The following is a 57671-nucleotide window of genomic DNA, read 5'->3' as shown; positions in this document are numbered from 1 at the left end:
TGGTCAATATGTTTCAAGTGAGGAAAATACGGAACTTACAGAAATCTATAAAATCACTGGACAACTCCCTGTTATTCGATTTTCTGACTTATTTGATGAATCTGGAAATGATACGGCTGCTGCATCATTAAAATGGAGCAATCAAGGCGGTATTGTAGGTTTGATTTGGAACTGGAAAGCTCCGACAGGTAAATCTTCCATATACAGTGAAGAAACAGATTTTTCTTTATGGGATGCTATCACAAACTTAGACATTGCTACATGCAGTTTTTCTGAAATTCAGCAAATGAAAAAAGATGGATTGATAACAGAAGATTGTGAAGCTCTTATTAGAGATATTGATAAAGCAGCAAAAGCATTAAAAAAGCTACAAAGTCAAAATGTGCCTGTTCTTTGGCGACCTTTACAAGAAGCAAGTAATGGTTGGTATTGGTGGGGTTCGGCTGGTAGTGATGCTTATCAATGGCTTTGGAATCTGTTATATACACGTCTTACCGAATATCATAAATTGCATAACCTTATATGGATTTGGAACGGTCAAAGTGAATCATATACTGTTCCTGAAACACAATACGACATTGCATCCGCAGATATATACCTCGATGCAACAGAAAAATATAGCAGTCGTTATGAACAGTTCTATGGGTTACAGAAGATTGCAGCGAATAAAATAGTTGCTCTTAGCGAATGCAGTACCATTCCTGATTTAACTGATTCTCTTCGTGATAATGCCATGTGGTCTTTCTTTGGGTTATGGTATGGCGAATATCTAATGGATGATACCACCGGATACACAACACGCAAACAAATGATTGAAGCCTATAATTCCAATGTTGTGCTTACTTTATCTAAATATCTTGCTTGGTATGCACCTCTTTCAAACTAACCTTTAATAAATATGCAAACGCCACAGATGAAAACCATGTACTTTCCAACTGTGGCGTTTATTCAAAAATAAAGCTAAAACATGTGGACAGACTGTCCATGAACAAGAAAGGAATAACTATGAATGAATCAATTGAAATAGCAGCAAAACTCTTAAAGTTGCCAGTTGATAACTTATCAGATTTTTCGCAGGATGCATTGAATGCAATGGAAGCCATTGTTTTAATGTATGACATCCAAAATGAGAAGAACGAAGGTGTTATACAAGATGCTCTGCGAGAGTTGGAACAGATTTGGCGTTCTGAAACCTTGAATATAACAATGAAAGATGTTTCAAATGTAATCGGGTTTGATTATTCTTATGAAACGCTTTGCTCTCTTGATGAAGAAACAAAATCTCATTTGATGTATGCTTGTTTAAACGATAAGAGCGATGTTTATGGGATGTTTGAGATTGCAAGAAAAGGAATGATTCGTAAAGAACTAAAAAATGTTGCTAAATTACTGAATATTTCTCCAGAAACCTTGTATGAGTATCCAGAAGAAATACAGGAAAATCTATATGGCATTTATCTTTATCATTATGGCGAGTTTGATGAAAATAATGCTGCTGAAAATCCTGAGCTGATGGATAGATTAAAGGCGGTGCTTTCATTGTGATGGAACATGGAGTACCCTTATCCGAAATTCCGGATAAGCAATTTTTAAACATTCAAGTGAATAATCCTGATTTCGTTTTAAGAGGATTAGAACAATGTTCAATTGCCTATCACGCTAAAATCAATGACCATAAAATGTTGATTGCATTCAGTGAAAAAGATAGGGATAGAGTAACCGACATTATTGAAAGGAGCAATCGTCTTTCTGTAAATGCTGAATTTCATGAAAGAGTTGAGCAACTACGTTCCGGTGAAAATCAATCTGAAGCAGTTCAAGCTTTACTCCCCGAAATAGCAGCTGTATTGCATGTTTCTGTGTCTTCATTAGAAAGAAAACCGCCTGATTTACAATTCGGTCTTGCATTAACATATACATCTCTCTGTTTTTCCGATGATTTGACGATAAAACAGGCTTTGCAAGAAGAAATCCAACTAAATCATGAAGCAAATACAGAAATAAAGGAGTTGCTAGAGAAAAGAACTAACGATATTCAACCTCTGAACAAAACAGAAAAACTTCGTCAGCAGCAAGAAGATGACCAGAAGAAAAAAGAAGTATATGTTTCCAGAGATGTTCTGAAACGAAATGCCCAAAGAGTACAAGCAGAAAAATCGGATGAATACGTTCAAAGGTCTGAAAAGGAATACACAGAACATCTTGAACGGACAAAGAAACCATATTAACGATAGGGAGAAATGAAACTATGCCAGTAATGGAAAAAGAAAAATCCGCCTTGACAGCGGAAGAAAATCAAATTCTGAGTATGTCTGAAAAAATCCAGCAGAACCTGAAACAAGATGAATCATTTGCAAATGAACTTGATTCGTTTCTGGGTTCTGATAAAAAATCAGATTTTTTACATATTGGCGATACATCAAATGCCCTTGCACTGTCTGGAGCGAATCAAGATTTACAAGTCGTTATTGCCCCAAGAACAATCGTAAAATGTATGTCAGAAGCAGATGAACACTACCATGGACACGGACTGGATGCGGATACTATGAAGCAGCTTCCAGCAGAGCTGAGAAATCCAGTAATGATACTAAAGGGTAACAAAGAGAATAGTTTAGTCGCTATTACCCAGTTGCAAGATAAAGAAAATCGTCCCATTATGGTAGCTGTATCTCTTTCAGAAAAGAAAGGATTCCATGAGGTAAACCGGATAGCAAGTGCATACGGACGAAACAATATGGGAAATTATCTGGATAAACAGCTGAATCAGGGAAACCTTATTGCAGCGAATCAGGAACGTGCCGAAGAACTACTTAACACAATGGGACTACAATTGCCAGATGAAAAAACATTTATCAGCTTTGATGACAGCATTGCCTATACAATGCAGGGTGTGCGAAATGAAATAGAAAGAGCTGATGAGATGCTTCATTCTGCCGGGCTACAATCGCCCCTAGAGAACACATCCATCAGCTCTAAATCTAATAATAGTATAACACATTCAGAGGGTAATGTCAAGACTTCTGATGAAAAAAGACAAGCACCAGTTCAAAAAGAATCGTTATTGCCAATTTTAAACTCTATTCATCAAAGTCACGAGGAAAGGATTGAATCATTAAGTGACAGGATTGATTCACGGCAAGGAAAAATAGAGAAAAACGAAGCACGCATTGAAAAATTATCAGCAAAGGCAGAGCGTTTACAAGCAACAAATGAAATGCTAAAAGGGCTATCTGGCGGTGTGCTTTCTTCTGTTGTAAATTTGATGATAGACCGTAACCAGAGAAAAATAGATAAAATTCAAAATGTTTCTATTCCTAAGCATGAAGCAAAGATAGAGAAGCACAACGATAGGATTGCTACATTAGAACATAAAATTGCTGTTTCTCAAGCTAAAGCGGATAAATTGCAGGGATTGAGTGGGGTGATAAAAAGTTTTGCAGTTTTAAATCCAGAAAAACGCAGACAAGAATACGCACAGAGCATGGATTTGCTGCATGATGCTTCTCGACGTTCCCTATCATTTAAGATAGAAAAATGTGATACGCAGATAGCAAGATTAAGCCAACGATATGAAAAAGCTGAAAATACGACTGAACAATTAAGTATACAAGGAAAAATACAAGCCATTCAGGACAGACGAGAAGAACTTTCGGCTCGTATCGAAAAGATTGAACGCTTGCCAATCAATTTTTCCGAACAATCTTCTGAAAGTATTGACGGTGCAATGCAGCAAACTGGCGTAACGATAGAAAGCACAGCAAATAATATGACGTTATCTCGACTTGCAGAAGAAGTTGCCGTAGATGGTACTGAATATCTTCGTACAGCAGAGATGTCAATGGAACAAAATTATAATCAAATTGACGGTGTAATCAATAATCTTCCCCCAGAACAGGAACATTTTTATGATGAACAAATGGAAGAAACACAACAAGATAACATAGAAAAAAGCCATACGGAAGAAGTGCTTGAAGATGAAAAGACTTCCGAAAAAAGTTTTTTGCTTGCCTTAGCAGATGAAGAAAAAGCAGAAATACATAAGGATGGTTCTTTTGTTATTCGTCCTGATTATTATCATCAAATTTCTCCTGAAAATCTTCACATGGAAACGTATCCGGCAGAACAAGCAATGACGATATTAGAAAGCCTTGCAGCCATGGGCATAGCATTCTCGGCAATTTCCGTACAGGATAATAGCGTTGTAACAATTGCATTAGACAAGCATGACGACATTGCATTACAGGAATTTGCTGCAATTGCAGCGAAAAACATTCAAGAAAAAGTGGACGAGTTCCTATCACCTGAAAAAAGCCCTACAAAAGGAGAAAGGGAAAAAGATAAGCCAAAAGAAGAAGTCCATACTTCTAAAATCAACCCAGAGTATTACGCTTCGATTCCTAAATCTGAACGTGTAACAACCGTTGTTTCACCCGATAGTGCAAAAAAAATAATGCAGACGTTAGACAATCAAGATGTTTCATATTCCGCAGTAGAACGAGGAAAAACAGCTGTAGCAATTACAGTAGCAAAATCAGATGTTCAAAACTTAACATCTGCTCGTGCAGAAGCACAAAAATTGCAGACAAAAGAATTTATCAATCCGGAATTTTATCAGCAGCTCCCAAAAGAAGATAGATATACACAACGTATGACTGCTGATGAAGCACGTCAAGCCGTGTCCGAATTGCAAAAAGAAGGAGTTTCTCATTCCGCTGTGATTGACGGAAATAAGTCGGCAGTTACGATTCACAAAAAAGATAAAGGGGCTGTGTTCTTTTCAAGAAAGCAGCTGCATCAGCAACATGAAAAAGCCCAAAAGCAAGAACAGCAACAAACACAACATCGAAGCACCAAACGAGGAAAAGAGGAATTATAATGATACAAATTTATAGTGATATGTATTTGGTAGACACTGATGTTCCCTCTTTGACCGAAAAGGCTACTTCTATCAGCAATTCAAAGCCACTAGTATTAAAAGGAAATTTGCTTATTGATTACATAAATGGTATCGCAATGTTTGACTGTAAAGACTGCAAACTTTTTATTGATTGCATTAGCATTACGGAGTATGAAGATGAAATTGTTATCTTTGAAGCATATGCCAGTTATGAATTTACAAGCATTGCTCCATTTTAAAAAATGAATAAGTAAGGAGGTTTACGGCATGGAACAGCAAGATATTATAATGGAACGAAATGCTGAAAGGAAAGAAAGATTGCTTGACATTGCTGAAAGAATCGGGTATGATACAGCCATTTCCCGATTACAACAAAAGTTATCTGAAAATCAGGCAGCATTGACAAAACAAAATGTCCCTCTTGATAGCTCTAACTTTCGCAGAATGCAAATTGAAATTGCTTTTAAACAAGAGGTCATACAAGCATTGAAAGTCCGTTCAGAGCATCAAAAACACCAACCGTCACATTTATCCAAAAGAGTATCTCAGGAGGAAATAGACGCTGCCAAACGTGTGAATCTGCCCGATTTCTTAATGAGCCAAGGCGTTGATTTAAAACGAGTTGGAAAAGAATATATCATGTCAGAACACGATAGCGTTCATATCAAAGATAATGTGCAAGGTGAAATGGCAAAATGGTATCAATTCAGTGAAGAGCGTGGCGGAGATAGTATTTCATTTGTTCGTCAGTTCCTCGGAAAAGATTTCTATGATGCAGTAAAAATGTTGAATGGCAATCAGACACCAGAGCTTTCATATGATGCAGATACAATTACACAAAACAGAACACAAAGAACTGAACTTCAAAAACCAGAAGAAATACACCTCAACGTTGACACGGAACAAAAACGTGTACTTGCATATCTTTCTCAAACAAGAGGATTAAATTATGAAATGGTACATGGTCTTATTCAAGACGGAAAAATACAGCAGGAATCAAAAACTGGAAATGCTGTTTTTCTAATTCAAGATGAATTCGGTAAAACTGTTGGTGCAGAAAAGGTAGGAACGCTATCCGATAAAAAATACAAAGGAATTGCTGTTGGTTCTGCTTCTGGATATGGCTTTGAAGTAACAAAGGGAAATGGTGAAAATGCTCTTTTCTTTGAAAGTTCCATTGATATGCTGTCTTATATGCAACTGCACCAGAATGAACTTGATAATCATCGCTTAATTAGTATGATGGGTGTGAAGCCTAATATTGTCGAAGCGACAATGGAAAGGTATCATATCTCTCCTGAAAGAGTGTTCTTGTGTTCAGATAATGATGAAGCCGGAAACAATTTTGCAGAGCGATTACAGAAAAAGTATCCTGAAATGCATCGCTTGACCGCTGATTCAAAGTATAAAGACTGGAACGACCAACTGCGTGACATTCCCAAGACAATAGAATCTCCTGCTAAAAAGCAAGAACTTCTGACATACGGAAACCACTTTTGGAATGATGCTACGAACAATAAAGATAAGACTATTTTTCAAATGCGAGAATCTGATTTCTTGCAGCATAGAGAAACACTTGATAATGCAGGTATGAATTACTATGCTTTTGCAAGAAATGGTGCTGTAGTAGTAGCAATCAACGATAGAGAAGAAGATAAATTTCGTGAATTGCTCGGTAATAATTATGCAGCAACACTTACAATGCGTAAATCGCAAAAAGAATACACTCCACCAAATCACCAAATTATCGGCAATGCAGAATATCGGTATATTCCGCAGAAAAGTTATGTTGCAGCTCCAACTCAAACTGCATTAAAGATTGCAGAATTACTTGAACAGGAAAACATAAAGTTCTCTGCAAAAATCGGAAGAATATCATCAACTATTACAGTTAGTGAAGCTGATAGAAAACGAGTGTCAGAGCTAAAAGAAAAGATATTGGAGATGCGGAAAGCACAAATCCCTAAAGATAGGCAACAAGGAAAAGAAGTAAGCAGCAATCAGTCTATTCAAGAACCATCTAAACCTGATTTTAAGGATTGCTATTACTTAACTGCACCACTCCAGCCACAAGAGTATCAAGAAATCAAACCACTACTTGAAAGTGCGGATAAGATTCCCTATTCTTGTTTACTGCGTGACGAAAAACTAGTGTTTGTAGTAGAAAAAAGTTCTGCTAAGGATTTTATGCAAGAACTTTCTTTTGCAAGAAATCAGAACCAGATAGAAAGAGATTTAAAAAGTCGTGGGATTTCTAATGAACAATTATCAGAATTGAAAAGTAGCATACAAGATTCTGCTCGTTCCGGACAAACCAGCTTAATTGCAACTTATATTGATGCTGCTTACACTCCTGCACAATTGCAACAACTTAACCAGCATATTTCAGCGTATATTTCAGATAATTCCGATACGTCATTTCTTAGCCTAATAGAATGTAAAAGTCAGTTGGATAAAGATGTAACACTTTCTGAAATTACAGCTGGACATGACTATAATGAAGAACAAAAGGCAGCCATAGTCCATGCCTTTGACATTGGAGTTCCGCAAGCTGCAATAGAACAATTGATAGATGAAACAGTTTCCGCAAATGATATACTTATTTTTTCTGATATGTATCGTCAAGCTGTAACCACAAATGATTCCTTAGAACAAGTAACAACATTTTTGTCAGAAAAAAAGCAAGCTGCATCATTGGATTCTGATTCTAAATCAATTGAATCAGAAGAGAAAGAAGCTTCTGATTCAGAACAAAACATTACAGATATAGGTAGTCAAAACATTCAGATGTCATTTTCAGATATAGAGGTTGAACCCGAAAATGAGAGCAGTGTTTCCATAACAGATTCTACAAAAGTTGAGGAACTGATTGAATCAGTTGAAGAAGAAAATTCGGGAGCAACATCAGAATCGGCTGAAGAACTACGAAATGAGAAAGAAGAAAACGATTCTGTTGTCGATGCAGAATCGCAACCTTATGAATTAAAAATCGGTGATAAATTTCAGAACTTGCGTACAGGTGATATATGTGAGGTTGTTTCTTTGGCAGGAGCTTTACCTTGGTATGAAGATGACTGTACAGTAAAAAGAGAATCTGGGGCGTTTGTAGTTACAGAAAATCTCCCTAAAAGCAAGTTGCTAGATACTGATTTGTATAAATACATTGACAGTCCGGAACAGCTTTCAGAAATTGAAGAAGTAGGTACTGTTGAACAGGTAGTCATGCCAGCGTTTTCTGATGAGAAAGTTTTAGAGAATCCAACCTTAATGGAAGAAAACGCTGAATCATTTTCAGATACTATGCCAGAATCGTTTGAAGAATTACCCTCAAAAATTGAGCAAACTGAATCACCAACACTGCAAGATGAAGATTCTAACAAAGAAAAAGAACAACCGCAGACAACAGAAGAAGCTTTTGCAGAATCCGGTATCACAGAAGAAAGTCCTTCTATTGTTAATCCAGAAGTAGAAAGCGAATTGCAATCACAACAAATTGAAAAGTTGGTTCAAGACAAGGATTCCAAAGACATATCACAGGAATTTGAAATGGAAGCAAAGCCGAAAGAACCACAGAAAGAACAAGTTGAGAAAACTTCAAACTTTACCATTACAGATGATAATCTGGGCGAAGGTGGTGCAAAAACTAAATTTAAGGCAAATCTCGCAGCAATTGAAACCTTAAAAACGCTTGAAACAGAGAATCGTCCGGCAACAGAAGAAGAAAAAGAAGTTCTTTCAAAATATGTTGGATGGGGCGGTATGCCTCAAGCATTTGACAGTGGAAATGAAAAATGGTCAAAAGAATATACAGCATTACGAGAAACCCTTACCGATAGTGAATACACTTCTGCTAAAGCTTCCGTATTGGATTCTTTCTACACACCGCCTATCGTAATTGATAGCATTTATGATGCAGCTAAGAGTTTTGGATTTGAAGGTGGAAATCTCTTAGAACCGTCTTGTGGAGTGGGTAATTTTATCGGCAGAATGCCCACAGACTTGCAAAAAGAAACACAGATATATGGTGTTGAACTAGATAGCATTTCAGGGAGAATCGCAAAAAAGCTTTATCCTGATGCAGATATTCAAATAAAGGGATTTGAAAAAACAGACTTTCAAACCGGAAGTTTTGACATGGCAGTAGGCAATGTTCCTTTCGGTGATTTAGGTTTTTTTGACAAAGAATATGGCACAAAACAGCTGCACGACTATTTCTTCGCAAGAACATTAGACAAAGTAAAAGAGGGCGGTATTGTTGCATTTGTTACATCTACTGGGACACTAGATAAAGCAAACGAAGACTTTAGAAAACAGTTGTCAGAAAAAGCAGATTTGATAGGTGCTATTCGTATGCCGTCAGGAACATTTTCTAAAAACGCTGGTACAGATGTTACATCGGATATTATCTTTCTGCAAAAGCGTTCTGAACCGCCTGTAATTGAACCAGAGTGGGTGCATATTGGCGAAACAGATGCAGGACTTCCAATCAATCAATACTTCTCAGAACATCCTGATATGGTCTTAGGAGAGATGGTAGAAGGTAATAAGATGTATGGGCATGGAACAATGTGTATGCCTATTGAAGGAGCAGATTTAAAAGAACAACTGCAAGAAGCTGTATCAAAGTTGTCTGCCACAATATCTGATGTAAAGGCAAATGATGTTTATCCGAAAATAGATGGATTGCAGGTCGCTCCGCCAGAAGAATTGCGTAATTTCAGTTTGTTTGAGCAGAATCATAAGATTTATTTCAAGACAACAGATAGATGCTGTGTTCCCAAATGCAATCATAGCAATAAGGAAATTCAGGCAGCAAGAGCGTTTATTTCGCTTCGTGATACGACACGAGAGCTTTTAGTTGCACAGGAACAAAATCAATCGGATGATGTAATCCGTTCTCTTCAAGAGCAATTAAACGCACAATATGATAGCTTTTCTAAAAAACATGGTCTTTTGCATAGCAGAGCTAACAAGTCCATGTTTGGCGAAGATGTATCCTATCCGTTGGTTGCATCTTTAGAGAAAAGCTATGATTTGAGTAAAGGAACTGCCGAAAAATCCGACTTGTTTACGAAGAGAACAATAAAACCGCCAAAGGCAGTTGAACATGTTGATACAGCAATGGAAGCTCTGACTATTTCTCTTTCCGAAAAAGCCAAAGTAGATATTGGATATATGCAAATGCTGACCGGAGAAACAAAAGATGAACTGCTTCAAGAGCTACAAAGCGAGATATATCTTGTGCCAAATTTAAGCGGTGAGGAAATTTATCAAACTGCTGCGGAATATTTATCAGGAAATATCTATGAGAAATTAGAAGCAGCAGAAAAAGCAGCTGCATTAGATAGCAGATTTGAAAAAAATATTCAAGTACTTAAAGAATCCAAACCACCTATGCTAAAAGCAGAAGACCTTGACATTCAAATTGGTGCATCTTGGATTGACCCGAAAATTTATCGTCAATTTATGTATGAAACATTTGGTACGTCAGAAGAAAAGCAAGTGGATTTTCAGCAAAGGATAATGGATGATTGTAAAAAGCAGCTAGAAGATGCTCCATTCTACAAAAAATATATGCTGCAAAAGCAATATAGAAATGCAGAATCCAGCATGAAAAGTGCAATTAAGGTAACGCATTCTGAAAGGTCTGGAGAATGGTCAATCACCCCAAAACCGACACGTTATGGGAATTTATCAGTACATGAACAAGAGTATAGTACAAAGCATAAAAGTGCTTATCAAATCATGGAAGACCTACTGAATTTGAGAGAACCTAAATGCTATAAAGTCGTAGTTGAAACGCTGCCATTTGGCGAAACGAAAGAAAAAAGAGTAATTGATGATAAAGCAACAAAAGCAGCACACCTAAAAGCAGATAAGATAAGAGAAGCATTTAAAGAATGGATTTTTCAAGACCCTGAACGCCGAAATGAATTAGTAGAACAGTATAATCAAATGTTTAACTGCATCAAACCACGGGAATTTGATGGAAGCAATCTTACATTTCCTACAATGAATGCAGATATTTCTCTTAGACCACATCAAAAAGATGCAGTTGCACATGCACTCTTTGGCGGTAATACACTGTTTGCACATTGCGTAGGTGCTGGAAAAACTTTTGAAATGATTGCAACAGCTATGGAATCAAAAAGATTGGGATTGTGCAGCAAGCCTATGATTTGTGTTCCAAAACAGTTGACTGAACAAATTGGTGAAGACTTTCGTTTATTGTATCCGGGTGCAAATATCCTTGTAGCTACTGCAAAAGATTTTCAGGAATCCAATCGAAAACAACTATTTGCGAAAATTGCAACTAGCGACTTGGATGCTGTAATTATCAGTCATCAGCAACTTGGCAGAATTCCGATTTCACAAGAACGACAAATTGCATTGTTGGAACAGCAGATACAGGATATTGTAACAGGTATTAAGGAACTAAAAGAAGCCGATGGTGGTTCAGTAGAGATAAAAGCCCTAGAACGTAGCAGAAAATCTCTGAAAAAGAGATTAGACAAGCTACTAGATACTCCGAAAGATGATACTGTAACTTTTGAAGAAATGGGTATTGACAAGCTTATCGTAGACGAAGCCCATGAGTTCAAAAATCTCTTTACAGCAACAAAATTACAGGGCGTATCCGGCATTTCTACATCGTCTTCTCAAAAGGCTATGGATTTGTTCCTAAAATGTCAGTATCTCGATGAAAAGACAGGTGGTAAGGGTATTGTTATGGCAACTGGTACGCCATTAAGCAACTCTATGACAGAGCTGCATGTAATGATGCGATATTTGGAACATGACTTCTTAAAAGGCAAGGGTCTTGATAACTTTGACAACTGGATAAGTGTGTTCGGCAAACAGCAAACAGATTGGCAACTGAACACAACAGGAAGTGATGTAAAGCAAAAAGTACACATGAGCTATACGGGAATACCAGAGTTAATGGCAATGTTTAAGCAAATTGCTGATATTCGCACAGCCGATATGCTGCATTTGGATGTTCCGGAATGTGAAATGCACGTTGTACAGGTAGAGCCTACAGAAGAACAAAAGGATATGCTTGGTGAACTATCTGACCGTGCAGATGCTTTGCAAAATCGTACTGTTACAGACCCACGCATAGATAATCCCTTAAAAATAACTGGTGATGGCAGAAAATTAGCATTAGACCCACGTTTGATTGACCCAACATTGGAAGATAATCCAGCCACAAAACTGAACCAATGCGTAGAAAACGTATATCAGATTTATGAAGAAACCGCACCAGATAAACTTACACAGATTATATTCTGTGATTTGGGTGTACCGTCCGGCAGTAGTCCCAAAACGACTGCAAATGAAGAAAAGTCGGCAGCAGATATGGATTCATTAGAAGAAGCTTGTGATTTCTGTGTATATGATGACATTCGGAATAAACTAATCGAAAAAGGAGTACAACCGGATGAAATTGCATATATACATAGTGCTAAAACCGAGAAAGACAAGGAAGAATTATTTTCAAAAGTTCGCTCTGGAGAAGTTAGAGTATTACTCGGTTCAACATCTAAAATGGGTACTGGTGTAAATGTACAGCAAAAATTGATTGCAGTACATGATTTGGATATTCCTTGGCGACCAGCTGATATGGAGCAACGGCGAGGAAGACTGGTTCGACAAGGCAACGAAAATAAGCATGTACATCAATATCGCTACGTCACAAAAGGTACATTTGATGCATATTCTTATCAGCTTTTGGAAAGCAAACAAAATTTTATTTCGCAGATTATGACATCGGACACCATGTCCAGAAGTGCGGAAGACGTTGACCAACAGGCATTGAATTACAGCGAAATAAAAGCACTTTGTATTGGTGATGAACGATTAAAGCAACGTGCTGATATGGAAAACGAAGTATCAAATATGAGAATACAAAAACGTGAGCATGACAGCAGAATCTATGATATGCAAGACCTTGTAGCAGCATATCCACAATCAAAAAGCGATTTAGAACACACGATGGAATCTTTAAAAACTGATAAAGAGCATGTCAGAAGCTTGCCTATTGATGCAAAGACCAATCGTCCTGCATTTGCAATTACAATAGCTGGTACAAAGTACACTGACCGGAAGGATGCAGCAGATGCCTTACGAAACGCTGTGTTTTCCATGGTAAAAGAACGTGGTACACCAACCGAAATCGGTGAATTTATGGGATTTCCACTATCTATTACAATAAAGGACTTTGGAAATTTTGGAATGCAAGAAAACGGAAGCGTTGCAGCTATTTCCGCATCTCTTAGTGGAGCAGCAAAGTACACTTGTGATTTTGTTGATTCCTATGATACTAATCTTCGCCGACTGGAATCTAGTGTAGCAAAAATAGACCAACGTATCCAACATACGGAGAATGAATTAAATTCTCTTGAAATTGATTTTAGCAATGCACAGAAGATTCTTAGTGAACCATTTGAACTTCTGAGTAAGGACGGCAGGACACTTGGAGAAATGGAAACTGCATTAAAGGAACTTACCGCAGAACTTGCTGCATCAGCTGCACAGGCGAAAAAAGAAGCCCCCGACAAGCCAAAAACCTGTTATTTTGAACGTGCCAGAATGCGAAAAGCTGCAATTTCAGCTAAACAGGAGCAAGGCTCTGAGCCAAAGCAAAAAAAGAAAGAGCAGAATTTAGATTGAAATAAAAAGCTCTTGACGATTACAGAAAAATAAAGTATAATAATAGCGAAAACAGCTATCCGTAGCTTTTTTAGTGTGGCTGACACTTGAGGAACACATTAGATATATTTCTTTGCTATAGTTCATATTTTGATATATCTTGTAAGATTTTTTGACAGTATGTTTTTTACTTGACATCTCTAGAAATGTGTGCTACAATAACCATGAAAACAAGAGAACAGAGAACCCATTGAAAATTATTTGTTTTTGTAATTCCGATGGCAAAATATCAATTTTCATTGTGTGAAGTTCATTGTGTGAAGGCTGTAAGTGGTATTTGTTGGAAGCGTGCAAAACTTACAGCCATTTCTCTTTTCTACTAAAATTTTTTTTGATAACCCCTTGACATTTTCGGTAAAATCGGCTATAATAATAATAGCAACAGAGGTGTTGTTAGAAAACATGGGTTTTCGGTCAGGGCTGACGTAAACTTAATAGTCGTAGCAGTTCTGTGAAGCGATGATATCAAGGGGCGTGCCAAGAGCGTTGCTTGGTTGAGCTTGCGGGAGGGGTTGCACAGTGAAACCTCGACTTGGCGTAGGCGTTTTGCCGAAAGAAAATGTGAATGATTTGACGCTACCTTTATGGTAGCGTCATTTTGTTTGTAAAAGAGGTGAGCAAAATTTCTATTAAATCAGCTGCACTTTCATACCAGAAACTTTTTGATTATGAATATCAATTTACAGTCGTTCGAAATCGTAACACGCAGCCAATAAACATTTGTATTCGTTTTGATAAGTCTACTTTCCATCATTTGTGTGGTCTTCACAAATTAAAAGATATTGAAGTAGTGAGAAGAGAAAAACGAGAATCTGTTTTTGACAAAATCATTGATGGAACATATTCAGATGAACTTTTTCAAAAGAGTACTTGGTATGATGAAATACTTGATAGAATCGACTGCTTAGAACATTTGGAAGCAATTCTTGATGATAAAGATACCATTTTTAAATTCAATCCTTCAGCTAATAAAAGTTCTAAAATAGATGCCGATTACATTATAAAAAATGAAACGCTAGGATTACGCTATTACTTTTTAGTATCTCAGAATGATACTGATAATTTCTTTTTTGGACGTTCTTGTTTTACAAGAGGACAAAATGAGCGAGATTTTACAATAGGACATACATCCTATACTATTCTTCGTAAAGTAAAAATAGATTTACGTGAAGAAAAAGAACCAGTAGAATTGTTTATTGCTGATTCGTATAAACAACAGCTTGAACAACATACAAAAGAACCCAATGAAAAAATATCCGCTGAAAAAGAACTTGTAACAATAGCCGCAGCTGCTGGTTCTACTCAAAAGGACAAGCCACAGACACAACCATATATGTCAGTTTCGCAGCTTCGGAAAAATGCACTTGCCCAGAAAAAACGGGAACAACAGAAACCGCACCAAATAAAGAAGAAAAAAGACCAGCAAAGTCTAGATTAAGACTTTGCTCTTTGAATATAGAAAAAGCGATAAACTGTTTTTACGCAGTCTATCGCTTTTTGTTTAACATAATAAATTCTTAGTAGAAAAAGCCCAGAGCTGTATCGCCTAGCCAATCACCGATACTTTCAAACAAGTCTGCTGCTGCACTACTTAAATAGAACATCAAACTGAATGCCATAGAAATTAGCCACAAAACGCCTATTAAAACGCCCCCTTGCAAACCTGTAAGAGAACCATTTTGAATGCTCTTAACAAGTACAACAGTCCCTCCAATAGCAATCAGCACAAAGATACTTCCGAGTATGTATTGCAAAGCAACCAAGACCTCAGAAATAAAGTTTAGAATAAATGCAAGTAGGTATAGGATACCTTTTAATATAAAAGCAATTATTAGAAAAACTATTTTGAAAGGCAATAAAAGTATCGACATATTGTTGCTCCCTTACACAAAAATTATACTATCTAAAATCAGTTCTCTTGCTTGCTCCTGAAAGGCATTGTACAGTTGAGTGCGTTTCATAAAATCATCATTCTTTACTGCAAGCAGGTATTCCTTATCACTCGCTAACCACTTCTCAATCTGGTCAAACTCTGCATCCTTTGCTCTCGTTTCTAATTTCAGCAAATATGAATATATTTCGCCTTGATTGACTAGTTCCTGAAGCTTGTCAGGATTTCGCTCCAGCATATATGGAATATAACGCCGAATATAAACGCTAATAAAGCTGTTCTGTGTGGATGCTCCTGTGCTAGAATCTGTATCTGTAACAATGAGATTCTCTGTATCAAATTCGCATAAAGGCTGTTTGTACTTCTTTTCTTTGTCATCGTAGAACCTTTTTTCACTTTTTAGTATCATGCTCATTCCCTTTCTTATAATTTTTCTTGTGCATTACAACAAAAATTATTATTATTATAACTGCTGCAAGAAGCGTACCACAAAGCAAACCTCTTTTTGCAGACGACTTTACAGTTGTTTGTTCAGCTTCTGTGACTTCATCCGTAGCAGCTTCGGTTGCTGGTTGTTGTGTGGTTTTTCCAAGAACTCTATGTACAGAATTTCCGGTGTTATTGCTGCGATTGTTATTTTGTTTATGCTGTTGTGAAGTTGATGAATCTTTACTTTCTTCCTCAGAATTAGAATCGGACTGATTCGCTTCTTCTTTGGCTTCTTGTTCCTTTTCCCACTCTACTGTGTTAAACGGCATAAAACTGTCTACTACGTTTCCATTTTCATCAGCCATATTCCATTTGCCGTTGACAAAATTAAAATGGTACAGAATGTTTCCGTCTAAATCTGTAATATAGTAATTTCCATTATCATCATCTTCAAACGCCCAATTAGAAACAAGGTCTTTATAGTATTCTCGATACGCATATATAGCGTACGGAACATCGTCCTTATACTCATCAAAATTTTCATCAAGCCATGATTCAATCAAATGATGTTCATATGATGCTTCAGGAAATTGTGTGCCGTCTTCTGGTGTACCAAACCACCATTCTTCCCAAATCAAGTCGGCAATGTAATCCTTATTGACTTGTTCATCCGCATAAACACCAATCGGCATTGTAGCCATTCCTGCTGCAATGCCAAGAACCATACCCATTGAAATGACTGCTTTTTTCATAACTTGTCCTCCATTATTTTATCATAAAATGCTTTATAAGTCAATTACACATTTTACTCCTAGAAGCAATAACAAATGTACTGGGTAAAATGCGTAAAAAAACCACTTGTGAAATGCTTTTTTACTGCCTGATTCTCCATGATAGAATAGCTTTAACATTGGAAAAACAAAAAATACTCCGATTGCCCAAATGCCTGTCCATGCTGGAGAACTTTTTATAACAAGATACGAGTATAAAATAGCAGTCGCTAGATATAATCCGTATCCGATTGCTTTCTTGTTTCTTTCTAAAGCCAAAAATGATATGCACCATAAGGGAACGAATATCATCCAGTCGGCAAGAAAGGAAAAAAACAATATAAGAACTATGCCAAAAATCTTATATCCAGAATTGATTTTTGAATCAAGCAGCCATACAATCATCAATCCTAGGAAAAGTGTAAAAATCACACTGAAATGGAAAGTGGCTTTGCCGTATTCAAAATATGAATACGGCAGCCATGAAATCAGCGAAAATATAAATAAACGAAGAGCATATTTCTTTTTGTTTTTTGTATGAAAATATCCTTCTACAATGAAAAAAGCCATTGTAGGAGCTGTCAATCGCCCTATCATCCGCATTATAACTGTTATAGCAGAATCATTAAAAAGGAAGGCAGCTGCCACATGGTCAATAACCATTGCTACAATTACAAGATATTTTAGTTGATTTCTATTTAACGACAATTGCTGCTCCTCTCTTACGAAATGGACACCAATCAGGAGAAATTTCTCTTTTTACAATGCCAATAAATCCGGTCAATTTTGCTTCTAAATCATGACACTTAAAATATCCCTGTATGTACTTCTGGTCAGGGTGTCCACAATAATAAAATTTTTGACCACTTTTATTAGATTTACGACATTCGCAGTGCAAGCATTTTTTACATGAATGCATCTTAACAAGTCCCCCTATATTCTTCCTATGATAATAAGCCAATCCTTTTTATCCTTAGAATACAATCCAAAGACTTTAGGCGTTTTTACATACTTATATTTGATTCTGGCAAAAAAAGCGATTGCATTAGTCATTGCTTCTAATGCTTCAAACTTATAATTTAGCTGTCTTTTTAGATAACACCTGTACTCATACTCTTCCGGTGAATCACTTAGATTATCAAGATAGCATTGATACAAATGTATCTGCTTTACGGTTTTCATAAGGTCTTTTCCAAAGCTACTTCCTAGTAGTTTTGATTTGTTCATTTAGATAACACCTTCTTGTACCAGCTCTTGTATTCGTCTTCCATAAAACCACAGCGAATGATATTGTATATTGCCAGATAGCGGTTATGCTGAATTGTAACAGCACTTTCATCAGCATTATCATTGAGCATTCTGACATATATTACATGCTCTTTTGCTGCTGCTTGAAAAATCAATAACTTCATTTGATTCATCATGCTTGCTCCTTATCAAAATCAGGAAAAGTTGCAATAACTTTGCTCTTATCCGTATCATCGTCCTGATTCATAAAGTACATTTCCAATGCCTTTTCAATAATTTCTGATACTTCCTCGCTTGTTGCCTTTTTACTAAAGTATCTCGAATAAGAAGCCTGACTGATTTTTACAGATTTTGGTTTTGGTTGTTGTGGTTCATCAGTTTTTCCAGACAGAATCTGTTCTACTTCTTTATCGGATAAGCTTCCATCACTTGCATTTTTCCGTAGTTCTTCTGCTTTCTTAATGCTGATTTTGTACTGTTCTGCAAGTAATGCAACCGTTTCCTGTGTGTCATCTGACAGATAAGACAACTGAACTCCGGCAAGAAAAGCGATATTCTCGTTGTCGATTTGCTCTTTTAGTTCATCAATCAAGCGATTTATGCGTATCAATCTTGATACCGTTTTTCCACTTAATCCATATTCAGAACCGACCTTATCTCTGGTCGTTTGAGATGGGGTTTCTGTCAATTCAGATTCAAGATTTGGGTTTTCAAGTAGTTTCAATTCACGGATAATGTCGTTTCTTTTTCCTTGAGAAAACATTGCTTCGTGACGTTGTGCTACAACCGCTGCTTGTTCACTGATTCTAAGGTTGTCAAAACCACGTTGCATGATGTTTGATTCTATTACATACATCTCAGCTTCATCGGCTGTCAATCCCTGTTTTACAATAGCCGGAACAGTTGCAAGCCCTGCTGCTTTAGAGGCATTCCAACGGTTATGACCAATTAAAATTTCGTACTTTCCACCGCTTAAAGGTTGTACAATTAAAGGTGTAAGCACTCCGTTTTTGCGGATACTTTCCACCATGTCTTCCAGTCTTTCTCCATCATAAAGAGCAAACATATGATTATGATATGGTGTAAGCAAATCGCATGCAATTTGCTGCACCATGTTCGCTGATGGTGCTGTATTCAGCATCATTCCTAAGTCAAAAGCTGCTGCCATTTCTGTATCTCCTATTCTGGACAGGCTGTCCCAAAGTTACTAAATAAGTATAGCGTTCATTTAGCATTTCCAGTTTGTTACGCACCTCTTTCTCTGTAACATTTTCGCACATTTGCGGAAAATAATGGCGTATTCCCTTTGTACAATAGTTTATACTTTGACCAAAAACGTAGTACCGATTGTATAACCACCAAAGTTGTTCTGAATCTTCCTGCATTGGAATCCATTCTTTCAAAACAGTTACTGTAACATCATACAATACAGAATGTTCTTTCCAACACTGGTTACGCCAATAAAGACGCATTCTTATCAAATCACTCATGATGCCATCTCCTATCATTAAAACGATACATCTGGGTCGTCTAACAAATCTTCAAAAGCAGCAAAATCTTCATCACTAGCTTTTTCTTTCAATTCTGACTTTCCAGAGGGTAAAAAATGAATTTCTCGGACATGGATTTGGTCACAGTAATGCTTCTTTTCATCAAGCTCATAGTTTGCATTTTCAATTCGCCCGATGATTTCTAATGCATCGCCTTTATTCAACCATTTTTCAAGGATTTCTGCAACTTTTCCCCATGCGACACATGTAAAAAAGTCAGTTGTTGCTGTTCCATCAGATTTCTTGTGACGGTCTACAGCAATTCTGAATCTACAAAAAATCTTTCCATTTGCGGTTTCTTTTAGTTCGGGCGTTACCGCTAAACGTCCAGTTAAAATGATAATGTTCATGCTATTCCTCTCTTTTTTTGAATGGATTCTTTGCAATAACAACTGTCTGATTTTTCCCACGAATTTTTCGGATTTCGCATTCCACGGATGGCTGCTTCCCAGCCGTATACTTCCGTATTTTCGATTTTTATCATGCCAATCCCTCCATAAATGCCGCCATAACCGCCTTTGCCACTGCATCCGCTGTTTCATCAAATTGAATCAAACACCGCTTAAACAATTCGGTCTTGAAAGATGCCATTGTGCGTTCATCCATTGCACCTTTTTCCCGCAGTTCCAAAAGTTGCTCGTTCGTAAGCATTGACCATAGCAGTTCTAATGTTTCATCGCTCATTTTCAATTACTCCTTTTCATGTTCTCGCTTTATCGCTACTAAAGCTGTGTCAATTATTGCAACATCGTGACAAAAAGCATTATCTACTTTGTAGCCAGCCACAATAAACATCTATCAATAGCAAACCTACAATGAGTAGGCAGGTTTCTGCAATGCGAACGGCTCTTGGAAAATGAAATATCCCTTTTCCGCTACGACCAAAAACATAGCATACCCAATCTGCAAGTAACGTACCGACAAGTAGAGCAATTGTAAACTGTAACACCATAATCCCTTTTTACCTTTAACCTTTTCTTCATTGTGCTTTGGCTGATAACATTGGGGTGATTGTTCTGGACAATGCATTTGCAAAGTCACGTTCCCAACCATTTATCATACCTCTTCGGCTGTAATCAGCAAACTGTAAAGCATGAAAAATGCGGTCAGAGTTGTAACCAACACCATTTTTGCTGGGAGAAAGTTCTGCACTTACCCCCAACGATACAATAGAAATGTACGCTCCGTTTATATGTCTGCCAAACAAGCAAAGAAAGGAAAAACCATTCATTTCTACGGAGATTTCTTGTACCGTTGCCCGATGGTGGTGCGTAACGGTAAGTTTACCGTTGAACATCATGCTGCAACACCTCCTCTGCAAGAGCTGAATATTCCATTCCAAGCTTGCTTGTGGCTGGAATCATACACCCTACCTCTACGGCTTTAGCAGCTTCCACAGAGCGATGTATGTATGTCTTGAAAAGAATACTACCATACTTATTCATCAAGTTCTGATATGCTGCTCTGCTTACTGTTGTATAGTCCATCATAGTCGGAAGTATTCCAGAAAGCTGTATTGTCGGGTTGATAGTTGCCTGAATCTGCTTAAACAATTGAATCAAACTATCAAGCCCATCCATACTAAACTTTTGCGTCTGTACCGGAATCAGCATTTCATCAGCTGCGGTCATTGCATTGATAAGCAATACTCCCAAAGAAGGCAAACAATCAATTAAAATGTAATCATAGTCATCTGAGATTTCGGACAAAATGCGTTTTAAAATACTCTCTCTCGCAAGGGCGTTAATCATCAACATCTCGGCATTTGCTAAATTGATGTCGGCAGGAATGTAATCCAACTCGTACATATCATGTTTGCGAATTGCCATTCTCACAGCAGCAATGTGAATCATGGACTTTGTAGAAACTTCCGAAATCAGTTCCGTCATGGTAGGCTTATTATCCTTTTGATACCCCAGATATTCACTCAGATTTGCCTGTGGGTCAAGGTCTACTAACAACACTTTCTTTCCTCTTCTGGAAAGAGCAGCAGCTAGATTAAACGTTGTTGTAGTTTTTCCTACGCCACCCTTTTGGTTACTGATTGTAATGATTTTTCCCATTTTCTTTTCCTCCTGTTATTTCATTTTGAGTTTTCAAGTTCTTGTACTCTCCGCATTAGATTGATATAATCCGCTGCGGATTGTCTACGTTCATTTTCGAGTTCCTTAATCTGTCTTTGAGCTTGCCGGAGCTGTCTTTTCAGTTCCTGTTCCATAGAAGGAACTTCTCGAATTTGGGAACGTTGTTCTTTAATACGATTAGCTTCGGTTTTGCACTGGGCAACATATTCAGCTTCACTTAAACGTTGTTCTTCTCGTGATACCGCATTTTCAGCTCGTTTTTTTACTTGCAGTTTTTTCTTGCTGTTTTTTTTCTGCTCTTTGCGAACGTCTATACGGCATTCATCGCAGTACTTTACGCTAATAAAACGATACCAACTATCGTAATCCGTATCAGCAATTTCGATACCACAAATATCACAGTATTTACGCATTCTATCCCTCCTCTTGCGTTTTGTCTACCACGTTTTGTCCACTTCCCCGAACCCCTCTCGTCAACCCCTTCCCCACAGTTTTGTCCCTCGATTTGTCTACCGTTCTGTCTACCGTTTTGTCCTTACTGTTTTACGATTTCAGCAAATTCAAGGCTTTTTCTTCGGATTTGCTGAGAGAGCGTTTTGTCCTCTACCTGTAAAGCCTGTAAAATGCTCTCTTGAGATAAGGTGGTTGATTGACCATATTCTCTGCAAACATTGACTTCCACGTTTCGACCATTCTGAATGTCTTCAATCTGTGCAAGTGTTTCTGCTTGCTTCAACCGCAACTCAGTTAGTTCACCAAGGATGACCTCAGCTTCTTCCGGTATTGAATCTGCATCACTGGATTGAGAGGATTGCAGCTTAGAACGTTGCCGTTGTTCCAACATCTCTTGTCTGATTCTATTCTGTCGTCTTCTCAAATAAATGTATGCTGTCGGAATACCAACAGCTAGAAGAATCAAAAGATTTTGAGTATTTTCACTCATGACTTCATCTCCTTTGTTTTATTCATTCTGAGAAATACTCATGTCTTTCTGAACAGAAGAAAATATATCACAATATGCTTGAGCTTCTTCTAACGTATCAAACCAGATACGCCGTATGTCTTTCTCCCCATTAGAAAGAATTGTATTCAACGGTTTTTGCTTTGCATCACAAGTGTCTGTAACTGTGGGAGTTGTATAATTACTAACACAGTTTGTCACAGCATAAAACTTCATACTTCGCCACCTCTTTCGTTTCTATTTGCTTGTGGGTTATCGGGGATTGTGACCGTTTACCCATCCGCATTACCAGCAATGAAATTTCCTTGCTGTCACTCTGCTTGCGTATACCACCATATAATCTAATGTTACATTCCATTGCAAATTTGCTTTCTTTTTGGCTCGAATTCTTATTATTCTTTTTGATTCTTCTATGATTATATCATAAACTAACGCTATTGTCAAGATATAATCTTTGCGTTTTACAATTTGTTAAATATAAAGTTCGATGTTTACAAATGATTCATTTTTATAAGTTTGACAAAGCATAGGGGATATGATACAATAAAATAAAGTCAAACTCTACAAGAAAGGAAACTAAAATGCCAACGATGATATGCCAGAAATGTGGCAAGGAATGTGAACGCACTTCTAACGTTCAGAAATACTGTCCGGAATGCCGCAAAAAAAAGCAAGTAGAGCGTAATGCAACTTATCAGCAAAAGCGTGAAACCACTCCGGATTTAGTTGTGGCTGTTGGCAGCCAAACAATCTGTCCAAACTGTAAAAAACTGTTTTTGAAAAAATCGGGAAACCAAATTTTTTGCGAAGATTGTTCTGCGGAACATCTTCAGCAGCAGAAGAAGCAAAAAAGGACTGAGATGTCAGACGTAGAACGTTCTGAGGTGTATCGCAAAACAACGGAAAATAACAACAACATTTATGATAGATTCTCACTTTATGTCCCTAAAGGCAAAAAAGCTTATCTACAGGAAATCTCTAAAAGTATGGGAATAAGTTTAAACACCTTTATCAATCAAGCCATAGAGCAATATGAGCAATTGATTCTATCGCAAAAAGAAGAAAATGAATAAAATCAGATACCGATACAAAGCACAAGCAAACCGCCTGTGCTTTTTTCTTTTTCTGCCAGCATCATTCCAAATCACCCTTCTTCCTTTTTTGTTCCTGACTAACATCCTGCGTTTTCAGATAATCATCTATCGCTTGACGTGCATAATCAATATCCTTCAATTCTGAATTTACTGCTTTATATTCAGAATTGGATTTTTCACGTTTCTGTATCATTTCATTTCTCTTTTTGATGAGATTTTCTTCGCTCGGAACTTTTCCATCTGGATAAGCAGCTTTTAGTTTTGTTCCAGCTTCACGATATTTTTCTAATTCATTTGAGAATTTTTCTGCCAAACCTTTCTTCTTTCTATCAGGCAAATTCTTCATTTGCTGAATGATAGGTCTATACTTTTGAAACACTCGCAAGGCTTCGATAGTTTCTGATATAGAAGCAATGTCTTTTTGTAAGTGATTCAATTCTTCGACTAATTTAGCTCGATGCATTGAAGCAGAAATTGCAGCCGGTTTAACTTCTTTTGTACTTTCAATCTGATATTGCGTTAATATGTCTATTACACGAAATGCTTCTTGCATATTCCGTATATCTGCCCATCGTTCAAGTCCCTTTGCTTCTTGAAATAGTTCTGCACTTGTATCAATAATTTTGGTGCGTGGTTGATAGGCAAGTGATAATTCTTTATGTCGTAGGTAGTTTTCAATTCTTTTCTTTATTTGAGAAGTTTCATAATACCAACCAAGCGTTTTCGCTCTTGCAAATTTTTGCTGTTCTGGCATACGAAACTTCAAATCTATTTTCCGATTTGGATTGTAGTCAACTTCGATGTTATTAGCTCTGCATTTGTCAATGAAATCTTCAAAGCTGTCACTTCGCATTATCAGGCAATCCAATTCGTAGCGAAGTTTAGATTTCCATGAAAGACCTTGTTTCTCCTGTGACCATTCATACCATCTTTGCTTTTTCCCTAACTCAGGATTTTCTACAACAGAAAGTTGATGTTCACGGCAAAGCATATCGCTTGTATCTCTGATTTTTTGATAAAGCAAGTTTTGCTTTCCTCGGTCTGCAAGATAATTCAATGTTCTCCCGTTTTCAAGATTTACATTGTTTACTATGATGTGATTATGGATATGCTGCTTATCCGTATGTGTTGCAATCACAAACTGATACTCATTTCCAAAAAGCTTTTGACACAGCTCTAAACCAATTTGCATTGCTTCTTCTGGTGTAGTTTCACCGGGTGCAAAATTTTGATGAATGTGTCTTGCAAGGATTATGCCACGTCCTGTTCCTTTCTCATTTCTAACGGCATCAAACATTTCTGCTGCAATAACAGGGTCGTTAGAACAAGCAAAATTTTGAACCAATGTACCGCCTTCTGTTTTTTCAGGATTGACAATATACTCTAATGCTTGAGTTTGCGTAACGTAAATTGAATGGACTGAAGTTGTTGCCATGCAGCATCTACCTCTCTTTTAACCTCTTGTATCTTTGCGGAATGTGTACATGATTCTTCTGATAACTCGTCCACACTCTGAGCTATGCTTTTTAAGAGGAGATTTAGATTTTTTAATTCTTCCTCACTGCTCTGAACTATCATATCATTGATGACAATCTGTCGGAAAAATTCGCTGATAGAGGAACAGCTTGATTGAATATATCGTGCTTCTATCATAGAGCTTTCAGCTTTATTTGCTCTAAAGCGATATAGGATTTCTCTCTTATCATCTTTCATATGGTCATGCCCCTTCACTTAATCTGCGACAGTTTGATAATCAAACTGCATAACTGTTGGTTGATTTCATCCACTCCATTTTTCAAATCTTTAATGTCGTCTTGATACAGTTGTTTGCTGTAATGATAGCGAACTGTTATTTGATTGATGTTGTTTGCAACGCTACTAATAGCACGGCGTATTGCTCGCCATTCTTCTTCAGGATATACAATTATTTTTCCATTTACAGCTATATGACGAAGATAAGAACTCATATTATTGCAATTACTCTGTGAGAGATTTTCATTCATTTTATTGAATTCTTCATCGGTTGCTCTGAATGCTATAAAGTGTTTTTTTGATTTTTTCATCCGACCTTTTCTCCTATTCTCACGATTCTATTCACAAAAATGACATATTCATTTTTACTCTTCATGATACATAATCCTTTATTCCTTTGTTTTAGGGATAAAGCTTTGCCGAAGGCAAATTTGGGGGTCTTAGGGGTTTTACCCCTAACAAGCATAGTCTGGCATTAGCCAGACGGTGACATTTGTTAAACAAATGTCGATGCTTGCTATTTTAGAAAACCGCCTTTGCGGTTTGTCGAAATATTCGCCATGCTCCTGCATGGCTCACTTTTCATGCAAAGCATGAAATTCGTAGATTACATATGCCGTAAAAAATACCCCTCTACTTATAAGATAGAAAAAAGGCATTTCCACGTGCTTTTTGCTCCATTGTTTACAAATTATTTACATCTATCAATGTGATATAATATAGTAAGGATAAGAATCGCTCGAATGTACAAAAAGCTTTCAATCACATCAGCACATGGCGTAAAAAAGAAAGACTTATGTCAGATAAAAAGCGTTGCAATTCCGGCTGCTTGAATCTCAGAATGATAGGAGGGAGAGAACAGATTTTTATTCTGATGTCGTCAGTCATTGCTGCTGTTATCCGATATTGAAAGACAAGAACCGTTACTGTATTGCTTTTCCTCTGTGGATGTCTTATGTGAGATTGTCAGGAGGGAAATATGCTGGCAGAAAGAAAAAAGACAGCCCTATATGCAAGACTGTCTAAAGATGATTTAGAGGACGCTGTTAGCAACAGTATCATCCACCAGAAATTTATGCTTGAGAAATATGCCGAAGAACACGGTTACTACAATACGCAGTTTTATGCAGATGACGGATATACTGGAGTGAACTTCAATCGCCCAGCTTTTCAGGAAATGATGGACGATATTCGTAAAGGCAAAATTGAAAGAGTGATTGTAAAAGACTTCTCCAGATTTGGCAGAAACTATGTAGACTGTGGAAGATATGTAGATTATGAATTCGCAACTTACAATGTTCAGTTTATTTCTATCGGGGAAAATTTCAATTCTGAAAATGGCGATAGAATTATGATGGGGCTGTTCAATCTTATCAACGAGTTATATGCACAAGACATTTCCAGAAAGCAAAGGGCTGCAATTCGTGCTAAAGGTGAAAGCGGTAAACATGTAACAACACGACCGATATACGGATACCGCACAGACCCACAAGATAAATCTCATTGGATTATAGATGAAGATGCAGCAGAAGTAGTGCGTTTCATTTTCACCATGTATTTGAGTGGACACGGATTTTCAGAAATTGCTGATATGCTGCATGATAAAAAAGTACTTTGTCCTAGTGCATATCGTGGTAAGATTAGAAAAGGAAGCTCTGCCCAGACTGACCCGTATACATGGAATGGGAGAACTATTGCAGATATTCTATCTAAACAGGAATACTGTGGTGATACAGTAAATTTCCGAACAGAACGGAAATCATATAAAGATAAACGGGTGATATTCAAACCAGATTCAGAATTGGTGATTCACCAGAATACACAAACTGCAATTGTTAGCCGTGCAGATTATGAAGCGGTACAGGAAAAACTTTCTCAAAAGAAAAAATATGTTCGTAACAGAGAAAGACCTATTTTGGATGGAAAAGTATTTTGCTATGACTGCAAATGCAAAATGTACTTAATGAGAAAAAAACAAAAAGGCGGAATCTATAACGTGTATGTCTGCAACAATTACCGCAAGAAGAAAAATCAGACTTGTTCATCTCACTACATTCCGGAAAAAACAATTCTGCAAGAATTGAAAAAGCTGCTTTATCAAATTCTACAAGAATACGAAAACGACAAAAAAACATTTTTAAGAAAACTACGATATTTGCTTCGGGCAAAATGCAGCTCTGAACTAATGGCAGCACGTTCCGAATGTGAAAAAGTCGAAAATCGAATTCGAGAAGTAAGCGATTATAAAAAATCCGCATACGCAGATAAACTCTCAAAACGCATTACAGACGAATTCTTTGATTCTATTATGTTCAGTATGGACGAAGAAACAATTCAACTAAAATCGAAATACGAAGAATGTCAGCATGTCCTTTGTGCAGCAGAAGAAAAAATCAAAGGTGCTGATTTGTTTTGTAGAAGATTAAATCAATTCTCCTTGGAATCTCTAAATGAAATCTCTGAAACAGCTGTGAATAGTTTGGTGGATAGAATTGAGATAAGAGAGGAAAATGAATTGGGAAAAAAGAGTGTACTTCTTGATTTCTATCTTGTGGGAATTGGGAAAATTTTATCATAAAGAAGAAAAGCGGTTGTGCTGCTTTATTTATAGTGATGCTTTTTGAATAAATAGCCATGTTGTTCCATCTATTTCTCAAAAATTCATATTCGACAAAATCACATTTAAAAAGTTCTCAAATGATTCAGATATTGCAACTGGTTTCTTTTGCTTATCGGTTGTATAATTGCATTAACAAATTAAGAAAAAGTAAACAGGAAGGAGAACACAATGGAATTTACAACTAATTATTCAGCCGACTATGAGTGGATGTCTACTTTTCTTGGATTGCGAAACGGTATACGTCATTTTTATGCTCTGATTTATGGATTCACGAAAAGCGGAAAGGATTGCTTTTGCAGTTATAAGACTTTTATGAATCGGCTGAGAATCAATTCTCGGTCAACTATTTCTAAATACATCAAAACGTTGGTGCAGAAAAAATTGATTATCGTGGAACGAACAACAGGTGATTGTAATCATTATAGAGCAGACCTGAACTACCTTGAAAGTTTGAGAAAGGCAGCTGATTCCGATTCAGAAAAATCGGACTATTTTTTTGAAACGGTAGTCCAGTTTTCAAACACGGGTAGTACATTTTCTATACCCAATAATAAAACATATAACTTTTTTTATGATGATGATTCTTTCTCTTCTGCTCTTTCAGAGCAAGAACGAAAAGAAGAGATTATCAAAGAAAAAGAAAATTTATCGTTACAGCTAAATGCCGAACAACTCAAAACCAATTTTGATAGCTGTCTTATTGATGACATCGTTGAATGGATTGCAACAACAGATTGCATCTCAGTTCATGGTGAAACAATTGAACACGAATACCTAAAAGAGAAATTTTCAAAGTTGACCTCTCAGCATATTGCATATGTTATCAGAAATGTGAAGAAGCATGGCAAAGGAATCAATGACAAGAGAGCTTACTACCTTGCTGCATTATACAAATCTGTGGATATAGAATTTAATGCAACAAAAAAGAAAAAAAGAGTTCTCGGCAATAAACTCGGCAATGAAATACGAGAAACTTCCCATGATGAAGCACAATCCATTTCTTCGCCGTATGCAGCATTAACTGAAGAAACAGAAGTCCGGAAGAAGTTAAGGAATGCTGGCATTTTTGATTTGTTTATGGATATGTTTGAAAAAAATCGAAAATACGATGACTACGACAATGCTTTACTTACAGAGATTAAGTCTGTAATTTCATGGGCGTGGAAAGTCAAAAAGAATATATACGTCAATTCAGTCAAAATGGATGCTAATGCAGTTCGGCAACAGTTAAACAAGCTAAATCGTTGGCACTTGCTTTTTACTATGGATAATTTGCGTAAAACGAATACTGTGCCAAAAAACAGAAAGTCATATATTTTAACGGCTTTATACAACGCACCGACACAGTATGCAACATCCGATTTCAACGTAGATGAGGTGTATCCTGTGTCCGGTTCATCTTCATCGACAGTTTCAGAAAATAATGATGAGCCTATGGCTATGGAACTGGAAAGTCATTTCTTTCCGATACAGCCTGTAGAAGAATCATAATTTTTTGATTCTGATATAGTGAAAGGAGTGATATTTATGAATTTTGAAGCATTTAAAACAAGATGCAAAGAAAAAGGCTACTCAGCAAGCAGCCTCGTAACCGAACTTGGAATAAGTAAGAGTAACATAACCAACTGGAGAAACGGTGGGAATCCTAGTTATGAAATGCTTATTAAAATTTCACAGAAGCTTGAGTGTACTGTAGGTTTTCTACTTGGAACAGAATATGACGATAATGGTGTAGGAGCTTCAGTAAAGCAAGAATTGTGGGGACATGAAGCAACTTCGGCTAGGACAATTTCGCTAAATAGCAGCACACCCATAAAGGATGATTATATAAATGAAATAGCGTTATTCGCTAATTGCAGTATCCTCTTTCTTTGTGGAAATGATAAGAATGTCGTTGAAAAGAATCCGTATAAAAGAGTGGCAAACATAAGCGAACGTGGTTGGGATAATCTTATTGCAATATTTGATAATGTTAATGACCATCCGCTTATTGCAAATATGCAAATGCAACTTAGTAGAATCGTCCTTTATAACCTAGAAATTTGTTCTGGTGAGCAGATTCCAAATGAATTTCTTAGCGAAAAAGCCGATTTTATTCTTTGCGACAAGAAACAAAAGGATAGCCTTAGAAATTATCCTTTTAATCTATCCGACTTGCTTGCCCTTGGCGATATTTTTAATAAAAGCATTAAGTTTATGATTTCCGGCATTGAATAAAGAGTATCGCAAAAGCATTGCAAGATAAGGAGAACTTTTATTTATGTTTTGGGAGAAATTTCGGTATTTATCAGAAATCAAAGGGATTAAACCTCATGCAATATTGAAAGAACTTGAAATATCATCGGGTTCAGCAAACAATTGGAAAAAGGGAACTATCCCTAATGGAGAAACACTAAAGAAAATTGCAGATTACTTTGATGTATCAATAGATTTTTTGCTTGATTCTGATGTAAATGTATCTGTAAGACTTAGTAGCAAGAAATCTGTTTTAAAAGAATCCAGTTCCGTTCCTCAGAGATTTAACAGTCTACAAGCAGTTGTGAGAACTTCTGATGAACAGAAACTTGCTATTGCTAAATATGTAGGTTGTTCTATTGGGTGGCTTATGAATAAACATGGAGTGAAATTTGAGCCGAAGGCTATGCTTTCTGATATGAATAGCAGCGTATTATTTACAATTCTGGACATTATGGACGGTTGCCCTGATAATGATATTGATACGGCTATGCAAATTCAACTTTCAAGGATTGTATTATACCATCTTTCAGAAAAAGGTTTTGGAACTGAAAAACTGTCTACTCTTTCCGGTATTGACCAGAACAAGCTTCATTTCATTCTTACAGGAAAAGAAAACAAGGATTCTTCTCTTAATTATGGTTTCAACTTTTCAGACCTTGTTTATATCAAAAACGTTACAGGTCTTGATTATTCTTACTTGTTTTCAGGTAAATAAAAAGAAAGAAAGTTCAAGTTTTATATTTAAAGGGAGTTGTTTATTATGATGAGTTCAGCAACATATTTCAAGCTTTATGGTTGTATCTATGGTGTTTACTATAACAAGCTTGATAAGAAATACAATGTAGAGCGTTTTGACAACATGGAAGATGCAAATGCTTTTATGGAATTAAAAGCAACTGACCGACATCGCTTTATTCATGGTAGAAAATTGACTGATAGAAGAACAGTTATTCTTCTTATCGGTGAAAAAGCAGTAATAGACCTAGACATGAAAAGTATTAACGAAAAGATTTCTAAAGCAGTAGGGTAATCATTCTGAATTCATATAGCGAACCGAAAAAAATGTGGCACTTGTTTTTTTCGCAAAATACGCTATAATGATATACAGCAAAGAAAAACAATCTGTCTGCATATAGTTCAAAGGGGCGATATGCGGATGAGTGTTATTTTGTCATCGTCATATGCAGACTACCATGTGTGGGAGATAGACTATTATGTGTGGGAGCAAAAGCAGCTGGAGAAAACTGAAATAATATATCGACACAAGCTGCTTTTAGCTCTTAGGATAGCAATGGATGAGTATCGACTATCAAACCCAGAAGGTTATGAGTTGATTGAAGACTACTATCTTGGTGAAAAAGTCACACATAAAGAGTTAGGAAAACGGCATGGAATTGCCGAATCTACTGCTCGTGAAAAGTTAAACAGAAATCTTCATCGTCTGCGAAAATTGGCGTATAAAAATCTTTCGTTTTTAGAGAATGAGTACCTTGACAATTGAATAGAAGAGAAACGTTTTACCCTGTATAATTACTTGATTTTTCTATGGATATACGGTATAATAAAATAAACAGTTATATCCGTCTGTCTGCATCACGAATGAGAGGTATTATGGGATGATACAGACAGGAAAAATCACAGCATTATATGCGAGATTTTCTCATGATGAAGGCAATTCGGGGCATGACAGCAATAGCATTGCCAATCAGAAAGAACTTCTTGCAGAATATGCAAATACACATGGCTTTATAAACCATCAGTTTTACACAGACGATGGCTATTCCGGTACAAACTTTGAAAGACCAGCATTTCAAAAAATGATGACAGATGTTGAGAATGGTCTGATTGGTACAATTATCGTTAAGGATATGTCACGTTTGGGAAGAAATTATCTGATGGTGGGACAGTATACAGAGATTATTTTTCCGGAATACAATGTTCGATTTGTGGCAATTAGCGATAATGTGGATTCCGCAGAGGGACTAAGTGACCTTATACCGTTCAGCAATCTTATCAACGAATGGTATGCAAAGGATATTTCCAAGAAAATGAGGGCGATGATTACTCAAAAGGGCAACTCTGGCAGACGACTTTGCAGCAGAGCAATCTACGGGTATATGAAATCACCTGAAGACAAAGAAAAATGGATAATAGACGAGTATGCTGCTTCTGTTGTTAGGCGAATTTATGAGCTTTATATAAGCGGAAATGGTGTGTCAAGAATAGCAAACATTCTTCGGGATGAAAAAATCCAGCGACCGTTTGTCTACCTTTATCAAAAAGAATCTGATACGCCATATGAATGGACAGGTGCAACTATAACCGTGATTATTACAAATCGTGAATATTGCGGTGACACAGTGAATTTCAAGACACATAAGCCTTCTTATAAAAGCAAGAAAATCATAAAAAATCCGCCGGAACTGCAACGTGTTTTTTTAGATACTCACCCAGCTATCATTGACAGAGTGATATTTGAAAAGGCACAAAACCGATATGCTAAAAGATGCAGAAAAAAGAAAAGTAAAACAAAAGATACGCTTTTCACTGGATATGTATACTGCAAAGATTGCAAATCCAGATTTCATGTATTTAGGCATAAAGCTCGTGGCAACATGATTGTAAGTTATGAGTGTTCTGGTTATAGAAAGCAGCAAAAAAAATGCACCTATCATCGTATTGATGAAGATGCACTAAAGCAATGTGTATTGCAGAAAATCAAACTTATGTGGTACGAAGCCAAGAGTGATATTCGGTCATTTAAAGCCAAAGTAAGAAAAAGGCTGAATGCCGATGAAACAGCATCCAGAAGCAAAATCCAATCAGAAATAGGTGCTGCACAAACTCGAATTGCTGAGATTGATAAGTATGTACAGGGTTTGTTTGAAGCAAAAGTTCGTAACGAAATTGATTCAGATATTTTCGGAAGTTTATCAAAAACATACACTGAAGAAAAGGCTGAACTGAATGCAAAAATTGCAGACCTGATTTTACAGGAAAATAGTGCAAAAGATGCATATCAGAAAATCAATAGATTGTATGAAGCAATTGAAAAATACGACAGCATTACAGAGCTTACTCCCGAAGTCTTATCTGATTTTGTTGACCGTATTGAAGTTGGCGAACATTTGAAAGGCACAAAGGAACAGAAAATTGACGTGTTTTTTGTAGGTGTTGGACTTATGGACACGTTATGAAATCGTGTTCCCCATGCGAATTACAACTAGTACTAATATATTCATTCAATTTTACAAACATTATATCAATTACAGAGTAATCGCAATTCTCTTATCAATCGGTTTTAATGTAACCCACAGCCACATTTTTTCTTGATTCATATTTGACCATTGCTTAGTTGAAAACATATTTTCATATAGATTATATGCAATCTTCACTGTCGCATTGGAATTTTTATTTACACCACATCCCCAAGCAGCATCATAGTTATTTTCAAAAAAGGGATTGATGCATGCAGTTACCTCATTATCATAAAAAGCATACCAGTTTGTTCCGATAACAGGAAGTCCATAAAAGTTCATTCCATCTTTGTAGTCACCACAATTTGAAACCGTCAATGTCAGTTCCAAATAACGTTCTGAAAGATACTGAAAATCCCCGACGTTCTTTCCCAATTCTTCCAGATAGTCTTTCGCATCAACAATGCGTGCTGCTTCTAATACAATAGAATACCCTGGTGCTTCATAACCACCATATGACATACAATCGTCAAATTCTACAACGTCATACATGGTATAAACTTCTTCCTGATAAATACCGTGAACTGCAAATGTCCCATTTAATGTGTAATAGCGGATACACCATATCACTGCACACGCAATTGCGATTGCCCCAATTATTCGCTTTTTCATTCTGAGTTTGCCTCCGCCTGCATAATTTTTTCGTTTGTAATTTTGCCATGTTCAATCGTATATATTACATCGCATACATCTTCCAAAATTTCTTGATCGTGACATGTTATAATAACAAGTGCACTCCGTTCTTTTTCTTCGGCAATAATCTTTTTTGTTATTTCCACGCCGTTTGCATCTAGCGCATTGGTCGGTTCATCTAGAATCACCAAATCCGGCATCTCCATAATGGCGGAAGCGATTCCAAGCCGCTGTTTCATACCAAGCGAATATTTGCGGTACTTCTTTTTGTCCTTTGGATCCAGACCAACGCGAGTGATTGATTTCATTATCATATCATCTGAAATTTTTCCTTGAATGGATGCAAGTAACTTCAAATTATCAAAACCAGTCATTCCGCCTAGAAACGCTGGATTTTCAATGAGAATTCCCATATTCTCAGGAAAATCAATGTCTTTTCCCAACATTTTTCCGTCGTATACAATTTCTCCATAAGATGGATGGATCAATCCTGCAATCAGTCTCATCAGCATCGTTTTTCCGCATCCATTATATCCACAAAGACCGTATACCATCCCACTGCTTAACGTCAGATCTACATGATCAACTACGGTATTTCCTCTGATTTTTTTCGTTACATTCTTCAATGTGATTGTCATGTCAAACCTCATTCCTTATCAGGCAATATATCATATTTTTTGAAATATAATGTGCCTATTAATATCGAAGCCATTATCAAGATCAGACAAATTGCAAGTTCAATTGATATATGGTACCCGTCTTCAAAAAAATAATCACTGAAAGTGATCATTCCACAACGAGAAAATGCCAGTGGAATATCCGTTAGAATACCTAATATCAAAATACCTACTATAAGTAAATATCCATACATTGGCTTTATAAATAGACAGAGTATCATTTGTATCATATTGAAAGTGCAAATAACCAACATAGGTGAAAACAGCATCCATAATTCTTGAAATATGTTCAGTTCTGATATCCCTGTAAATGTATATATAACACTTCTATCTGCAATAATATTGAGTAATTCTGTGCTTCCAGAAAGCGTCAAATCGTATCCATTGATGATGCTGAAAACAATAGCCGTCAACAGAAAAATGATATAGAAGTAAATTCCGGAAGATAAACACCAGAAGCATTTTGAGATCCACCATCTGCTTCGTTTTCTGGTTCTTGAAAGAACCTGTATTCCAAACTGTGTCAGATCATTATGCATATAATCAAATCCGATAAATATGGCAAAAATAAAAATAGCAATCCAGAAGTATGGCAGTTCAATTTTAAGATTGGGATCTGGATTTTTTGTAATTGGGTCACAGCCGTGAAAGATTTCTGCCCAAAGCGCCAAAAAAGTCGGTCTGCTATGGACATCATAATATAATTGATAGGAATTTATACTCATATGTGCATACATACATTCAAATATACAAATAAATGGAACTATCGTATATCGCTTATTCTTAAAAATACCTTCCCGTATATCGCATAACCATAACTTAAAGACACTCATATTTTCTTCCTCGTAAAATGTAAATAAACGTGGATATCATGATAATCAGAGCGATACATAGCAGAATATGTTCCGGAAACGATGTCGTCATAGGAGCTGCATACAACATATCCGTCCAAACAAGACCAATTGATGTTCCTTTTATGGTAATTGTATATCTTTGCATAACGTATAATGCAAGTATTTGCTCTGCTGTAAATACAAGAAACGGAACAATGCTTGAGATCACATATTTTTTTATCAGCATGCCAGCTGCCATACTGATACAACTCATCGCCCCGCCCCATAGGAAAGCAATCCCGAACCATATCAGCATAAACAAATATGGATTCTGATAAAATATTTCAGAACAGAAATGAAACGGATCCATGCTGGATGCCAAATCCCCCGGAATGGGAGTATATGCCGGAGAAAATATGGCAAGCAATACATAATCCAAAATCAATGCACCAGCAAAAATTATTCCGCCGCTAATAAAGGTCACCAGAAATTTGGCTGTAAAATATTTTTTGCGGCTGGTTCTCGTGATAATCTGAGAAATATAACCGGAGTTTCGGTCATAACTAACACTCCAGCTATATGCAAACGCAGTTAACAGCGGAAGTGCTATAAAGAAATAAACCCCGGCATTCATTCCACGATTAACACCAAGCCATTTGTAAAAAATACTGGTATCCACATCGATTCCTTGCAAATATAGTAGAAACCACGCTACAACATCTGCAATAATCATCAAAGAGGCTGCTATTGCAGAAATCAAAAATGTTTTACTGTGAATCATACGATTCCATTCAAATTTGAAAATATTCTTCATTTCACACCTCAGCTTAGATTCAGTGCAATAATTGTACCATATTCCGGAGTCGCTGCTGTATTAAATGTTACTTCTTTCAAATCAATTTCCCGCAAATCAACAAGATATCCGGCATCCATTTCTGTACTTTCTCCTGGTTCGAGATGAAAAGCACTGGGATGTGCACTGCATTCTCCCATTTTACTGAAATACATAAGCGGGCCATAAGAACACCCTCCAAGAGCATCCACTCTGAAATCATATTTATCATATTTTTCTGGTTCTTCTGCATAATCACGTGAAATTGCATCAACATTTTCAATCGTAATATGCAGCATTACAAGTACATAATTATCTGTAAATGTATTTTCTGCTGCATTCCAATTGATTCCATCCGCAAATTCGCCTGAAAACATATCATCAAGCTGAAGCCCAGCATCCTGTGCCGTTTTAAAGGCTTCTGCTTTATTAATAGTCCAATAAATCGTACCACTTCCGCCGTTCATTACAAGATTTTCTGCGAAAAGCTTATCTCCGATCGCAGCCCTTTCCGGTATACCAGCCTCAGATCCTGTATCTTCACGATTTTCTGTTGCAGAACTTTCATCCGATCCTACATTTGCACGATTTTCTATGCTAGAACTTTCATCAGAAATTTTTTCAACCTGCACTTCACTTAGAGAACAAGCACTCATTAACAAAAATGAAGGGACAAAAATCACACTTAATAATTTTTTCAAAGATACCGTTCCTTTCAAAAGTATAATATTTTATATATTATTTTTATGGATAGATATATGAAATGCCAGACAGAATGAATTATTCCATCTGACATATCATTAATTGTTAATAAAAGCCAATTGTATCTACTGCATCTACCGATCTACTTAACCTGCGACGATTACGCCGCTTTCATAAGAATAATCAGGACTCCATTTACCAGTAATGGTGGAGGAGTTATACTGATTCGTTGAGCAGAATTTAAGTCCCGCACAAGAATAACCACTCTCATTGATTGTGTTTTTAATCTGATAGCGGTGACCTACAGAAACAGTGACGGAAGTAGTCAGGGAACCATATGCATTGCAAGTACGGTTTTTTCCAGAGGCAGACCATCTTGTATCTGTGAGTCCCCAGGTTTGAACTGATACATTGTAAGTCGATTTTGTGACGTTAAGATATACGCTTGTGTCAGTAGATTTTACTCTAACACCATTTTGAGAAAGAGGCAACGGATTGAAGGTTCCTGCTGCACTCGGCGGTGCAATAAAGTTAGTGATATTAGTGTCAGTATAATCTGCATTCGCACTCATACCACCAATTGCAGAAGTTGTCATCGTTGCTGCAACCATCACAGCCGCAACAATTCTCTTAAACTTGGCCATTTTAATCTCCTTTCTAGTCGGCTGATTTTATATTTAAATCAGCAGTGAATATTCGTATGTATTTCTCAAAGAAGTCACCTTTCTACGCCCTAACCCAAGATCTTGTACGTACATATTCAGAGCAAAAAGAATGATAACCTCAATGTGAAATCTGAAATTACTCTGCTTTACTTCTTCAGATTCTGCAGAGCCTTCGGTTCTTTCGGCTGGTGGTAGCCAAAAGCAGATGCTGAATTGCAACCAATTTTAGCAGATTTCATGCCAATGGCAGCAATCACTTTAAGAATAGATTTTTTATTCATTTTCTCTTTTCCCTCCTTTCCTAGACTTTGTTACAAACATAGAAAATGCAACTGCAAAAAGAGTCGTGTCAATTAGTATGCTGTAACTAGAGCCAAACTTTATTTTCAGTACACATGATATTACAACCAGCATAATTACCATTGTCGTACCAAGAATATGCAATATTTTTTTCTGATTCACAGATAGAGGCTTATTTTCACTTTCAACAGGAGCATAATGAGCAGTCACTAAAATTGAAAATATGATACTACAAATGTGCAATTCTTCAAACTGCTCTAATGGCATAAAGCGAAAAATCCATAAAACAATGGTTGTTACAATTGCAAATGTAAGATTACACTGCCAGTATGTCTTTGCGTGATATCCGCCACATACGGAACGAAGCAACACAAATAAAATAAAGTATACCATTGCTGCTGTCAAACAGTGAAATAAAATTCCAGATGTGATTGTAATTAAAATAGTAAGGACTGATGAAATAAAAATTTCAAATCCATACTGATATACTGAGGTGCTTTGAATATCTATCACTTTATTTCGGATTAAAGCATCAACAATACAAGATGCCATGTTAGAAATCACTCATGTTTCGCCTCCGTTTGATTTCTTGCACTTAGTATAGCATTTTCGCACAAATTCGTCAATAAAAACGGCATAAGTGGTCAAGAAACGGCACAAGTGGTTTTTATATGACAAAAATCAGCATCATAATTTGTATATTTTGTCGAAATCGTACTTCAAACTTGAAAAAAAGCTTTTCATTTGCTATAATAAGCAAGGGTGAAAATGATGCGATTTGCGATAGTAGATGATGAGCCAGATGTTCCAGAACAAATTGCGGAAATGCTAAAAAATTACGTGCCAGATATTCAAATAGAAACAAACTGTTTCCATCAGCCATCTGAATTTTTGGAGATGTATTACAATTGTAATTATGATGCTGTATTTTTAGATATTGATATGCCGGCAATCAACGGATTTGATTTGTCGCAACAAATTTATGAGAAAAACAACAGCATTCCCATTGTGTATATCACCAGCCGAGATGACTTGATTATACATGCTTTTCGGTACAAACCTTTAGGTTTTGTCCGAAAGCAGTTTATTGCGTCGGAACTGCCATATGCACTGACAACGATTTTAAAAGAAATCAACCAAAAAAGTCCTTCTATCACTATCACAGAAACGAGATTTGCAGGTGGCAGAACGTATTGCATACAGATTGAAGAAATTACATTTCTGGAATCGGAAAAACACAATGTGAAGATACAACTTCTAACTGGAGAAAGCTATACAGTACGAGAAGCTTTGTCCTATTATCTCAACTTACCGGAATTTAAAGACTTTGTTCTAATCAATTCTGGAACCATGGTCAATCTTGCACATATCAAATTGGTCAGCGATACGATTTCCTTGAAAAATGGTACCATTTTGTATGTTAGCAGAAGGAAATTGCAATCTGTTTTAGATGCCTATTTGAAGTACATAGGGAGAGTTTTGATATGATGTACACAATCTCAGAATACATGGCAACGGCAATTGACAGCATTGTTCTCATATGCTTTTTAGCATATACACTTTCTTTCAAGAAACCAAAACAGAAATTAAACATTGTAACTTCCATTGCCTTTATGTTGCTTTTCTTTTCCTGTGTAACAATATTCAACAATATTACTATTGCAGAGGGTATATACGCAGCATTCTATTTTTTGATATTTTTTATGTATTGCAGGATTTCCTTAAAAGGAAAATGGTGGCAGCAACTTCTGCTGGTTACAATAGAACTGGCAGTATTATTTTTAGTAAACGCTGTGATTACAATTATATCTGCATCCATCTTGAAAAGTGATTATTCCAGTGTACTTCTTATGAGGAATCCGGTAAGAGTCTTCCTGCTGTTTTTATCAAAAATTTCTTTGATTGGATTACTTTTCCCTATCATAAACGGTATTCGAAAACAAAAAATTGTACTCCACTTGTTACAAGCATCGGTTTTCATTATTTTCATGATACTTACTGTAATTATCGGGATCATCATTGAAAAAATTATCCTCGACAACTTGATTCCGATGCAGTATGTATTCGTAATCATGGGCTGTATTTCCGTAATTGCAGTTCTTTTGTTATTTATACTTATTCAATTTTCCATACAGAACCAGAATAAATTGAAACAAATCGTATTGCAAACTCGACTGCATGACAATGAAGTAAAAATGCAAGAGGCAGTTCAGTGGAACCAATCCATGAAAGCTTTGCAGCATGATCTGAACAATCATATTGCTGTCATTGCCAGCTATATCGAAAAGGGCAATTCAGACAAGGCATTGGCATACATGAAAAAAATATCCGGGAAATTAGAAGAATGTCCGAATTATACAGATACAAACAGCCAGATTCTTAATGCAATACTAGATCTCAAGCGGGTCGTATGTAAAAACGAAAATATTTCTTTGAAATGCTATATCCAAAATGATTTGCCAAAGTTTGATGATGTGACATTCAGTACAATTTTCGGGAATCTCATGGATAATGCAATTGAGGCAGAAAGGAAAGAAGATCAGAAGGAAATCCGGCTTGCGATTGAAAGCCTTGGAACATATTTGCATATTACGATCCAAAATAGAATCCAAAATCCAGTTCTCATAAACGGCAGCATGCCAAAAACTAAAAAAAGCGATAAAACGAATCATGGGCTTGGAATTTACAGTATTCACGAGGCAATTGCCCAAAGCAATGGAGTCATTCATTTTTATGAAAAAGAGGGCTGGTTTCTTGCTGATGTTTTAATACCTGTGTAAATGCCATTTCACAAATTGTTTTGTCTGAATTTTTTAGCAAATAAATGGGCAGATTTTACGAAGAAATCTACATTTCATAGAAACAAAATGCCATGCTGAGAAAATGTGCTTTCCCAGCATGGCATTTTTTATGGTTCTAATTTTGATTTTACAACAAAAAAACGATAGCCTCGACCTACCGTTTTATTTTACCCTATCGTTTTTTTGTTGTTTCAGAAACGCAAACAGCCTGCCGGGAAAACGCTCCACAGCAGGCTGTTTTTGCTTGATAAAGCCGAAAAAGTCACGCATTTTCGGCGTTTTTCCAAAAAGAAAGCACTGCACAATTGTATCATTTGTGCAGTGCGGTTATGGTTGCGGGAGCCAGATTTGAACTGACGACCTTCGGGTTATGAGCCCGACGAGCTACCGAGCTGCTCCATCCCGCGATATTTACTGTCTCCTCATGGCGACTAGTATAGTATACCACAGTTTCCGCCGAATGTCAATCAGATTCCTCAAAAACAATGTTTTTTTAAGTTACGAGAACTTTTTTATTAGATAAGAAAGTGATATACGCAAATCAATGCAACTAAAAGCGATTTCCGCTCACTATTTCGATACACCAGCCCCGCCACTGCCCCCTACCGCACATTTCGAGCACAAACAAAAAAGAGCACCCATGCCGTCCCGCACAGGTGCTCCGGAATCCATACGATTCTATTCCATCACGTTTTACTTCTGCCGCATTGCACGAGTGGCGTTCAGGATGGCGATCACAGAAACGCCAACATCTGCGAACACCGCCCAGCCGATGCCGGCCAGACCGCAGGCACCCAGCACCAGAATCACTGCCTTCACGCCCAAGGCGAACACAATGTTTTCCCGTGCCAGACGCATGGTCTTCCTGGCAACTCGCACGGCAAACGCCAGCTTCGAGGGCTTATCGTCCAGAATGACCAGATCGGCAGCGGCAATCGCTGCGTCCGAGCCAAGACCGCCCATGGCAACGCCCACATCAGACTGTGCCAGCACCGGCGCATCGTTCATGCCGTCACCCACAAAGACCAGTGTTCTGCCGCTGGACAGCTTCTCCCGATACTGCTGCATATAGGAAACCTTGTCTGCCGGTAGGCACTTTGCGTGCACCTCATCCAGCTGCAGTGCCTCACCCACAGCCTTTGCCGTCGATTCGCTGTCACCGGTCAGCATTGCCAGACAATCGATGCCGGAACGGCGCAGTTCCCGCACTGCCTCGGCGGAATCCGGCTTGACGGCATCGGCAATGAGCAGATAGCCGGCATACACGCCATCCACAGCAACATGCACTGCCGTGCCCGTCTGCCGGGGCACCAGCGGTTCCAGCCCGGCCTCCTGCAAATACGCTGCATTACCGGCGAGCACTTCCTTTCCGTCCACCAGCGCCGAAACACCATGGCCGGCGGATTCCTGGATGTCCTGCACACGAGAGGTGTCCAGTTCCTTTCCGTATGCCTCACGCAGTGACTGCCCGATGGGGTGGTTGGAAGCGGACTCTGCCAGTGCTGCCAGCTCCAGCTGCTCCGCCTCGGAGATGCCCACGGCGTTCTGCTGGGTCACATGGAACTTGCCCTCTGTCAGTGTGCCGGTCTTATCCATGACCACAATTTCCGCATGGGAGAGTGCCTCCAGATAGTTGCTGCCCTTGACCAAAACGCCCTGTTTGGAGGCGCAGCCAATGCCGCCGAAAAAGCTGAGGGGAACGGAAATGACCAGTGCACACGGGCAGGAGATAATCAGGAATGTCAGTGCACGATAGATCCACTCGCTCCACGCCTGACCGGTAATCAGCGGGGGAAGCACTGCCAGAATCACCGCAGCGATGACCACACAGGGGGTATAGTAGCGTGCAAACTTGGTGATAAACTGCTCGGTCTTTGCCTTGCTGGAGGCGGAACTCTCCACCATCTCCATAATTTTTGCTGCTGTGGACTCCGAAGCCGGTTTCGTCACAGTCAGCTCAATGGCACCGCTCAGGTTCACGCAGCCGCTGAACACCTCGTCGCCCTCTTTGACAGATGCCGGCATGGATTCTCCGGTGAGTGCAGCGGTATCCAGTGTGGTGTGTCCCTGAAATACCACGGCATCCAGCGGGATCTTCTCGCCGGCACGCACCAGAATGTGTTCGCCGACTTCTACCTCGTCCACCAGAACGGTTTCCGGCTTTCCGTTCCGCAGCACTGTTGCCTCATCCGGACAGAGATCCAGCAGATCCGAAACCGCCTGCCGGGAACGGCCCACCGCCATCTGTTCAAACCACGTTCCGATCTGGTAGAACAGAATGACCTCCACTGCTTCGGGATATTCTCCGATGGCAAACGCCGCCACGGATGCCACTGCCATCAGGAAATTCTCATCGAAAATCTGACCATGTGCGATGTTCCGACCGGCTTTATAGATGACATCCCATCCCGCCTCCGCATAAACAGCGAGAAAGAGAATCAGTTCCCCCCACCATGGCAGATCGACCACATGCTTTATCACCACGGCCACAGCAAACAGCACCGCACCCGCAATGATCTTCACCAATAAGTTTCGCTGTCTTTTTGTCATACAGATTCCTCCTCGCCTGTTATGCTGCAAAAAAAGACAAAGCGCCCGTTCCGCATTCTCTTACAATACGGAACAGACGCTCCTCTGCTCCGTTCTTTACCTGACGATCAGATCGCAGTCCGGCTCTACCCGATGGATGCACTTCTGCACTTCCTTGAGCACCTTCGGCAGGTCTGCTTCCTCTGCCTCCAGCGTCAGCTTCTGGGTCATGAAGCTAACAGTAGCAGACTGCACGCCATCCAGCTTCTGAATGGCAGCCTCCATTTTTGCAGCGCAGTTTGCGCAGTCCAGATTCTCCAAACGATATACCTTTTTCATCACAATTCCTCCTGATACTCTCATATGAACGATTGTTCATATGTTCATTATACGAAATATCCGGCGGAATGTCAAGCGTTTTTCGGAAGAAAATAATGATTTTCCCAAAAACAAATTTTCCAAAGAAAATTCGGAGGAAAGCAGAAAAAAAGAACGCATTCCGTCCGGAATACGTTCTTCTCTCAAATCTATGGCAAAAGAAATAGAATCCAGTGATTAGGGCTGATAATCGCCCCGCACCAGTGCGCCCTCCGAGTGGTAGACCGAGAGCAGCGCATCGTTGCTGGTGTACTCGCCCAGATACGGCGCATACCACAATCCGAAGAACGACCACACCGCATTGTCACGGAACATGGCGTTCATGTCGGGAACGGTACTGCACTCGCTGAGCGCCAGAAGTTTTCCGCCGGTCATATTCCGCAGCGCCACATACTGTTCGTACCGGCTGCCGTACGCCTCCGTCTTGTCCTTGACATAGACATCCAGCGAGGCGATATCGTACTGGGATTTGTCCACCTGATAGCTGCTGCTCTGTCCGTTCCAGATCCAGAGGAGGTTGTTCAGCTGGTGGTACTCCGTCATACGGGTGTACATCAGTTCCCACAGCCAGCGGTAGGCATCCGCACCGGAAGCCCCCCACCAGAACCAGTCGCCGCCCGCCTCCATAAGCGGCCGCCACAGTACAGGCACATCCGCATCCGCCAGCTTTTTCAGCTGTTCCGAAACGGCGTCGATGTCCTGAATCATGGCATAGCAGCCCTCGCTGATCTCGCCGGACGCTGCCATCTGCGAAAGCTGGGCATCTGTCGCCGTCGCAATGTCCTTGTCTGTCACGGCAGCGGAGAGATCGAACGTGGTGTCCTTGGCGTAGATGGAGGCGTTTCCGGCAGGCGCATTCCAGTACCATGAGAGTCCCGCAATACCGCCCTCCTGCGCCCATGCAAGACTGTCCTCCACGGCGGTCGCCTGCGCAGCGTTTCCGCCGTTGCGGGAGTAGTTCTGCATATCAGCAAACCGGATGAGAGGATATGCGCCGGTCACCTGATAGATCTGTTCCAGCTCCCTGTTGGTGCTGTCCGAGACGTACTGTCCGGTGACGATCTTTCTGCCATAGCTGTCTGCGAGAAATTTCAGCAGCGCTTTGGCAGATGCCGAGGCGTGGGGATTCACCGGTGTCTGTGAAATAGCAGCGTCCTCATCGTACAGGCTGGTGTTGTTCACCAGTTCCACGCAGTCGATATCCACAATTCCGCTCACCGGCTCAATTTCCAGCTTGCATTTGCCCTTGGAGAGGAAGATGCCCTGTACCGTTGCACGGACAAAGTTCTCGTTCTCCTCGGCTTTCAGGGTGTACACCGGCTCGCCGTTGGCGAGAATGCGGCAGGTGGACGGCGTATCCGCACCCAGCACCACAGTAATGTCATAGTGCTGCGTCGCCGGAATATCCGCCTCCAGCTCCAATGTGCTCCCGTTCTCCGCATTCAGTCCGCTGAGGTAGCCCGTTCCGGAATATCCCAGACGGGGTACGATGGACACGGAGCATCCCGTGGGAATGGAACCGTCCTCCGCCTCCAGGGTAATGTCCGCCTCCTCCCGTGTGATCTCCGGCACTTGCAGCGCCACGGATTCGTGGGAGGGCTGTTCGGCGGCCGTCGCCACGGGAACGAGCGGGGTCGTCTCCGTGGCAGCGATCAGTTCCGGCATGGTGTCCTGTTCAATTTTTGCACAGCCGGTGAGCAGCATTGCCGCTGCCGCTGCCACGCTGAAAATTCGCCATTTGTTCATGTTCTTTTCTCCTGTATTCAAAGGGAACGGTCACGCCCTGATGCGATAGGAACCCCCTGCCTCTGTGGGGAATGTGAGCAGTGTGCCGTCCACACGGGCATCCACCGAGCCGGCATCGCTGCTGACGCTGATGACCGTATTAGCACGGACTGTGCAGGGGTTGCCGCAGAGCGAGCGAATCGAAGCCGACTCCAGTTTCCCGCCGTGCCAGATGATGTCCACCTCAAAGCCGCCTCTTGCCCGCAGCCCGAAGATGCTGCCGTCCGGCCACGCCTCCGGCAGCGCCGGCAGAAGGTGAATCTCTCCGCAGTGGCTTTGCAGCAGGCATTCCGCAATGGCAGCCGTACCGCCGAAATTGCCGTCGATCTGGAACGGCGGATGGGAGTCCAGCAGGTTGGGATTGGTAGACCACGCCAGCAGCTGCTGCAAGTTCTCGTATGCCATACCGCTGTCCAGCAGACGTGCCCACATATTGATGATCCAGGCACGGCTCCAGCCCGTGTGTCCGCCGCCATGGATCAGCCGGCGAATCAGTGTGGCACGTGCTGCCTTGCCAAGCTCCGGCGTGTGGTTGGGCGAGATGAGGTCTGCCGGATAGAGAGCAAACAGATGGGAGATGTGGCGGTGGCCGATCTCCACTTCCTCATAATCCTTTGCCCACTCCTGAATCTGTCCGTACTTGCCGGTTTTCAGCGGCGGCAGTTTTTTCAGAAGTTCCGCCAGCTGTGCTGCAAATGCCTCGTCCCGTCCCAGCAGCTGACTGCTCCGGATCACATCACGGAACAGCACACGGAGAATCTCGGTGTCCATGGTCGGCCCGCTGCACAGGCTGCCCTTTGCGCCGCTCTCTGTTTGATAGGTATTCTCCGGCGAAACGGACGGACAGGTCACCAGTTCGCCGTTTTCATTTTCAATGAGGTAGTCCACGAAAAACAGAGCAGCCTCCCGCATCGCCTCATAGTGCTGGTCGAGGAACGCCAAATCCTGCGTAAACTCGTAGTGCTCGAAAATGTGCAGGCAGAGCCATGCTGCCCCCATGGGCCAGATGGTCGCCGGCATCCACAGATCCTGCGGAGCGGTGTCGCCCCAGATGTCGGTGTTGTGGTGGCAGACAAAGCCACGGCAGCCGTACATCGCCTGCGCCGTTTCGTGACCGGACGGGCGCATCCGCTCGATGAGGTCGAACAGCGGCAGGTGGCACTCCGACAGATTGCACACCTCCGCCGGCCAGTAGTTCATCTGGGTGTTGATATTGATGGTATAGCGGCAGCCCCACGCCGGCCACATGTCCTGATTCCAGATTCCCTGCAGGTTCATGGGCTGTGTTCCGGGACGGCTGGCGGAGAGCATGAGGTATCTGCCGTAATTAAAGTACAGCACTGCCAGCTTGCTGTCGTGGATCTGAAGCTTGCACTCCTTGTGGTCGCCCTCATCTCCGTGCAGCCGCTTCAGGCGCTCGTCTGTGGGCAGCGCACTGCCGCCCTCACTGTTGTCCGGCAGCGTAAAGCGCACCCGCCGGAACTTCTCCTGATAGTCCGAAAGATGGCGGTAAAGCAGTTCTTCATAGCTGCAATCCGCTGCATAAGAGGCATCCAGCTTTGCCGCATCTTCGTAGGACTCGCCGTGATAGAAGCTGGTTCCCACGCTCAGAAGCAGCGTTGCCTCATTGGCGTTGGCAATCACCAGCGAACCGCCCACCGTCCGGATGCTTCCGCCCTCTGCGGTGCCGGTGAGTGCAGCGGCAAAGAAAATGCCGTCCCGGCTTCCGGTGCCGCCGGTGTAGAGAATCATATTCTCATAGTCGGTGCAGGGTCGATTGTCGTCGTAGTAGTCATCCCGTCCGTCCAGACTGGCACGGAGGGAGATCATGCCGGGCTTGCTGGCTGCGATATGGATGACCAGCACCCGATCCGGCACCGACACGAACATCTCCCGCACATAGGTCACATCGTCTGCGGTGAAGCGCACCGTTGCCAGCGCCTCTTCCAGATCCAGCGCACGCTGGTACTGCTTTGCCTTGCCGGAAAATTTCATGTGCAGATTCAGATCGCCCAGCGGCATGTAGTGGCGGGAATTGGGCGTCACGCCCTGCATCTTCTGAAATGCGACGGTCTCCGCCTCCTGAATTTTCTCTTCCCGCAGCAGAGCACGGACTTCTTCCAGACCCTCCCGTGCGTCAGGATTGTTCCGGTTCCGCTTTCCGCCGGACCAGACAGAATCCTCGTTGAGTTTCAGCACTTCATCTGCTGTTCCGCCAAATACCATGGCACCGATTCTGCCGTTTCCGATCGGCAGTGCATGGTCAAAATCTTCTGCCGGCTTTGTATACCAAAGCATAGTTTCTGCATCCATTTGCGCTCCTCCGTTTCCCCTCGGCACATTTCCCTGCTCTGAAAGTTGTTCTCATCGTTACACAAAGAAAGCGCCGATGAAATCAGCGCTTCTCCTTATGACCAGACCTATAAGCCGAGTTCTGTCGTGTGTGATAATTTATCTAGCCTGCAAGTCGCCTCACAGTTCAAGCCGCCATTACGCCGCTGCCCACCGGACCGATGTTGCGGCAGTGCGTACCAATAGGCGTTGCATCGGATAAGGTTTACATAGCAGTGCAGTCTCCTGCACTCTGGTGCGCTCTTACCGCACCTTTCCACCCTTACCGTACCGAAGTACGGCGGTATCTCTCTGTTGCACTAGCTCTAGAGTCGCCTCCGGCTGCCGTTAGCAGCTATCCCGTCCTATGATGCTCGGACTTTCCTCATGGCAAACGCCACGCTATCACACAGCCTGCTCATAATGGTATTATTATAGCCGATTTTCTGCGGTTTGTCAAGAGCCAAACGCTGTCTGTTTTGCGGGAAATCCGTCTGATGCAGGAATTTTTCCGTCTTTTCTGAAAAACAGAGAAAGGATACGAAATTTTTGTGCAGAAATCCGGCAGCACAGGGAATTTTTTCTTCCGCGGAAAGCGGCGATGGATTTTCCCGAAAACCGCTGGTTTTTTCTTGACAAAAATAGGGGAACATAGTATAATAAAAAATAGCTGCTGTCATTTTTTTGCCGGCAGCAGAAACTTCTTTCACTGAGAAAGCTGCGGAAAAATTCCGCTTCGTGAAAAATAACTTAAATTTAGGAAAAGAGGCACTCGCTCATGTTACTCGACAAATACCTGCCACGTATCGATTTCGACAGCTATGAGGACTTCAAAGCCAACTACCGTGTCAACGTTCCGGCCGACTTCAACTTCGGATTTGACATTGTGGACGAATGGGCAAAACAGGAGCCGGAAAAGAAGGCTCTGGTCTGGTGCGACGATGAGGGCGGCGACCGCACCTTCACCTTCACCGACATCTCCCGCCTGTCCAATCAGGCAGCCAACTACTTCACAAGCCTTGGCATCCGGAAAGGCACTGTTGTGATGCTGATCCTGCGCCGCCGCTGGGAGTACTGGGTATGCGCTGTGGCACTGCACAAGATCGGCGCAATCCTGATCCCCGGCTCGCTGCAGCTGGCAAAGAAAGACCTGATCTACCGTGGAAACAGCGCAAAGATCCACACCATGATCTGCGTAGATGACAGCTATGTCATCGAACAGGTTGACCATGCGCAGCCGTCCGTTCCCAGCATCCAGCACAAGATCATCGTAGGCAAGAGCCGTGAGGGCTGGCGCAATTTCCACGAGGAAGTTGCCGCATTTCCGGAAACCTTTGCACGCCCTACCGGCGACGCTGCCACCAAGGTAAGCGACACCATGATCGTCTACTTCACTTCCGGCACCACCGGCGACCCGAAGATGGTGCAGCACGATTTCTCCCACCCGCTGGGACACATCGTCACCGCAAAGTACTGGCAGCAGGTACAGGAGAACAAGCTCCACATGAGCGTTTCCGATTCCGGCTGGGCAAAGTTCGGCTGGGGCAAAATCTACGGCCAGTGGATCTGCGGTGCTGTGATCTTCGCCTATGACATGGCAAAGTTCGTCCCCACTCATCTGCTCCAGAAAATGCAGGACTACAAGCTCACCACATTCTGCGCACCGCCCACCATGTACCGCTTTATGCTGCAGGAGGACGTGGCATCCTATGATCTGTCCAGCATCCAGAATTTCTCCACCGCCGGCGAGCCGCTGAACCCCGAGGTATTCTACCAGTGGCAGAAGCTGACCGGCAAGGAGATTCGGGAGGGCTTCGGTCAGACCGAGGGCACCGTTCTGCTGGCAAACTTCCCGTGGATCACGCCCAAGCCCGGCTCTACCGGCAAGCCCTCTCCGCTGTACAACATTACCCTGTTGCAGGACGACGGCACACCGGCTCCGGACGGCGAGCACGGTGCGCTGGTAATGCAGAACCTGAAAAAAGCATGGCCCACCGGTCTGTTTGTGGGATACTACCAGAACCCCGAAATGACACGGGAGATTCTGGGCAGCGGCAGCTACTGCCCCCACGATGTGTTCGAACGTGACAAGGACGGCTACTATTGGTTCGTAGGACGCAATGACGATGTTATCAAGTGCTCCGGCTACCGCATCGGCCCGTTCGAGGTAGAAAGCGCTCTCATCGAGCATCCGGCAGTCGTTGAATGCGCCATCACTGCTGCACCGGATCCCATCCGTGGACAGGTTGTCAAGGCAACCGTTGTTCTGGCAAAGGGCTATACCCCCAGTCCGGAGCTGACCAAGGAACTGCAAAACCACGTAAAGCACACCACAGCCCCCTACAAGTACCCCCGTATCATCGAGTACGTGGACGAGCTGCCGAAAACACTGGGCGGCAAGATCAAGCGTGCGCAGATCCGCAAGGCAGACGAGACTGCGCAGAACTGAGAACCCGTTTCCATATAAATATGATATTCGAGCACCGTACAGCATCTGCTGTGCGGTGCTTTTTGCGACTTCTTCTCATATCATTATAGAAAGTTTACTAGTTTTACCTCTGATTTGTTGCTTTTTCTGTTGAGAAGTGCTATAATAGATGTGAAAGGGCTTTTTTAGGGCTTCGGCTCTCTACATACTGACAAGCATGCGGGGATATATCATGCTTGTTGAAGGAGGATGGTTTATATGAAACGACAGCTCAAATATATCTGCTGTGTCGTTCTCACAATTTGTTTATTTTGCACCGCATTTTCCCCGCTTTCTTTCACAGCTTCTGCTGCGCTGAATGCAGATTCCGCCGATCTCTCCGGCTATCCGGAGAAGGTCGCATCCCTGGTGAACGAGTTCCGCTCGGAAAACGGGCTGAAACCGCTCAAGCTGGCGCCAGTCATGCTGAAAGCATCTGCCATTCGGGCAGAGGAACAGCGCACACTCTACGGACATATCCGCCCATCCGGAAAGGGCTGGAGTACGATTTTGGACGATGTGGGACTGAACAGCAACTGCTACGCCGGCGAGAATGTCGCCGCAGGATACGAAACCCCAGACGAAGTCATGGAGGGCTGGAAAAACTCTCCGGGGCACCGTGCCGCCATGCTAGGCGAACACTACCAGTACATCGGAGTGGGGGTTATCTATGTGGAAAATGATCCGGAATACTACTTCTATTATTGGCAAATGTTGCTGATCTCTTCGGACACGCCGCTGAACGGCGCACGATATCCCGCATCCTACGAGAGCATTACCACGCCGCCTGTGACGCTAAACACCACAGCGGCAACGACGGTCACAACCACAACGACCACAACCGCAACGACCGCCACAACAACGCTCATTAAAACCGCCGACAAGCTCATCAGGGGCGACGCCGACCGGGACGGAAAAATCACCATGAACGATGCTGCGCTGGTGCTGCAATACTATTCCAAGCACGCCTCCGGCGACACGTCTTTCCGGCTTTGCAGCGATGCCTCGCTGGAATCAGCACTGCTGAAAATGGCGGATGTCAACAGTGACGGCGACATCACGTTGAACGATGCGTTTGCAATTCTCCAATACAATTCCCTCACCTCTGTCGGCAGCACGCCGGACTGGAACAGTCTTTCATAAAACCAAAGAAACGGTTTGTACGCTCCTGTACAAACCGTTTTTTCGTTCACTGCAATGGCAGCAGGATGGTGATTTCCGTACCCTTTCCCAGTTCGCTGCGCAGGGAAATGGTGCCGTTGTGATAATCCACGATGTGCTTCACAATGGACAGCCCCAATCCCGTTCCGCCACGCTGTTTCGAGCGGCTCTTATCCACCCGATAGAATCGTTCGAAGATACGGCTCTGGGCGTTGATGGGAATGCCGATGCCGTTGTCCGCCACGACGATTTTCGCCTGATGCTCCAATTTTTCGATAGATACCCGCACCATGCCGCCGGGGTTGTTGTACTTGATGGCGTTGTCGATGAGGTTGATGAACAGCTCCCGCATGTACCCGTCGTTGCTGTTGAGGATCAGGCAGTCCCCTTTCAGCTCCACATGGATGTCGTTCTGCTGCACCCGTGCCTCCAGAATCTGGAGGGCATCCTGTGCCGCGGTGCGAAGCTCCACCGGTGTCCGGAGTTCCTCCGTGTGTTCCTCGATCTCGGAGAGCCGGATGATATCGTTGATGAGGAAGAGCAGCCGCTCGCTCTCCCGCTCGATCATAGAGCCGTATTTCAGCACGTCCTCTTTCCTGGTGATCATGCCGCTCCCGAACATCTCGCCGAAGCCCTTGATGGTGGTCAGGGGGGTTTTCAGCTCATGGGACACATTGGCGGTAAACTCCTGCCGCATCTTCTCCGCTTTAACGCTGTAGGTCACATCCACCAGCAGCACGATCGTTCCGAAAATACCGCCCATCTCCACCCGATGGATATAGGCACGGATGTACTTTTCCTCCAGCTTCAGCAGGTGGCGCACCGGCGGATTCTGTCCGGTCTTGGACTGGCGCAGCGCCTGTAGGAAGTCCTGATTGTCCGTCAGGATAAAGATGGACTTGTTCTCCCACTCGCCGTCCGCAATGCGCAGCTGCGCCACCGCCGTGCGGTTCGCCAGCTGGATCTTGTCGGAGTCATCCAGAATCAGGATGCCCTCCACCATGTGTTCCTGAATCAATCCGATGATGTCCCGTTCATGACAGAGTTCCCGCCGGATCGCCGTCAGTTCCTGCTTTTCCCGTTTCAGCGCCTTGTGATCGGTTCGCTGCTGCTTTTGCATTTTGTCCCGCATCCGCAGAAGCAGCACCAGCAAAACCAGATCTGCCGCCACTGCCGCAAACAGCAGCAGCCAAAGAATCCATCCCATCTGCATCATCCTCCGATCTTATACCCGTATCCGCGCACCGTTCCGATGAGATTCCGGCATTCTGCTGCCTCCAGCTTCTGCCGCAGCGTCTTGATGTGAGCATCCACAGTACGGGTTTCGCCCTCGTACTGAAAGCCCCACACCTCCTCCAACAGCCGGTCACGGGAAACCGCTGTCCCCCGATTCCGCATGAGATACGCCAGCAGCTCGAACTCCTTATAGGTCAGGACGATTTCCGTGCTTTCATAAGACGCTGTCCGGCGATCCAGATCCAGCAGCAGTCCCTGACAGGAGAGCTGTCCCTGCTTTTGCGCCGTCTTTCCGCCGCTCCGCCGGAGCACCGCTTTCACACGGGACAGCAACTCCATAATACCGAAGGGCTTTGTGATATAGTCGTCTGCGCCGTTTTCCAGACTGGTCACCTTGTCGATCTCTGTGGACTTGGCGGAGAGCATAATGACCGGCAGCACCGCCGTATCCTCCTCCGCCTTAAGCCGCTTCAGAATCGCATTGCCGTCCAAATCGGGCAGCATGATGTCCAGCAGCACCAGCGAGGGCAGCTCCTTTTGCAGCCGGTGAAAAAAATCCCTGCCGTTTGGAAATCCCTCCACAGTGTACCCGCCGGATTGCAGCGCACAGGTAATCAGCTCCCGTATCCCATTGTCATCCTCCACGCAATAAATCAGCGCCACGACTCGTTCTCCTTTTCCCCCGATTTCTTCTCCCGCAGGATCTGCCGGCGCATGGCATCCACCGCCACGGCAATGGCATTGGTCATATCATCCGCCGCATGTGCGCTGTCCCGCACGACCTGCTCCCGCTCCTGATTCCAGATCATCTGGAGCACGGTGGCGCAGCGCACATGGCGCACTGCTGCCGTAATGAACAGCGCCGCCGACTCCATCTCGGAGGCAAGAGCGCCGCCCTCTTTCCACGCCTGCCAGTTGTCCAGCAGCTTCTGCCGCACCGGCATGGTCTGAGGCGAGTGCTGCCCATAGAACGAATCCTTGCACTGCACCACGCCGGTTCGATACCGGCAGCCACGTTCCGCAGCAGAAGCCGTCAGACTGCACAGCAGGTCAAAGTCCGGCACTGCCGGAAACTCCAGCGGCAGATACTCCCGTGTTGTCCCCTCCATGCGGATGGCGCCGGTGGGGAGGATCAGCGTTCCCGGGATCAGCTCCGGCTGCATCCCGCCGCAAGTGCCGATCCGTATCATGGTATGCGCACCGAGGGCAACGCATTCCTCCATGGCGATGACCGCAGACGGCCCGCCGATTCCCGTGGAGATCACGCTCACCGGCACACCCTCCAGCGCTCCGGTATACGTGGTAAACTCCCGCTTCTGCGCCACTTTTCGGCTGTGTTCCAGATGCGCTGCGATCTCCGGCACACGATCCGGGTCACCGGTGAGCAGCACATACTTTCCGATCTCTCCGGCTGCACAATTGATATGAAATTGCCGATCTTCCATTTTTTCTGCCTCCTCATCTTCCAAAACCGTTGTTTTTCCCGCATTTTCCGCCATTATCTTGACAATTCCCCGAAATTCTGCTATGATATTGGTAATTGAAAACTCGTACTATGGAGGAACGTTTCATGCAGCAGTCCCCGTTTCCAAAGCAGTCCCCGAAACCGCCTCATCATCGGGACACTACCGCTCTGATTTTCGGCATTGTCTCCCTCTTGTTTTTCCGCTTTCCGATTCTTCCGGTGGGCATGGGAATTGCCGCCGTCATTTTTGCCAGGAAGTCGAAAACGGACTCCCGCAGCAACCATGGCATCGCCCTCAGCGGCGCCATTACCGGCACGGTGGGCATCTGCCTCGGCAGCATCAGCACCATTTACTGGGGATACTGTCTGGTTTCCCTTTTGATTCTGCTGTATCACCGCACAGAGATGGTTCCCCACGAGCCGGAATTCCCCGGCTTCCACGAATACAACGGACAGCCGGCTTGCCTGCGCTACTGGCTGCAGCAAATCTTTTAAAAGCATACGCAGACGCTGATGCACACAGGTTTTTAGAACCCGTCTTCACAAGCGTATACAAGTGTCTTTTCGGCAAATTTTGCTGCATCCTGCGTGAAAAATACTTGCCGGGCGACAGCCCGCCTGCGTATTTTTGCCTTGTCTGCAACAAAATTATGCTCGAAAATCCACATATATTTCTTGTGAAGACAGGTTCTTAATCCTGATCTTCCGGCGGCTGCATCGATTCCTCCGGAGGCGGCATGACCACAGCAAGTCCGCCATCCGGATTTTCTTCTGCCTGTTTGCGGCGGACAGGGTCGATCCAGAACTGCACTGCCTTCTGGTTGTTCACGATCCGGTTCACCCGTTCCGTTCCGCCATATTCCCCGTCGATGGTCCACGAAACCGGCTCCTCGTCCAGATTGGTGACCTTGAGTTTAGACGTGCGGAAGTAGTGGAGATAGGGCTTCGCCGGCCCGATCTGAATCTTGGAGAACGCTGCCACAAGCTGCTGGAACTGCGCCAGACTGGAGGGCTTGTGAATCAGCGTTACCTCAAACAATCCGTCATCCCAGCGCACCTCCGACAGTGCCAGAAAGCGTGCCACGGAGGAGGAGTTGGTGACCATGCCGTACAGAAATTCGTCCTCGATGACACCGCCGTCATACTCGATGCGCATCCGGCAGGCTCGGATACGGGAGAGCTTGGAGAGTCCGTTCAGGATATAGGCGGCGTGCCCCAGCACGTTTTTGAACTGCTGCGAAGTCTGGTAGGAAATTTCCGTAAATGCGCCGAATGCTGCCACATAGGTGAAATACTTGTCGTTGAATCCGCCGATGTCACAGGGCAGTGCCTCGCCGTGAATGATGCAGTCCACCGCCTCCTCCGGATCCGTGGGAATGCCCAAGCCTCGAGCGAAATCATTGGTGGAGCCAAAGGGAATGTACCCGATGGGGCACTGGTTTTCGCTAAGCATATAGCCCTGTATCACTTCATTCAGCGTTCCGTCTCCGCCGGAGCACACCAGGATGTCGTACAATCCGCTGTCGCAGACCTGCTTCGCCTGCGCAATGGCATCGCCACGCTCCTGCGTGGGATGAACCGTCACCTCAAATCCCGCTGCCGTAAAGCGGTCGATCATCATCGCCAGATGAGAACCGATGGAGGCTCTTCCGGAATGCAGGTTGCAAATAAAGTAAATCTTTTTCAAAAAAGTCGCCGTCCTTTCTTCTGCGTGCGCCCGACGGGAACACGCCTGCTCTGAAATCGTTTCACGGAATAGATACAGTTAGTATATCATAATCAGCGGGAAAATGCAAGCGGCGGAAACCTGCCGAACTGCTGATGCACTGCTCAAGATTCCGATAAAAATGCTGAGAACTGCCGAAACGCCGTGGGCAGAGAGAACTCCTGTGCGATCTCCTCCGCCGTCCGCCAGACAAATCCCTCTGCCGGTGTCTGACAGGTCATCAGCACGCCTTTCATCTTCCACTCCACATGGGTGAAAATATGACTGCGCTCCGTAGTTCGCACCACCTCCACCGGCTGGCAGCCCCACGCCGCCGCCTGTGCCACAGCAGCGTCCGTCTCTAAAATTCCGGCCGCATTGGGATACTCCCACAGTCCGGAAAGCAAGCCCTTTTCCTGCCGTTTCCGCACGGCATATTTGCCATCGCAGCAGAGCAGAAATACGGTATACGACTCCTTCCGGCGTGCCTTCTTTTCAATGCGCTGGGGCAGCCGGAGAACATCGCCGTTGCGACGGGCCATACAAAGCGATGCCAGCGGACAGACATCGCACAGAGGCTTTCCGTTGGGCAGACAGACTGTTGCGCCGATCTCCATGAGCGCCTGTGTCAGCGTCCCGCAGTGCCCCGCCTGGTACACCTCGGTCAGCACCTGCGTCACCGCCGCCTTTTGTTCCGGCCGGTCGATCTCACAGAACGTGTCCGTCACACGTGCCGTCACACGCAGGACATTCCCGTCCACTGCCGGTGTCGGCAGGTCAAAGCAAATGGAACAGATAGCGCCGGCGGTATAATCCCCCACGCCGGGGAGTGCCCGCACCTCTTTCCACGTGCGGGGAAACTGTCCCTGATACTGCTCCGCCAGCTGTACCGCAGCCCGCCGGAGGTTCGCTGCACGGCTGTAGTAGCCCAGCCCCTCCCAGCACTTGTTGACCTGCTCCTGCGACGATTCCGCCAGTGCCTGTACCGTGGGAAACTGCGCCAGAAACCGCTGGTAGTAGCCTTTCACCGCCTCCACACGGGTCTGCTGCAACATGATCTCCGACAGCCAGACCCGATACGGCTCCCGATTCTGCCGCCAGGGCAGTTCCCGTGCATGGCCGGGATACCACGCCAGCAGCGGCGGCGCAATGGCACGCAGCACCTGTTCCTGACGCTGGGCACAGCGGCGCATCCGCTCCGCCAGCTTCTCATAAATGGGAATCATCTGCGGTTCCCGGCACAGCTCCCGCAGCTGCGCCATGGGAATCCAGCGCACCGCCTGATTCTCGTCCGGCTTCACCCGAAGCTTTTCCTTTTTGCTGGCGATGAGTCCATAGGTGATGTTATAATGCACATGCGCCGGCACGGAAACGCCGTGCTTCCGATGGGCTTTCACGGGCAGGACATCCACCGAGAGAATCTCGCCGGACTGGGCATAGGGCTTCCGGATTCCGGTCTCCTCCTTTGCCTCCCGCACTGCCACCGCCAGAAAGTCATTGACGCCGTCGGCGTGACCGCCCGTCCACGCAAAGGAATCGTAGATGTTGTGGTACACCATCAGCACCTCGGAGAGCGTCGGATCCATCACGAAACCGGAACAGGTGATGTGCCCGTTTTGACGCTCCCGATACAGCACACGGCTGCCGTCCTGCCGCACGGCCTGCAGC

At 42.3% G+C, this 57671-nt stretch carries 56 protein-coding genes, 1 tRNA gene and 1 other RNA gene (1 of these 58 cut by a window edge); 20 read left to right on the top strand and 38 right to left on the bottom strand.

Annotated features, from left to right (window positions below; genetic code table 11):
* The 7 genes from QZL66_RS11815 to QZL66_RS11785 all read left to right on the top strand — a co-directional run.
* Positions 1-886, top strand: the 3' portion of a protein-coding gene (locus QZL66_RS11815; protein ID WP_022411921.1) for a glycosyl hydrolase. The gene continues 716 nt to the left of window position 1, outside the view; only the last 886 of its 1602 coding nucleotides appear in the window; its start codon lies beyond the left edge, outside the window; it ends in the stop codon at positions 884-886.
* 119 nt (positions 887-1005) lie between these two features.
* Positions 1006-1545 carry a hypothetical protein gene (locus QZL66_RS11810; RefSeq protein WP_022411920.1) on the top strand — a complete coding sequence of 180 codons (540 nt, stop codon included), beginning with the start codon at positions 1006-1008 and terminating at the stop codon, positions 1543-1545.
* On the top strand, positions 1542-2228 hold the full coding sequence (locus tag QZL66_RS11805; protein ID WP_177496173.1) for a hypothetical protein: 687 nt from the start codon (positions 1542-1544) through the stop codon (positions 2226-2228). The genes QZL66_RS11810 and QZL66_RS11805 overlap by 4 nt, the downstream gene beginning before the upstream one ends.
* 20 nt (positions 2229-2248) lie before the next feature.
* The gene (locus tag QZL66_RS11800; RefSeq protein ID WP_022411918.1) at positions 2249-4876 is read left to right on the top strand and encodes a MuF-C-terminal domain-containing protein; all 2628 of its coding nucleotides are present in this window, start codon (positions 2249-2251) and stop codon (positions 4874-4876) included.
* The gene (locus QZL66_RS11795; protein ID WP_022411917.1) at positions 4876-5136 is read left to right on the top strand and encodes a hypothetical protein; all 261 of its coding nucleotides are present in this window, start codon (positions 4876-4878) and stop codon (positions 5134-5136) included. Before QZL66_RS11800 ends, QZL66_RS11795 begins: the two co-directional genes overlap by 1 nt.
* A gap of 28 nt (positions 5137-5164) precedes the next feature.
* Positions 5165-13570, top strand: a complete 8406-nt coding sequence (locus QZL66_RS11790; protein ID WP_022411916.1) for a toprim domain-containing protein — start codon at positions 5165-5167, stop codon at positions 13568-13570.
* Between the two features lie 637 nt (positions 13571-14207).
* Positions 14208-15047 carry a PBECR4 domain-containing protein gene (locus QZL66_RS11785; protein WP_293615232.1) on the top strand — a complete coding sequence of 280 codons (840 nt, stop codon included), beginning with the start codon at positions 14208-14210 and terminating at the stop codon, positions 15045-15047.
* Between the two features lie 79 nt (positions 15048-15126).
* Here the strand turns inward: QZL66_RS11785 and QZL66_RS11780 are convergent, their stop codons facing one another.
* The 16 genes from QZL66_RS11780 to QZL66_RS11705 all read right to left on the bottom strand — a co-directional run bounded on the left by QZL66_RS11780 (position 15127) and on the right by QZL66_RS11705 (position 22758).
* On the bottom strand, positions 15127-15480 hold the full coding sequence (locus tag QZL66_RS11780; RefSeq protein WP_022411915.1) for a hypothetical protein: 354 nt from the start codon (positions 15478-15480) through the stop codon (positions 15127-15129).
* A gap of 12 nt (positions 15481-15492) precedes the next feature.
* On the bottom strand, positions 15493-15909 hold the full coding sequence (locus QZL66_RS11775) for a TnpV protein (protein ID WP_022411914.1): 417 nt from the start codon (positions 15907-15909) through the stop codon (positions 15493-15495).
* On the bottom strand, positions 15893-16681 hold the full coding sequence (locus QZL66_RS11770) for a hypothetical protein (protein WP_022411913.1): 789 nt from the start codon (positions 16679-16681) through the stop codon (positions 15893-15895). The genes QZL66_RS11775 and QZL66_RS11770 overlap by 17 nt, the downstream gene beginning before the upstream one ends.
* Positions 16682-16714: 33 nt before the next feature.
* Positions 16715-17407: a TraX family protein gene (locus QZL66_RS11765; RefSeq protein WP_022411912.1), complete on the bottom strand. Its 693-nt coding sequence runs from the start codon at positions 17405-17407 to the stop codon at positions 16715-16717.
* Between the two features lie 225 nt (positions 17408-17632).
* Positions 17633-17926, bottom strand: a complete 294-nt coding sequence (locus QZL66_RS11760; protein WP_022411911.1) for a hypothetical protein — start codon at positions 17924-17926, stop codon at positions 17633-17635.
* Positions 17923-18123 (bottom strand): hypothetical protein, encoded by a 201-nt coding sequence (locus QZL66_RS11755; protein ID WP_022411910.1) that lies wholly within the window; start codon positions 18121-18123, stop codon positions 17923-17925. The genes QZL66_RS11760 and QZL66_RS11755 overlap by 4 nt, the downstream gene beginning before the upstream one ends.
* Positions 18120-19115: a ParB N-terminal domain-containing protein gene (locus QZL66_RS11750; RefSeq protein ID WP_022411909.1), complete on the bottom strand. Its 996-nt coding sequence runs from the start codon at positions 19113-19115 to the stop codon at positions 18120-18122. Before QZL66_RS11750 ends, QZL66_RS11755 begins: the two co-directional genes overlap by 4 nt.
* Positions 19099-19437, bottom strand: a complete 339-nt coding sequence (locus QZL66_RS11745; protein WP_022411908.1) for a hypothetical protein — start codon at positions 19435-19437, stop codon at positions 19099-19101. Before QZL66_RS11745 ends, QZL66_RS11750 begins: the two co-directional genes overlap by 17 nt.
* A gap of 17 nt (positions 19438-19454) precedes the next feature.
* Positions 19455-19847: a single-stranded DNA-binding protein gene (locus tag QZL66_RS11740; protein ID WP_022411907.1), complete on the bottom strand. Its 393-nt coding sequence runs from the start codon at positions 19845-19847 to the stop codon at positions 19455-19457.
* The gene (locus QZL66_RS11735; RefSeq protein ID WP_022411906.1) at positions 19844-19981 is read right to left on the bottom strand and encodes a hypothetical protein; all 138 of its coding nucleotides are present in this window, start codon (positions 19979-19981) and stop codon (positions 19844-19846) included. The genes QZL66_RS11740 and QZL66_RS11735 overlap by 4 nt, the downstream gene beginning before the upstream one ends.
* Positions 19978-20181, bottom strand: coding sequence for a hypothetical protein (locus QZL66_RS11730; RefSeq protein ID WP_022411905.1), 204 nt, complete (start codon positions 20179-20181; stop codon positions 19978-19980). Before QZL66_RS11730 ends, QZL66_RS11735 begins: the two co-directional genes overlap by 4 nt.
* A gap of 295 nt (positions 20182-20476) precedes the next feature.
* On the bottom strand, positions 20477-20797 hold the full coding sequence (locus QZL66_RS11725) for a hypothetical protein (RefSeq protein ID WP_022411904.1): 321 nt from the start codon (positions 20795-20797) through the stop codon (positions 20477-20479).
* Entirely contained in the window at positions 20781-21560 is a 780-nt protein-coding gene (locus tag QZL66_RS11720; RefSeq protein ID WP_022411903.1) for a ParA family protein, read from the bottom strand. The genes QZL66_RS11725 and QZL66_RS11720 overlap by 17 nt, the downstream gene beginning before the upstream one ends.
* 20 nt (positions 21561-21580) lie before the next feature.
* The gene (locus tag QZL66_RS11715) at positions 21581-21994 is read right to left on the bottom strand and encodes a hypothetical protein (RefSeq protein WP_022411902.1); all 414 of its coding nucleotides are present in this window, start codon (positions 21992-21994) and stop codon (positions 21581-21583) included.
* Between the two features lie 122 nt (positions 21995-22116).
* Positions 22117-22524 (bottom strand): hypothetical protein, encoded by a 408-nt coding sequence (locus QZL66_RS11710; protein ID WP_022411901.1) that lies wholly within the window; start codon positions 22522-22524, stop codon positions 22117-22119.
* An 18-nt stretch (positions 22525-22542) separates the two neighbouring features.
* On the bottom strand, positions 22543-22758 hold the full coding sequence (locus QZL66_RS11705; protein WP_022411900.1) for a hypothetical protein: 216 nt from the start codon (positions 22756-22758) through the stop codon (positions 22543-22545).
* Between the two features lie 365 nt (positions 22759-23123).
* Here QZL66_RS11705 and QZL66_RS11700 point away from each other — a divergent pair, with 365 nt between their 5' ends.
* Positions 23124-23615 (top strand): hypothetical protein, encoded by a 492-nt coding sequence (locus QZL66_RS11700; protein WP_022411899.1) that lies wholly within the window; start codon positions 23124-23126, stop codon positions 23613-23615.
* A gap of 61 nt (positions 23616-23676) precedes the next feature.
* Here QZL66_RS11700 and QZL66_RS11695 read toward each other — a convergent pair whose 3' ends face one another.
* From QZL66_RS11695 to mobC, 3 genes are read right to left on the bottom strand one after another with little or no spacing between them, the layout of a single operon-like run.
* Positions 23677-25071 (bottom strand): relaxase/mobilization nuclease domain-containing protein, encoded by a 1395-nt coding sequence (locus tag QZL66_RS11695; RefSeq protein ID WP_022411898.1) that lies wholly within the window; start codon positions 25069-25071, stop codon positions 23677-23679.
* A complete protein-coding gene (locus tag QZL66_RS11690; protein WP_293615222.1) occupies positions 25020-25349 on the bottom strand; it encodes a plasmid mobilization protein in 330 nt (109 codons plus the stop codon). Before QZL66_RS11690 ends, QZL66_RS11695 begins: the two co-directional genes overlap by 52 nt.
* Positions 25350-25363: 14 nt before the next feature.
* A complete protein-coding gene (gene mobC, locus QZL66_RS11685) occupies positions 25364-25699 on the bottom strand; it encodes a plasmid mobilization protein (protein ID WP_022411897.1) in 336 nt (111 codons plus the stop codon).
* A gap of 668 nt (positions 25700-26367) precedes the next feature.
* On the opposite strand from mobC, the gene QZL66_RS11680 reads away from it, so the two are divergent.
* From QZL66_RS11680 to QZL66_RS11650, 7 genes are all read left to right on the top strand, one after another.
* The gene (locus QZL66_RS11680) at positions 26368-27966 is read left to right on the top strand and encodes a recombinase family protein (RefSeq protein WP_022411896.1); all 1599 of its coding nucleotides are present in this window, start codon (positions 26368-26370) and stop codon (positions 27964-27966) included.
* 210 nt (positions 27967-28176) lie between these two features.
* On the top strand, positions 28177-29499 hold the full coding sequence (locus QZL66_RS11675; RefSeq protein WP_022411895.1) for a DUF6017 domain-containing protein: 1323 nt from the start codon (positions 28177-28179) through the stop codon (positions 29497-29499).
* A gap of 36 nt (positions 29500-29535) precedes the next feature.
* Positions 29536-30225 carry a helix-turn-helix domain-containing protein gene (locus tag QZL66_RS11670; RefSeq protein WP_022411894.1) on the top strand — a complete coding sequence of 230 codons (690 nt, stop codon included), beginning with the start codon at positions 29536-29538 and terminating at the stop codon, positions 30223-30225.
* A gap of 43 nt (positions 30226-30268) precedes the next feature.
* Entirely contained in the window at positions 30269-30961 is a 693-nt protein-coding gene (locus QZL66_RS11665; protein ID WP_022411893.1) for a helix-turn-helix domain-containing protein, read from the top strand.
* A gap of 45 nt (positions 30962-31006) precedes the next feature.
* A complete protein-coding gene (locus QZL66_RS11660) occupies positions 31007-31276 on the top strand; it encodes a hypothetical protein (RefSeq protein WP_022411892.1) in 270 nt (89 codons plus the stop codon).
* 126 nt (positions 31277-31402) lie between these two features.
* The gene (locus QZL66_RS11655; RefSeq protein WP_177496154.1) at positions 31403-31747 is read left to right on the top strand and encodes a sigma factor-like helix-turn-helix DNA-binding protein; all 345 of its coding nucleotides are present in this window, start codon (positions 31403-31405) and stop codon (positions 31745-31747) included.
* Between the two features lie 115 nt (positions 31748-31862).
* Positions 31863-33443, top strand: a complete 1581-nt coding sequence (locus tag QZL66_RS11650) for a recombinase family protein (protein ID WP_022411890.1) — start codon at positions 31863-31865, stop codon at positions 33441-33443.
* A 69-nt stretch (positions 33444-33512) separates the two neighbouring features.
* Here QZL66_RS11650 and QZL66_RS11645 read toward each other — a convergent pair whose 3' ends face one another.
* The 8 genes from QZL66_RS11645 to QZL66_RS11610 all read right to left on the bottom strand — a co-directional run bounded on the left by QZL66_RS11645 (position 33513) and on the right by QZL66_RS11610 (position 38697).
* Positions 33513-34115, bottom strand: a complete 603-nt coding sequence (locus QZL66_RS11645; RefSeq protein WP_022411889.1) for a hypothetical protein — start codon at positions 34113-34115, stop codon at positions 33513-33515.
* The gene (locus QZL66_RS11640; RefSeq protein ID WP_022411888.1) at positions 34112-34774 is read right to left on the bottom strand and encodes an ABC transporter ATP-binding protein; all 663 of its coding nucleotides are present in this window, start codon (positions 34772-34774) and stop codon (positions 34112-34114) included. The genes QZL66_RS11645 and QZL66_RS11640 overlap by 4 nt, the downstream gene beginning before the upstream one ends.
* Before the next feature lie 8 nt (positions 34775-34782).
* A complete protein-coding gene (locus QZL66_RS11635) occupies positions 34783-35646 on the bottom strand; it encodes a hypothetical protein (protein WP_022411887.1) in 864 nt (287 codons plus the stop codon).
* Positions 35633-36460, bottom strand: a complete 828-nt coding sequence (locus tag QZL66_RS11630) for an ABC transporter permease (RefSeq protein ID WP_022411886.1) — start codon at positions 36458-36460, stop codon at positions 35633-35635. The genes QZL66_RS11635 and QZL66_RS11630 overlap by 14 nt, the downstream gene beginning before the upstream one ends.
* Positions 36461-36468: 8 nt before the next feature.
* On the bottom strand, positions 36469-37179 hold the full coding sequence (locus tag QZL66_RS11625; RefSeq protein WP_022411885.1) for a hypothetical protein: 711 nt from the start codon (positions 37177-37179) through the stop codon (positions 36469-36471).
* Between the two features lie 147 nt (positions 37180-37326).
* Positions 37327-37824, bottom strand: coding sequence for a DUF2712 domain-containing protein (locus tag QZL66_RS11620; RefSeq protein ID WP_022411884.1), 498 nt, complete (start codon positions 37822-37824; stop codon positions 37327-37329).
* A gap of 167 nt (positions 37825-37991) precedes the next feature.
* Positions 37992-38126 carry a cyclic lactone autoinducer peptide gene (locus tag QZL66_RS11615; RefSeq protein ID WP_022411883.1) on the bottom strand — a complete coding sequence of 45 codons (135 nt, stop codon included), beginning with the start codon at positions 38124-38126 and terminating at the stop codon, positions 37992-37994.
* Entirely contained in the window at positions 38119-38697 is a 579-nt protein-coding gene (locus QZL66_RS11610; protein WP_293615207.1) for an accessory gene regulator ArgB-like protein, read from the bottom strand. The genes QZL66_RS11615 and QZL66_RS11610 overlap by 8 nt, the downstream gene beginning before the upstream one ends.
* 216 nt (positions 38698-38913) lie before the next feature.
* On the opposite strand from QZL66_RS11610, the gene QZL66_RS11605 reads away from it, so the two are divergent.
* Positions 38914-39633 (top strand): LytR/AlgR family response regulator transcription factor, encoded by a 720-nt coding sequence (locus tag QZL66_RS11605; protein WP_293615205.1) that lies wholly within the window; start codon positions 38914-38916, stop codon positions 39631-39633.
* Positions 39630-40925, top strand: coding sequence for a sensor histidine kinase (locus QZL66_RS11600; RefSeq protein ID WP_022411880.1), 1296 nt, complete (start codon positions 39630-39632; stop codon positions 40923-40925). The genes QZL66_RS11605 and QZL66_RS11600 overlap by 4 nt, the downstream gene beginning before the upstream one ends.
* A gap of 351 nt (positions 40926-41276) precedes the next feature.
* On the opposite strand, the gene QZL66_RS11595 is transcribed toward QZL66_RS11600, so the two are convergent.
* The 6 genes from QZL66_RS11595 to rnpB form a co-directional block, all read right to left on the bottom strand.
* Positions 41277-41353 (bottom strand) — tRNA-Met (locus QZL66_RS11595).
* Positions 41354-41639: 286 nt separating this feature from the next.
* Positions 41640-43496: a heavy metal translocating P-type ATPase gene (locus QZL66_RS11590; RefSeq protein WP_022411879.1), complete on the bottom strand. Its 1857-nt coding sequence runs from the start codon at positions 43494-43496 to the stop codon at positions 41640-41642.
* A 96-nt stretch (positions 43497-43592) separates the two neighbouring features.
* Entirely contained in the window at positions 43593-43814 is a 222-nt protein-coding gene (locus QZL66_RS11585) for a cation transporter (protein WP_022411878.1), read from the bottom strand.
* Positions 43815-44030: 216 nt separating this feature from the next.
* The gene (locus tag QZL66_RS11580) at positions 44031-45599 is read right to left on the bottom strand and encodes a glycosyl hydrolase (protein WP_022411877.1); all 1569 of its coding nucleotides are present in this window, start codon (positions 45597-45599) and stop codon (positions 44031-44033) included.
* 30 nt (positions 45600-45629) lie between these two features.
* Positions 45630-47951, bottom strand: a complete 2322-nt coding sequence (locus QZL66_RS11575) for a glycoside hydrolase family 95 protein (RefSeq protein WP_022411876.1) — start codon at positions 47949-47951, stop codon at positions 45630-45632.
* A 94-nt stretch (positions 47952-48045) separates the two neighbouring features.
* An RNA gene (gene rnpB / locus QZL66_RS11570) (RNase P RNA component class A) lies at positions 48046-48390 on the bottom strand.
* A 357-nt stretch (positions 48391-48747) separates the two neighbouring features.
* Here rnpB and QZL66_RS11565 point away from each other — a divergent pair.
* Both QZL66_RS11565 and QZL66_RS11560 read left to right on the top strand, forming a co-directional pair.
* Entirely contained in the window at positions 48748-50418 is a 1671-nt protein-coding gene (locus QZL66_RS11565) for an AMP-binding protein (protein ID WP_022411875.1), read from the top strand.
* A 237-nt stretch (positions 50419-50655) separates the two neighbouring features.
* Entirely contained in the window at positions 50656-51579 is a 924-nt protein-coding gene (locus QZL66_RS11560) for a CAP domain-containing protein (RefSeq protein WP_022411874.1), read from the top strand.
* A 46-nt stretch (positions 51580-51625) separates the two neighbouring features.
* Here QZL66_RS11560 and QZL66_RS11555 read toward each other — a convergent pair whose 3' ends face one another.
* Genes QZL66_RS11555 through udp form a run of 3 tightly spaced genes read right to left on the bottom strand, consistent with a single transcriptional unit; the run spans position 51626 to position 54278 of the window.
* Positions 51626-52804, bottom strand: a complete 1179-nt coding sequence (locus QZL66_RS11555; protein WP_022411873.1) for a sensor histidine kinase — start codon at positions 52802-52804, stop codon at positions 51626-51628.
* 5 nt (positions 52805-52809) lie between these two features.
* Entirely contained in the window at positions 52810-53496 is a 687-nt protein-coding gene (locus QZL66_RS11550) for a response regulator transcription factor (RefSeq protein ID WP_022411872.1), read from the bottom strand.
* The gene (udp, locus tag QZL66_RS11545; protein WP_022411871.1) at positions 53487-54278 is read right to left on the bottom strand and encodes a uridine phosphorylase; all 792 of its coding nucleotides are present in this window, start codon (positions 54276-54278) and stop codon (positions 53487-53489) included. Before udp ends, QZL66_RS11550 begins: the two co-directional genes overlap by 10 nt.
* A gap of 125 nt (positions 54279-54403) precedes the next feature.
* Here udp and QZL66_RS11540 point away from each other — a divergent pair, with 125 nt between their 5' ends.
* On the top strand, positions 54404-54793 hold the full coding sequence (locus QZL66_RS11540; protein WP_022411870.1) for a DUF4190 domain-containing protein: 390 nt from the start codon (positions 54404-54406) through the stop codon (positions 54791-54793).
* Between the two features lie 196 nt (positions 54794-54989).
* On the opposite strand, the gene QZL66_RS11535 is transcribed toward QZL66_RS11540, so the two are convergent.
* A complete protein-coding gene (locus QZL66_RS11535; RefSeq protein ID WP_022411869.1) occupies positions 54990-55985 on the bottom strand; it encodes a diacylglycerol/lipid kinase family protein in 996 nt (331 codons plus the stop codon).
* A 143-nt stretch (positions 55986-56128) separates the two neighbouring features.
* The coding region (gene mutY, locus QZL66_RS11530; protein ID WP_293615193.1) for an A/G-specific adenine glycosylase at positions 56129-57671 on the bottom strand (1543 nt) is incomplete at its 5' end.

Source organism: Ruminococcus sp. CAG:330, from assembly GCF_000437175.1.
GTDB lineage: Bacteria > Bacillota > Clostridia > Oscillospirales > Ruminococcaceae > Ruminococcus_C.
This window is presented reverse-complemented; position numbering and strand designations above follow the sequence as displayed.

What these genes read in the sequence shown, in the direction of transcription:
- QZL66_RS11670 (WP_022411894.1), top strand. Translation starts at nt 29,536, where the DNA reads ATGAATTTTGAAGCATTTAAAACAAGATGCAAAGAAAAAGGCTACTCA.
- QZL66_RS11605 (WP_293615205.1), top strand. Translation starts at nt 38,914, where the DNA reads ATGATGCGATTTGCGATAGTAGATGATGAGCCAGATGTTCCAGAACAA.
- QZL66_RS11580 (WP_022411877.1), bottom strand. Translation starts at nt 45,599, where the DNA reads ATGAACAAATGGCGAATTTTCAGCGTGGCAGCGGCAGCGGCAATGCTG.
- QZL66_RS11635 (WP_022411887.1), bottom strand. Translation starts at nt 35,646, where the DNA reads ATGAGTGTCTTTAAGTTATGGTTATGCGATATACGGGAAGGTATTTTT.
- QZL66_RS11690 (WP_293615222.1), bottom strand. Translation starts at nt 25,349, where the DNA reads ATGAAAGATGATAAGAGAGAAATCCTATATCGCTTTAGAGCAAATAAA.
- mobC (WP_022411897.1), bottom strand. Translation starts at nt 25,699, where the DNA reads ATGAAAAAATCAAAAAAACACTTTATAGCATTCAGAGCAACCGATGAA.
- QZL66_RS11760 (WP_022411911.1), bottom strand. Translation starts at nt 17,926, where the DNA reads ATGAACAAATCAAAACTACTAGGAAGTAGCTTTGGAAAAGACCTTATG.
- QZL66_RS11650 (WP_022411890.1), top strand. Translation starts at nt 31,863, where the DNA reads ATGATACAGACAGGAAAAATCACAGCATTATATGCGAGATTTTCTCAT.
- QZL66_RS11640 (WP_022411888.1), bottom strand. Translation starts at nt 34,774, where the DNA reads ATGACAATCACATTGAAGAATGTAACGAAAAAAATCAGAGGAAATACC.
- QZL66_RS11715 (WP_022411902.1), bottom strand. Translation starts at nt 21,994, where the DNA reads ATGCGTAAATACTGTGATATTTGTGGTATCGAAATTGCTGATACGGAT.
- QZL66_RS11705 (WP_022411900.1), bottom strand. Translation starts at nt 22,758, where the DNA reads ATGAAGTTTTATGCTGTGACAAACTGTGTTAGTAATTATACAACTCCC.
- QZL66_RS11745 (WP_022411908.1), bottom strand. Translation starts at nt 19,437, where the DNA reads ATGAGTGATTTGATAAGAATGCGTCTTTATTGGCGTAACCAGTGTTGG.
- QZL66_RS11645 (WP_022411889.1), bottom strand. Translation starts at nt 34,115, where the DNA reads ATGAAAAAGCGAATAATTGGGGCAATCGCAATTGCGTGTGCAGTGATA.
- QZL66_RS11630 (WP_022411886.1), bottom strand. Translation starts at nt 36,460, where the DNA reads ATGAAGAATATTTTCAAATTTGAATGGAATCGTATGATTCACAGTAAA.
- QZL66_RS11795 (WP_022411917.1), top strand. Translation starts at nt 4,876, where the DNA reads ATGATACAAATTTATAGTGATATGTATTTGGTAGACACTGATGTTCCC.
- QZL66_RS11620 (WP_022411884.1), bottom strand. Translation starts at nt 37,824, where the DNA reads ATGGCCAAGTTTAAGAGAATTGTTGCGGCTGTGATGGTTGCAGCAACG.
- QZL66_RS11540 (WP_022411870.1), top strand. Translation starts at nt 54,404, where the DNA reads ATGCAGCAGTCCCCGTTTCCAAAGCAGTCCCCGAAACCGCCTCATCAT.
- QZL66_RS11750 (WP_022411909.1), bottom strand. Translation starts at nt 19,115, where the DNA reads ATGGCAGCAGCTTTTGACTTAGGAATGATGCTGAATACAGCACCATCA.
- QZL66_RS11720 (WP_022411903.1), bottom strand. Translation starts at nt 21,560, where the DNA reads ATGGGAAAAATCATTACAATCAGTAACCAAAAGGGTGGCGTAGGAAAA.
- QZL66_RS11655 (WP_177496154.1), top strand. Translation starts at nt 31,403, where the DNA reads ATGAGTGTTATTTTGTCATCGTCATATGCAGACTACCATGTGTGGGAG.
- QZL66_RS11770 (WP_022411913.1), bottom strand. Translation starts at nt 16,681, where the DNA reads ATGAAAAAAGCAGTCATTTCAATGGGTATGGTTCTTGGCATTGCAGCA.
- QZL66_RS11800 (WP_022411918.1), top strand. Translation starts at nt 2,249, where the DNA reads ATGCCAGTAATGGAAAAAGAAAAATCCGCCTTGACAGCGGAAGAAAAT.
- udp (WP_022411871.1), bottom strand. Translation starts at nt 54,278, where the DNA reads ATGGAAGATCGGCAATTTCATATCAATTGTGCAGCCGGAGAGATCGGA.
- QZL66_RS11565 (WP_022411875.1), top strand. Translation starts at nt 48,748, where the DNA reads ATGTTACTCGACAAATACCTGCCACGTATCGATTTCGACAGCTATGAG.
- QZL66_RS11680 (WP_022411896.1), top strand. Translation starts at nt 26,368, where the DNA reads ATGCTGGCAGAAAGAAAAAAGACAGCCCTATATGCAAGACTGTCTAAA.
- QZL66_RS11695 (WP_022411898.1), bottom strand. Translation starts at nt 25,071, where the DNA reads ATGGCAACAACTTCAGTCCATTCAATTTACGTTACGCAAACTCAAGCA.
- QZL66_RS11725 (WP_022411904.1), bottom strand. Translation starts at nt 20,797, where the DNA reads ATGATGTTCAACGGTAAACTTACCGTTACGCACCACCATCGGGCAACG.
- QZL66_RS11585 (WP_022411878.1), bottom strand. Translation starts at nt 43,814, where the DNA reads ATGAAAAAGGTATATCGTTTGGAGAATCTGGACTGCGCAAACTGCGCT.
- QZL66_RS11775 (WP_022411914.1), bottom strand. Translation starts at nt 15,909, where the DNA reads ATGATACTAAAAAGTGAAAAAAGGTTCTACGATGACAAAGAAAAGAAG.
- QZL66_RS11610 (WP_293615207.1), bottom strand. Translation starts at nt 38,697, where the DNA reads ATGGCATCTTGTATTGTTGATGCTTTAATCCGAAATAAAGTGATAGAT.
- QZL66_RS11660 (WP_022411892.1), top strand. Translation starts at nt 31,007, where the DNA reads ATGATGAGTTCAGCAACATATTTCAAGCTTTATGGTTGTATCTATGGT.
- QZL66_RS11560 (WP_022411874.1), top strand. Translation starts at nt 50,656, where the DNA reads ATGAAACGACAGCTCAAATATATCTGCTGTGTCGTTCTCACAATTTGT.
- QZL66_RS11700 (WP_022411899.1), top strand. Translation starts at nt 23,124, where the DNA reads ATGCCAACGATGATATGCCAGAAATGTGGCAAGGAATGTGAACGCACT.
- QZL66_RS11665 (WP_022411893.1), top strand. Translation starts at nt 30,269, where the DNA reads ATGTTTTGGGAGAAATTTCGGTATTTATCAGAAATCAAAGGGATTAAA.
- QZL66_RS11810 (WP_022411920.1), top strand. Translation starts at nt 1,006, where the DNA reads ATGAATGAATCAATTGAAATAGCAGCAAAACTCTTAAAGTTGCCAGTT.
- QZL66_RS11675 (WP_022411895.1), top strand. Translation starts at nt 28,177, where the DNA reads ATGGAATTTACAACTAATTATTCAGCCGACTATGAGTGGATGTCTACT.
- QZL66_RS11790 (WP_022411916.1), top strand. Translation starts at nt 5,165, where the DNA reads ATGGAACAGCAAGATATTATAATGGAACGAAATGCTGAAAGGAAAGAA.
- QZL66_RS11590 (WP_022411879.1), bottom strand. Translation starts at nt 43,496, where the DNA reads ATGACAAAAAGACAGCGAAACTTATTGGTGAAGATCATTGCGGGTGCG.
- QZL66_RS11735 (WP_022411906.1), bottom strand. Translation starts at nt 19,981, where the DNA reads ATGATAAAAATCGAAAATACGGAAGTATACGGCTGGGAAGCAGCCATC.
- QZL66_RS11600 (WP_022411880.1), top strand. Translation starts at nt 39,630, where the DNA reads ATGATGTACACAATCTCAGAATACATGGCAACGGCAATTGACAGCATT.
- QZL66_RS11555 (WP_022411873.1), bottom strand. Translation starts at nt 52,804, where the DNA reads ATGGGATGGATTCTTTGGCTGCTGCTGTTTGCGGCAGTGGCGGCAGAT.
- QZL66_RS11710 (WP_022411901.1), bottom strand. Translation starts at nt 22,524, where the DNA reads ATGAGTGAAAATACTCAAAATCTTTTGATTCTTCTAGCTGTTGGTATT.
- QZL66_RS11780 (WP_022411915.1), bottom strand. Translation starts at nt 15,480, where the DNA reads ATGTCGATACTTTTATTGCCTTTCAAAATAGTTTTTCTAATAATTGCT.
- QZL66_RS11755 (WP_022411910.1), bottom strand. Translation starts at nt 18,123, where the DNA reads ATGATGAATCAAATGAAGTTATTGATTTTTCAAGCAGCAGCAAAAGAG.
- QZL66_RS11730 (WP_022411905.1), bottom strand. Translation starts at nt 20,181, where the DNA reads ATGAGCGATGAAACATTAGAACTGCTATGGTCAATGCTTACGAACGAG.
- QZL66_RS11740 (WP_022411907.1), bottom strand. Translation starts at nt 19,847, where the DNA reads ATGAACATTATCATTTTAACTGGACGTTTAGCGGTAACGCCCGAACTA.
- QZL66_RS11575 (WP_022411876.1), bottom strand. Translation starts at nt 47,951, where the DNA reads ATGGATGCAGAAACTATGCTTTGGTATACAAAGCCGGCAGAAGATTTT.
- QZL66_RS11615 (WP_022411883.1), bottom strand. Translation starts at nt 38,126, where the DNA reads ATGAATAAAAAATCTATTCTTAAAGTGATTGCTGCCATTGGCATGAAA.